This is a genomic window from Streptomyces sp. ISL-94 (assembly GCF_018614075.1).
In the GTDB taxonomy this organism is placed as follows: domain Bacteria; phylum Actinomycetota; class Actinomycetes; order Streptomycetales; family Streptomycetaceae; genus Streptomyces.
The window spans coordinates 1-56,798 of the sequence record NZ_JAGGOZ010000063.1 but is presented as its reverse complement, the minus strand read 5'-3'; the positions used below and the strand labels follow the sequence as shown (position 1 = coordinate 56,798).

Genomic DNA, 56,798 nt, shown 5'->3' with positions numbered 1-56,798 from the left:
GAAGGCGCAGCAGATCAGCCCGCTGCACACACACGTGGTGAACGGGGTGATCCACGTCGAGTCCCCGGGCAAGGCCCTTTTCTCCCTCGGTCAGTTCATGACCGAATGGGACGTCGCCCTCACGCCTGACTCCATCGGCGGGCTCAAGGCCGGCGGCGGCAACGAATTCCACGCCTACGTGAACGGCAAGGAGCGCCCCGGCAACCCGGCCGCGATCGAGTTGCGGAACCACGACGAGATCGCGCTCGTATACGGACCGGCAGACGTGAAGGTCGACGTGCCCAGCAGCTACGACTGGCCGAAGGGCAAGTGAGCAGCGGCTACGGGAACCCGGACCCTTGATGTGACACGCGCACCGCCGGCCTGCCGGACGGATGGTGGTCGGGGCTGCCTGACGCGGGCGCCGGTAGGGGGCCGGGACGGCGGCGGTGATGCGGGGCCGTACCGGGCGAGCGTCGTGATACGGCGGGTCAGGGCGGCCCGGCCAACGCGGTGGTGCTCGCGACAAGCAGCAGGACGGCGACCTACGCGGCTGCACCAGAAGCAGGACGGTGTAGCCGGCGGTGGCCTGGGTCTGGGCGATCACGGCGAGCAGGGCGCCGCAGGTGCACGCTGCGGCCCGCGGCCGTGATGCGGGCCGTCGTTGCTGTGCGCCACCTCCTGCGCGGTCAAAGTGGCTGCACGAGGCCGTGGAGCCGACCGCTCCAGCCGCAGAGGGAACTCCCTCGCCACCTGCCGCACGCAGCGCGCCGCCAGGCGCCGGCAGGCCGGAGCGAAGCCAGGAAGCCGTCCGCGCCGGCAAGGCGGCGTGCCCGCGTCGTGCGCGGGACTCGATGGGGCAGGGAAGGTCTCAGCCTGGCAGAAGGCGGGCTTGGCTCGCCCTGACGGCGAGGCCGTGCACAACCGGGACGACGAGTCGGCAGAACGCCATGCGACGGCGTGTCCCGCACCGCGATCTGCGATCTGGCCACGTTCGTTCTCGCTGGAGACAAGACCGAACGGGTCGGCCGCATGATATCACGCCCCGTCCCTCGTTCGCAGCATGAGGCATGGCTTATATCCAGATTGCGCGAGGATGTCAAGTCACGCTTTTTAGTGGCATGACCCGTATTGCCCGGTCGGGTTTATTTGAAGCCAGGGCCTCACACTCCTACTGATAACGAATGCGAGGCCGAGCTTTCGTCTCATTTCTGCGGGCCAAAAGGGAAATCCCCGCATAACTCGAGGGAGAGTCCGATGAATGGGTATTCCTGGACGCGTCGTCTGTTGTTTATGGCCACGGCCACCGTGGCCCTGGCCGGCACCGTCGTGCTGGTCCCGGCGGCGGCCTTCGCATCGCCGGTAGAACACGCCAAGGCGATTTCGTCCCTCTCCTGCCGCTATGCCGCACATTAGGCCGGGGATTTCTGTGCCCCGGCCGCGCGAGTCCGCGGCCGATATTTCCCACCGGAAAGGAGGGGTTGCCATGCGCTACGACCACTGCCTCTAGTTCGAGCAGGTCGGGCCCGAGTGACGCCGGGCCCGACCTCGCTTCACACATGATCCGCCGTGACCTAAGACAGGAACGAAAGCCAATGACGACGTCCATCAGCTACAACCCATTGGACTGGGCAACGATTGTCGACCCGTATCCGGTCTATGCCGAGTTGCGCGCCCGTGCGCCCGTGTTCTGGCACGAGCAGATGCAGTCCTGGGTACTCACTCGATACCGCGATTGCCGAGAGGTGTTGCGCAACCATGAGTTGTGGGCTCGGGACTTGCGCCGAGTCGGCGCCGACGTTCCCGATGAACGAATGAACATCCAATACCAGGACCCGCCGGAGCAGGCGAGGTTGCGTGCTCTGATCATCAACGCCATGCGGGCGCCGGACACCCGGGACATCTGCCGCCGTGCCCGACCCGATCTCGAGGGGCATTTCGAACGGCTCCGCGATCGCGACGAGTTCGACCTCATGAGTGAGGTCGCGGCCCCACTCGCGCTGCAGATCACCTGTGACCTGGTCGGCGTGGAACCGCCGGCGCTGGAAACCTACGTGAGGATCTTCGAAGGGCTGACCCGGCGGATGGACAGCGGGCTCGAGCCGGGCCACACCGAGCCCGGGGAGGAAGTGGGACTCGAACTTCACGCGATGATGAAGGCGTGGTTCGCGAAGACCCGGCTTCCGGGAATGATCGCGAGCCTGCGGGAGAGTCCGCACACGAAAGCGATGCCGGACACATACGTCCGGAACACGGTGAGTGCGGTTTTCAACGCCAGTTACAGCACGGTCTATGCCTCGACCGGAGCCGTCGTCCTGACTCTGCTGCAGCATCCACGCGTGCTCGATCGGCTGCGCGATCGCAGGCTGATGGCTACGGGGGTGGCGGAGCTGATCCGCTTCTGCAGCCCGGCCCAGGGCACGAGTCGGGTGGCGACCGAGCGAACGAAGATCGGCGACACCACGATCGAGCAGGGTGAGGCCGTCGTGACCCTTTTCGCCGCTGCCAACCGGGATCCGGAGTACTTCGCCCAGCCGGATGAGCTCATTCTCGACCGTTCGCCCAACCAGCATCTGGGATTCGGATGGGGTCCGCACATCTGTGCCGGCGCGCAACTCGCAACGGACTGGCTGTATGAGCTCATCGACTTCCTGAACGAGCGGCCGTCGGCATTGACCTTGGCAGGCGAGCCCAGATACATGCGCTCCGCGACGCTTCGCAATCTGGCAGCGCTGCCCGTGAGTCTTCGCCATTGATCCCAAGCGGGAGCGCAGGCGTGGTGCCGAGAACGCATTGCGTCTGCTCGACGCAACCGACCCCTTTTCACGAGCGAGGAAGGATCTGGACGGCATGGACAGGAAGCTGACGCTCGACGTGACGCCACTGCGGCAGTCGCCGGCATTCCGCCGGCTCTGGATCGGGCAAGCCGTTTCCGGTGTTGGCGGACAGATGACCGTTTTCGCCGTGGCGCTCCAGGTCTATCTGCTCACGAAGAGCACTCTGGCGGTCGGCGTCATCGGTTTGTGCACCGTGATTCCCATGCTGTCCATGGCGCTCGTCGGAGGCACGCTCGGCGACACGTACGACCGCAGGAAGATCGTCCTTTTCGCCGGTGGCGGCCAGGTGGCGGTGTCGTTGGCATTCGCCGTGCAGGCCATCGCCGGGAACGACCGGCTCTGGCTGCTGTATGTCCTCTGCATCGCCCAGTCGACCCTCGGCGCCGTCAGCGTCCCGGCCAAACGGACCTTCATGGCGCACCTGCTGCCCAAGGACCAGATCCCGGCAGGCGCCGCCCTCACCATGCTCACCATGCATTTCGCCGGGATCGCAGGTCCGATCCTCGCCGGTGCGGTCGCCGGGGTCTGGGGACTGCAGGTGTGTTACGCCGTGGACGCTCTCAGTTTCATCGCTGCGATCTACGTCGTCGCGAAGCTTCCGGCCATGCCGCCGCAAGGATTGATCGCCCGCCCCGGTGCCAAGGCGATCGTCGCCGCCCTGCGCTACATCCGTGTGAACGACGTCCTCAGGGGTGCGTTCCTCGCCGATCTAAGCCTGACGCTGCTCGCGACCCCGACCGCGCTGCTTCCGGCGATCAATGATCTGAATCTGGGTGGCAATGCCGAGACGCTCGGCATGCTGATGGCGGCGCCGGCCGTCGGAGGCGTCCTGGGATCGCTGTTCTCCGGGCGGGCCGGTGGGGCCGCCCGCAAGGGCCGGGGCATGCTGCTCGCGGCCGGCGCATGGGGAACCTGCATCGCGATCTTCGGGCTGGTCCAGGTTCCGGTACTCGCGATCGCGCTCCTGGTTGTCGCAGGTGTGGCGGACGTCATCAGCGTCGTCTTCCTCACGACGATCGTCCAGACCACGGTGGACGACAACTACCGGAGCAGGGTGAGCGCGGTCGAATTCGTCGTGGGCGCCGGAGGTCCACAGCTCGGCGGTATGCGCGCCGGCGCGCTCGGCGCGATCACCTCACCCGGCCTGTCGGCCGTCATCGGCGGCGCGACATCCGTTCTCGCGGCAGCGTTGCTGGCCGCTGCCTTGCCGAAGTTCGTTCGGTGGGAATCCGAGTCCTCGGACCGGGCGACCACCGAGGAACTCGCCAGGGAGCCATCTGAAATCAAGGTATATGCCGACTCGGAGAGGGATTGACATGACTTTGGAGATCTTTTCGCCGCAGCAGGCGGACATCGACGCCGACGTGTCGAGGGCGCCCCGGCCAGGCGCGTCTGCCGGCCCGATCGTCAATTCGTGGAACGAATGGGACCCGCTCGAGGAGATCCTCATCGGCCGCGCGGACGGAGCCTGCTTCGAACCGACCGAATCCGGGTACCGCCCCCAACTCCGGGGGACCCCCAGTGGTCAGCGCTTTCCCACCGGGCCGAAGTCGCCCGATGTGACAGCTCGCGCGAACGAGGAGCTCGAAGGGCTTGCCGAGCTCCTGCGCACGCTCGGGGTGACGGTTCGCCGTCCCGACGCCGCTGATTTCACGGCGGCCGTGAAGACGCCGTCCTTCGAGGTCGCGAACCAGTACTGCTCTGTCTGTCCTCGCGACGTCCTCATCACGGTGGGAAACCAGATCATCGAGGCCACGATGTCGCGGCGGGCCAGGTTCTTCGAGTACCTGCCGTACCGGAGCCTCGTCTACCGCTACTGGACCGCCGACGAGCGTGTGGTGTGGACCGCGGCGCCGAAGCCCTCCATGAGCGACACGATGTACCGTCCGGAATTCTGGGAGCTGACCCTGGCCGAGCGGCACGCGAGGATGCACGACTTCGAGTTCTGCGTCACGCAGGACGAAGTGCTCTTCGATGCGGCTGACATCACCAGGGCGGGCCGGGACATCTTCGTCCAGGAATCCATGACGACCAACCGGGCGGGTATCCGCTGGCTGCGAAGAGAACTCGAACCTCGCGGTTTCCGGGTCCATGTGCTGCATTTCCCGCTCGATCTCTTTCCCTCTCATATCGACTGCACATTCGTCCCGCTGCGACCAGGGCTGGTGCTCACGAACCCGGACCGGCCGCTCGAGGCCGATGAGCGGGAGTTCTTCGTCCGCAACGGATGGCGACTCGTCGATGCGCCGACGCCGGCGTATGGCAATGACGAGATGCCCCGCTACAGCCAGTCCTCCAAGTGGCTGTCGATGAACCTGCTGAGCGTCGCTCCGGACGTGGTCGTCTGCGAAGCGAGCGAGAAGAACCTGCACGAGCTGCTGCGCGGGCTGGGGTTCGAGGTCCTCACGGTCCCGTTCCGCAATGTCTACGAGTTCGGCGGCTCGCTGCACTGCGCGACCTGGGACGTCCGCCGGACCGGCGAGTGCCAGGAGTACTTCGCCGTTCCGGATCGCACTCCGCGGCACGCACCCGGCGCCGACCTGGGCGTCCGCATTCACCACGACCCGATCACCCACTCTTGACGGAGGAAAGACCATGCATGTTCTGCACATCGGCGCACATCCCAAGGCGATCCGCGGGCTCTACCGCGGCGGCCACGAGATCACGGTGCTGTACGAGGCGGCGGACGGGGACCGGATGTACCGCACCCCCGGGCTCAGGGAACTCGCGACGCGCGCCTGCGCGGTCGATTCCTACCGCCATGTGGAAGCGCTGTGGTCGGCTCTGCACCACCTCGGACCGATGCCGAAGGTGGACGCCGTACTGACGACCAACGAGTACGGCGTCGTCGGTTCCGCCATCCTCGGCAAGCAGCTCGACGCCATAGCCCTGGACCCCGCCGTCGCACTCGCCTGCCGGGACAAGGCCCTGCAGAAGACCAAGTGGCGCGAGGCAGACGTCCCGACGGCGAAGTTCGTGGTCCTGCCGGAGGCGGCGGCGCAGTCCGTCGACGCCGTGCGAACGCTGCTGGCCGCGGCCGGCCTCGAGTTCCCGGTCGTCGTCAAGCCCCCGGCCGCCGGTGGCGCGGAGTCGGTGTCCGTCGCAGAGACCGCCCACGACATCGTGCGGGTCGCGCGGCACGACCCTCAGCTGCGCAGGGTTCTCGTGGAGGAGTTCATCGACGGCCCGGAATGGCACTTCGACGGCATCATCCAGAACGGATCGATCGGCAGGTTGATGGTCTCCCGGTACGGCGAACCATTGCTGTGCACCAAGCAGGGCGAGCCGACCCGGTCGATGGGCCTGCCTCCCGCCAAGCATCGCGGCGCGTACGCCGCCGCGAACGAGTTCGCGACGCGCGCGCTCAAGGCGCTCGGCCTGGAGACCGGCGTCTTCCATTTCGAGGCGTTCGGCCACCCGGGCGAGTTCGTCGCCAACGAACTCGCCTGCCGACCCGGCGGCAGCGGGTTGTGGACGGTGGCTGAGAAGACGATCGGCCTCGACCTGTTCGCCGCCGCCACGCAGCTGTTCACCGGAGACGAGGTGGAAACGCTCACGGCGTCGCCGGACAAGGTCCACGGATGGGTTCACCTGCCGTCGGTGGCCGGGTTCCCGAACACCGTGCACGAGGCCGACATCAGGGCCATCCCGGGCGTCGACGACGTCGTTCTCGTTCCCCTGGGCGTGCCGATGCGGGACATGTCCGAGACCTCGTCTGCCGGGATCGGGTACGCGACCGTCGCCGCGGCGGACGAAGCCGAGTGCTGGCACGTCATGGCCGAGGCCGTGGCCCGGGTACGAGCGATCCACGACGAGCGCGGCCGCGCCGCACTCCAGGCCAGGAGCACGGTCGCCTCGGTCGGCGCGCCCCTCCGCCTCACGCACCGAGCACCGGCGATGGGCATGCGATGAGACTCTTGATTGCGAACGACATCGACGACACCCTCTTTCTCCGGCCGGACCCCCGAGCCTGGGCGCAACGCGTGTTCTGGTTCGCGGAGGAAGGCGATCTCGTCCTCGTCTCCGACACGCCGGATCCGGCCTTCGTCGAGCACGTCGGCAGGGTCAAAGGCACCGACATGTCCCGGGTGGACGTCCGTCTGTGTCCCGAGGGCCTGCACGGCAGGCGACGGATCGACTTCCTCGCGCTGTTCGACCGGCGGTTCCTCGACTCGATCGCCCGGGACGTCGCCTGCGTCACCGAGGTGTTCAGCCTGTTCCCGTCCGCCCAGTTGAGCGAGTTCGCATCACAGCTCGGCATCCGGGATTGCCTGCCGGGAGCCGACTTCATCGCCCAGGGCGGCGGTGAGCTGGCCAACAGCAAGGCGACGTTCCGAGCCCTGGCCGCAGGTAGCGGGGTGCGCATCGCGGCGGGGTCGGTGTGCCGCAGCCACCTCGAGGCGACTGCGGCGACCCAGTGGCTGCTGGACGCCGGCCACGACGTGATGGTGAAGATGGCGCACCACGGGGCCGGGTCCGGCAACGAGATGGTCCTGCGGCCAGGCAGGCACGCACCCCAGCACATCGGCGGCCGGACCGTGCACGAGCTGGACGGCCGGCAGGACGCCGTGTCGCGGTACTGGCGTGACCGGTGGGACTGGGCATCCGCGGACGGCAGGTACGCCGTCGTGGTCGAGCAGCTGCTCGATGCCACCGCCAGCTACTACGCCGAGTACGCCGTGACCGATGCAGGGGTCGAGCTGGGGGGCGTCGGCCGCCTGTCCTTCATCGACCGGAGGCTTGCCTTCGAGACCTTCCCGGCGCGCTCGCTGACCGAGTCACAACATCTGGAGCTGGTCTCCGGGGCCGAGACCCTTGCCCGTGCCTACCACGGCATCGGATACCGAGGGCAGCTCTGCGCCGACGCGGTGGCCACCGGGGACGGGCGGATCGCCTTCACCGAGGTCAACGCCCGGACGACGACATCCACTCACCTCTACGACATCATGGCGGGCCTGTCGCCCGACGAGATGACGATGCTCAGCCAGCGGCTCACCCCCGAGACCTGGAAGCCGATCTCCACTGCGGGCTTCCTGGAGACCGTGGCCGACGCCGGCCTCCTGTTCGACCGTGATCGACGGCGCGGCGTGCTCATGACGATGCCCGTCTCGCAGGCATCCGGGAAGGGCGGGTTCCTCTATGTGATCGTCTGCGGCGATCCGGAGGAGGAAGCGGCATACCAACGTGAGCTGGGGAGGTTGTTCGATGAGGAGTAGCCGTTCGTTGATGAGAAGTAGCCGTTCGCCGGGCGAGGTCGCCGCCACCCGGCTTCCGCGCATGATCACCGTGGGCGATGTGGAGACCCGGGAGCGGCACGAGGCGTTGGCTGCCGCGCTGCGGGACGTCGCGCGTCCGCGGATGCGCCAGATCCGCTCGACGCTCGGGGCGTGGAAGCCGTGCTCACCGGAGCTCGTCGACCTGGTGGAAGGCGACCTGCTCGCCTTCACGCAGCGAGATCCCGCAGCCCACGGCTCATGGCGTGAGGTCGTGGGTTCCTACCGATGCTTCCGGGCAGTGCTGAGCCATCGACTGGCACATTCGATCCTCGGCACGCCCCCGCGCTCCGATGCCGACGGCAGTCGCCTGCGGATACTCGCGCGCTCCATTGCCGAGCAGGCCACGGTGGAGACGGGGGTCGAAATCCACCCGGCGGCCGTGATCGGCAGGAGATTCGTGGTCGATCACGGCATGGGGACGGTCATCGGCGAGACAACGAGCCTGGGCGACGACTGCTACGTCCTGCAGGGTGTCGTCCTGGGATCGACGGGAATCGCGGACAATCCGCGAGGCCGGCGGCACCCGGCCATCGGCTCGCGAGTCGAGATCGGCGCGTTCGCACGTATTCTCGGCCCGGTCGAGATCGGCGACGATGTCGTGGTCGGATGCCATGCCCTCGTGCAGTGCGACATCCCGGCAGGCGCCCGGGTGAGCGTGTTGAACCAGTATCAGGAGATCCGGGGCGGAACCACCATCGGCGTCACCGCCATCGAAGTGATCGGCGAAGGCCTCCTCCTGGTGCGCGGCAGCGGTCTGGCTCATCCCGGCCTCCGCGTGGAGGGACTGTCCGGCCGCTACCGGAACGCCACACCGGTGGTGGTACTCGACCGCGGTAGCCGGCATCTGCTGCTCGGGCTGGACGCAACGGCCGGCAAGCCCCCTGCGCATGTCCGGCTGACCGTGCCCGACGGCACCAGTGCGTCGATCCTGGTACCCCGCGCCGCCGGTGTCCGGCGAACGCGCGACGGTGGAGCCGGCTCCACCGCGTCACAGGCCGGGTCGAGGTGATGGACATGGTCACGCCTGTGATCGCCTCGTCGGTGCTGGATCTCATCGGCCGGACGCCGCTGCTCGAACTCCGACGGCTGACCGCCGGCCTGGACCGGACCGTGTACCTGAAGCTGGAGATGCTGAACCCGGGCGGAAGCCACAAGGTACGGATCGCGCTCAACATGGTGCTGGCCGCCGAGCACGAGGGGTTCCTCGTTCGCGGCTCCGGGCAGACCATCCTCGAACCCACCGGTGGGAATACCGGCATCGGGCTCGCGATGGTCACCGCATTGCTCGGATACCGCCTGGTCCTCGTCATCCCGGACAACTACAGCCCAGCCAAGCAGCGGCTCCTTCGAGGGTTCGGTGCCGAGATCGTGCTGTCCGATCACCGGCTGGGCGGCAACTCGCACGGCGAGAAGGCGATGGAACTGCAGATCGAGCACCCGGACTGGATCCTGCTCAACCAGCAGGCCAACCCCGCGAACCCGGCCGTGCACGACCGGACCACCGCCATCGAGCTGTTGGAGGCATTCTCCGGCGAGCTGCCGGACGTGATGATCGCTGGGGTCGGGACCGGCGGGCATCTCACCGGAATCGGCCGGACTTTGCGCCGACACCGACCGGATCTGCGGATCGTCGCGGTCACGCCTCCAGGATGCTCCTTCACGGAGAACAGGTTCACCACGCACCGATTGCAAGGTCTGGCCGTCGGACTGGTGCCCGCCAATCTCGACGTCGCGCTCATCGACGAGGAGATCGTCGTCACCGAGGAAGAGGCCGCGACGATGATGCGGACGCTGATGCGGGTCGAAGGCCTTGCGGTCGGTTTGTCCTCCGCGGCGAACGTCGTTGCCGCACTCGCCTGTGCGCGGACCTGCCGCCCCGGCACACGGATTCTGACCTTCGCCTACGACTCTGCCCAGGACTATCTCGCCGAGCTCGCGGAGCGCGGCGAGACCACTCACCCGAGGAGCACATCATGACCGACATGCTCACCTTCAACGCGGAAGCGGCACGTAGGGTCGAGCGGACCTACCGCACACCGGATGTCGTCGCGCAGCGCCGCACGGTCCTCGACACCCTCGAGCTGCGGCCCGGCGAGCGGGTGCTCGACATCGGGTGCGGACCAGGTCTGCTGGCTGCGGAGATGGCCACGGCCGTCGGCGCACACGGTCACGTCATCGGTGTCGACGTGAGCGAAAGCATGCTGGCGCTGGCTCGATCCCGGGCTGTTGTGCCGGGCGGGGCCAAGGTCGACCTGCGACCCGCGGCGGCGGATCACTTGCCGTGCGCCGATGCGAGCGTCGACGTGGCAGTGTCGACGCAGGTCCTGGAATACGTAGTGGACGTGGCAGGCGCGCTCGCCGAGATCCACCGGGTACTCGTGCCGGGCGGGCGGGTCGCGGTGCTGGACACCGACTGGGACTCCCTCGTGTGGCACTGCACCGATCAGCCACGGATGACCCGGATGCTCGCCGCATGGGATCAGCATCTCGCTGATTCGCACCTCCCCCGCACCCTTCTCCCGGCGTTGCGCCGGGCCGGTTTCGAGACGTCCCCACCACTTGTCATACCGCTCCTCAACGTCGGCTACCGGCGCGACACGTACAGCGCCGGTCTGATCGACATCGTCGCCTCGTACGTCGTCGGGCGCAACGGACTGACCGATGACGAGGTCGCCGCCTGGTCGAACGACCTGCGTGGACTCGGCGACGACTATTTCTGCAGCCTGAATCGGTACCTCTTCACCGCCACGAAGCCTTCCTGAACCGGGGGTTCTGTCTCCGGTCGGGGCAACCGGCAACGGCTCGAAACGGGTTGGCTTCCGACAGGAAGGCAGGGATACCCGTACGCGCAGTGACGCGCTGGTGCGCTACCCACACATGGCGAATGCCCAAGCAAAAGGACCTGGCTCTCCAGATCGCCCACAACCGCGATGCGCGGGGACTCCAGGGCGTGATCTTCACCCGTGACGACCGTGCGGGGGAGGGCAAGCTGTCCTCGCGCCTGGGCCTGGTGACGGAGGCGGTGGAGGCGCCGGAGGGCATGGACCTGTACGCGTACCTGGTGGCTCAGCTCTCCAAGGGTGGCAAGGCGGACTACGTGATCGTGGACGAGGCGCAGTTCCTGGCCCCGGAGCAGATCGACCAGCTGGCCCGGATCGTGGACGACCTCGGGCTGGACGTGTTCGCCTTCGGCATCACGACGGACTTCCGCACGAAGCTGTTCCCCGGCTCGCAGCGCCTGATCGAGCTGGCGGACCGCCTGGAGCAGCTCCAGGTCGAGGCCCTGTGCTGGTGCGGGGCCCGCGCCACGCACAACGCCCGCACGGTGGGCGGGGAGATGGTCGTCGAGGGCGCCCAAGTGATCGTCGGTGACGTGAACCGCCCGGCGGAGGAGATCGGCTACGAGGTCCTGTGCCGCCGCCACCACCGCAAGCGGATGACCTCGGCCGCTGCCCACGCCGGCGCCCTCTCCCCGGACGTCCTCCCGGTCAACCACGCCTGACCGTCTTCTTCCATGCCGGCGGCCGAGTTACCGGAGACCGTGACTGTCGAGACGGTGGATGAGGCCGGGCCGGCTCCGGTAGGTGTCGCGCAGGAGCCCCAGACGCTGCTGGAAATCGACACCGTGTCCGGCGTGAGCGCAGGCATCGCGCAGGTCACGAAGGAGGGCGACAGCCGCGTCGTAGGCACTGGTCTTCTTGGAGGCGATGTGTGCTTCGGCCTGGTTCCAGATGACGTCCGCTTCGGCGGCGAGTGCGGTCAGGCGCGTGGCGCGGGCTCGCAACCGGTCGCGTTCGGCGTGCCCGTGGCGCTCGGCGCGGCGGGTGTGCGCCGCATCCAGCAGCCGGGCGGCGGTCCGGCGACCGGGTGCGGTCGCCGGGGCGGAAGTTTCCCGCAGACGGTGCACGAGTTCGCTGTGCAAGTGGGGTTCCGGGCCGAGGGCGAGGCGCACCAGTAGGGCGTCCTTCTCCTCGTCCGGGAGGGCGGAGACGAGTCGCGCGAGCTCCTTCCGTGTCAGACGGGCCGCGGGTTCCGGCGCCGCGGTGCTGCTCTGTGCGGCGACAGTGAGCAGGTCGCTGTCGACGCGCAGGAAGTCCGCGAGCGCGCTTTGCGGAGCCGTGAGTTCGCCCAGGCCGGCGGGGACGGGAGGCTCCAGGGAGGACTGGTACTCCTCTTCGTCGTCGTCCTCGGCTTCCCGGGCAGAGAGGGCGGAGAGCCACGCCAGATAGAGGGGCCGCATAACGCCGGTGGCGAGTTCCTCGCGTACGCCGATGACCGAGGCCAGGGAATCGTCGGCTCCCTCGACCCAGTCGCCGCCCTCGTCCTCGCTGGTCAGGTCGAGGAGAAGGTGGGTTCGGGTGGCCCAGGTTTCGACGTGGTGGCCGAGACCGTACGGTTGGACGCTGCGCAGGGCCAGGCGCTGTAGAGGCAGGCGAAGCTTCAGCCGGCGTGTGCCTCAGCTGGCGACGTACAGATGGGCGTCGAAGTACCGCTCCACCAGGGTTAGCGGATTCCCCCGCAGGTCACCCCAGTGGTATTCGTTGGTGAAGCTGGTGGCGGTGATCCTGGCACAGCTGGAGACGCTCCGCAGTGCTTCCCGCTGGTCGCCGCTCAGCGGCCGGTCGAGGGCCTGAAACTCGTAGTACTGGTACTCGCTCACCGGAAGCACCCTACTGCTGACGGCGGTGCGAGAGGGTAGGTTCGGCGAGGCGGCGAGGCGGCGAGGGCACGGAACGGAGCGGTTGTGGACGAGTCTCATGGAAAGACAGTGGGACAGGTGCGGGAGTTGGTCGGGTGGATCGGCGCCGGACGGAAATTGACGCAGACCGGCCGCATCACTCTCGCGGACGCCCGGACCTTGGTGGAGCTGCTGGGCACCGGCGACCAGATGGACCCGGTGATCGGTGACCGGAGGTTCAAGACGAAGTCCAGCGAGGAGCTGTACCACCTCAACCTGCTGGCGGAATGGGCCAAGGCCGCCCGACTGCTGAGGGTTGCCGGTGGCCGTCTGCTCCCGGTGAAGAAGAACGCCCGGCTGCTCGACCGGCCCGACGGCCTGTGGAACGCCCTCTTCGAAGCGGTACCGCGCATCGGGAGTGCCGTACTGGTCTCGGGGTGGCTTGAGTCGGTCTTCTCCCAGGAGTATGCCGCCGGCCTGCGGACGCTGCTGCATCGGCTGTACGCGGCTCGCGGCCCGGTCGCCGGCGACGCGCTGCGCAGAGCGGTGTGGCAGGCGGTGACCGCTCCCTACATTCTCGACGATGTGCCGCCCGAGCGGCTGCGGACCTGGCGCGGTAGCAACGACCGTGACGTGCGGCTGTTGCTCGAAGTCCTCGCGGCCCTCGGGGCCGTCCGAAGCGACGACGACACCGTGGAGCTGACCGGTCAGGGCAGGCGGGCCGTGGCCGTGATACGCGGCGAACCGCTCCCCGGAGAACCAGTGTTCCAGCTGCGCATCGATCTGGAGGACGTTGTCGAACCGGCGGTCTGGCGACGTGTGCTGGTGCCGGCCGCGGCCCGGCTCGACCAAGTGCATGCTGTGATCCAGGCTGTCATGGGCTGGGAGAACAGCCATATGCACGCCTTCACCGTGGACGGCGTCCAGTACGGCCGGGCCAACACCGAGCTCGATTTCGGGGACGAGCGGGGCGTCACCCTCGGCGCCCTGCTCAAGGAGGGCGGGAGCCTTGTGTACACGTACGACTTCGGTGACTCCTGGGACCACCGCGTCACGGTGGAGCACCGGATTGCAGCCGAGGCGGACCGGAGCTATCCCGTCTGCGTAGCCGGTTCCGGCGCCTGCCCTCCTGAGGACTGCGGAGGCGCCGGGGCCTATGAAGACCTCAAGCGGACTCTCGCCGATCCGACGCGGACGGAGCACGCCGACCTCGTGCGGTGGCTTGGCCTTGACTCCGGGGTGGGGTTCGACCCGGCCCGGTTCACCCCCGGCGAAGCCAATGACAGACTCCAGCAGATGTGACCCACCCGTCCCGGGCGCAACCCTCGGGCGGGCTCGGTGTGGGCGCGCGGCCCTCGTACTCTCGCGCCCGAGAGTCGGACGGTGCCGAAGGGCTGCGGGGAGCGGTCCCGGCTCAGCTGACATGGCGGATGCCCCAGTAAGAAGACGCTGGCGCTCCAGATCGGCCACAACCGGTCTGCGCGCGGACTCCAGGGCGTGATCTTCACGCGGGACGACCGGGCGGGCGAGGGCAAGCTCTCCTCCCGCCTCGGCCTGGTGACGGAGGCCGTCGAGGCGACCGTGGGGATGGACCTGTACGCGTACCTGGTGAACGAGCTGTCCAAGGGCGGCAAGGCCGACTACGTGATCGTGGACGAGGCGCAGTTCCTCGCCCCGGAGCAGATCGACCAGCCGGCCCGCATCGTGGACGACCTCGACATGGACGTGTTCGCCTTCGGCATCACCACGGACTTCCGCACGAAGCTCTTCCCCGGCTCCCAGCGCCTGATCGAACTCGCCGACCGCATAGAGCAGCTCCAGGTCGAGGCCCTGTGCTGGTGCGGTGCCCGTGCCACGCACAACGCCCGTACGGTGGGCGGCGAGATGGTCGTGGAGGGCGAACAGGTCGTCGTCGGCGACGTGAACCGCCCGGCGGAGGAGATCGGCTACGAGGTCCTCTGCCGCCGCCACCACCGCCGCCGCATGACCTCGGCCGCGGCCCACGCAGGCGCCCTCTCCCCGGACGTCCTCCCCGTCACCTCCGGCTGACCGCCTCCCGTCGCACCGGCGTCTCCCCGGGCTCAACTCCAGTGGGTCTGCCCGGGCGTCTGCTGTGCGGGCGCTTCCTGACCGTACGCGTGCGGCGTGGGGCGGGCGGCCCGCGGGAGATCCGAGTAGTAGCCGGCGTCCGGCGCGAGGGCCGCGGCGCGCCGGGCCTCCTCGGTCCAGCTCTGGGCGAGTTCCAGGCCCGGCGGTACGGGGGCCGGATGGTGCGGGGGCTCGGGGGCGTGGGCGGGCGGCGCGGATTCGGCCGCGCCGGCCGGGACCTGGAGGCTGCCGTAGCGCTCCATCCGCTGCCAGCGCAGACGTGAGCCGGCGATGGCGGTGAACACCGACTGGATGACGACGAGATACATGAGCTGGCGGTAGACGAACTGCTGGAAGGGCAGGCTCCAGAGCGGTCCGGGCCGTTCCCCGTCGAGGCGGAAGGCGTACAGACCCATCAGGGCCTGGAGGAGGAGGAACGCGGTCCACAGGCCGAGGATGCGCAGCGGATCCAGGAAGACCAGGCCGTAGACCGCGAAGACGTCCACGACGGGGGCCAGCAGCGGCAGCAGGACCTGGAAGGTGAGGAGGTAGACCAGGCCGCGGCGGCCGAGCTTGCCGGCCTGGCCGCGCTGGGTGAGCGCGCCGCGGTGCTTCCACATCGCCTGCAGGGTGCCGTAGCACCAGCGGTAGCGCTGCTTCCACAGGGCGCCGAGCGAGGCGGGCGCCTCCGTCCAGGCCTTGGCGCGCTCCTCGTAGACGACGCGCCAGCCGTCGCGGCACAGGGCCATGGTGAGGTCGGTGTCCTCGGCGAGGGTGGTGTCGCTGACCCCGCCGATGCGTAGCAGCGCTTCGCGGCGGAAGGCGCCGACGGCGCCGGGGACGGTCGGCATGCACTCGGCGAGGTCGAACAGGCGGCGGTCGAGGTTGAATCCGACGACGTACTCGATGTGCTGCCAGCGCCCCAGCAGGCCGCCCCGGTTGACGACCTTGGCATTGCCGGAGACCGCGCCGACGCGGCGGTTGGCGAAGGGCTGGACGATCATGCGGACGGCATCCGGTTCGAAGACGGTGTCGCCGTCGACCATCACGAGCAGGTTGCAGGAGGCGGCGGCGATGCCGGTGTTGAGCGCGGCCGGCTTCCCCGCGTTCTGCTGCCGGATGACCCGGACACCGGGCAGCTGGAGGGCTTCGACGAGGTCGGCGGTGCCGTCGGTGGAGCCGTCGTCGACCACGATGATCTCGACCGGGTGATCGGACGCCAGGAGGGAGCGGACGGCCGCCTCGATGCCGGCGCTCTCGTTGTAGGCGGGGACGATGACACTGACGGGTTCGGTCACCGGAGCCCCCCACGGCCTGCGGCGCATCCGTACGTGGCGCCGGGCGGCGACGAAAACGGCGACGGCACGCAGCAGGCTGATCGCGCCCGCTGCCCACAGCAGCCAGGAGATGGCTTCGATGATCCAGTCGCTGGTCCGGAGCGCGGTGATCAGGGCGAGGCCCTGCCAGTGCTCGGCGGTCCCCGCGGGCTGTACCGCCGTGGGGAGGGCGACAGCGTCGCCGACCGTGGAGAAGGTGAACCCGGCGGCCTTGAGGCGGGGCAGCAGCTGCTCCAGGGCGGCGACGGTCTGCGAGCGGTCGCCGCCCGCGTCGTGCATCAGCAGGACCTGTCCGCCGGCGCCCTTGGGGGTGGCGTTGGCGACGATCCGCTCGACGCCCGGCCGACGCCAGTCCTCGCTGTCCAGGGACGTGAGGACGGTGAGGTAGCCCTCCTGCCCGGCCTGTACGACGGCGTCCCAGTCGGCGTCGGTGAGCGCGCTGTTGCCGGAGGAGTACGGGGGCCGCAGCAGGGGGGTGGTGACACCGGTGGCGCCGGCGATGACGAGCTGTGATTCGCGGAGTTCCAGGGAGCGCCGCCAGGGGGAAGCGGTGCCCAGGTCGGTATGGGTGAAGCTGTGGAGTCCGATCTGGTGGCCGTCTTCGACGATCCGGCGGGCGAGCCCGGGGTTCTCGGCGACGCGGGTGCCGACGGTGAAGAACGTGGCGCGGACGTCGTTGCGGCGCAGGACGTCGAGGATCTTCGGTGTCCAGACGGGGTCGGGGCCGTCGTCGAAGGTCAGCGCGATCGTGCGGGCGGCCGGTCCGGCGGTGCGGCCCACCGCCCCCTCGACCACCGGGCCGCCGGAGGCTATCTGCGCCGGTACGGAAGCGGCCGAACCCCGGCCACGGGGAGCGCCGTCGGCGGTGGCGTCGAACATGTGCCGGGTGTAGCCCTGGAGCAGCAGCGCGGCCGAGAGGGTGAGCACGAGCGTGGTGAGCAGCAGCCAGTGCGTGCGCAGCGGAACAGTGCGCACGGTGCTGTGCCGGCCGCGGGACGGCGCCTGGCGGCGAAGGTTCTTGGACAACGAGGGTGCTTCCTGCCTGCTGCGTTCGGGGCTTACGGGTGGGAGGTGGGTTTTCCGCCGCCCTGGCCGGGTGCGGCGGTGGGGCGACCGCGCGCGGTGCTCGCCGCCGCCGGGGGAGCGCCGTTCCCCTGGGTGGCCGCGGGCGTCGGGGAGGTGACGGGGGCCCCGGTCGGGCTCGGCACGGCCGGACGGCCGGCCGCGGTGCCAGCCGGGGAAGGGGCGGCGGACCGGGTGGGGTTCACGCCCGCCGCCTTGCCGGAGGACGGCCTCGGGGCGGTCGGCGAGGCTTCGGACCTGGGGGCCTGCGGTGCCGGGGCCGGGGGGAGGAACGGCGAGCGGACCGTGGGGCCGCCCAGCAGGGTGCTGATGAGCAGAACGACGTAGGCGGCGGCCGGTATGACCAGCAGACGCCCTGCCCGGCGGACCCGGCGCTGCCTGCGTCCGGAGGCGTCGACGAAGACGGGGCTCGGCTCGGGAGCGTGCCGCCGAGGGGCCTGCGCCCGGCCCGGGTCGCCGTCCGTGACGCGGGGGATCGGCACGGTGTCCTCGCTCAGGGTGCCAAGTCGTCGCTGCATCGGTGGGGGGCCTCTAGGGGGTAGCGGGAAGCGGGATCAGGGCCGGCGGTGGGGGAAGCGGAGCGGGGCGAGGCGGGAGTTGCGGGGCTACCCCTTCGGGCGCGTGGTCGGGGCGTCCGGCCGACGGTCCGGAGGGACGGTCTGGTGGTCGCCGGGTCCGACCGGCGTGTGGGTCTGGGCCGTCCCCGGCGTGGTGGGCCGGTTGCCGGGCTCCTGGGCCCGCGCCGTCGGGCGGCCGCTCGGCCGGCCTGCCGGGGGACGGCCTGCAGGGTCCGCCGGCTCGGCGCTCGGGACACCCGGGGCGTCCAGCGCCGCCGCGCAGTAGCGGGGGACGTCCTCCGGGGTTCCGGCCGCGGCGACCAGAACGACGAAGCGCTCCTCGGCCGGCGCCTGCTCGGGATGCGCCCCGCTCGCCTGGAGGTAGGCGCGGCACAGTTCCGGAAGGTCCGCGGGCACGGGCGCGAGGGGGCTGCCGGTGGCGGCGGGCCGCACCGCGCCGGACGTGGCCTCGGCGGAAGTGGCCGCCGGCCCCGGCTCGCTGCGGGCCGGATCGCCGCCCAGTACGGCGGGCAGTACGGCGGGCAGGTGGCCGGTGCCGGCCGCGACGGCGATGCCGCCGAGCGCGGTGGCGACGGCGACGGCCGCGACCTTCGCGCTCAGGAGCTTCGCCAGCGTCGGCGTTCGCATCGGCTGCCTCCGGGGGTGGTGCCGAGTGACGGGATCAGGTGCGAGGCGAGCGGCCCGGAACGCGGCCAGCGCCGCCTGCTCGCCGGGCAGCTCACCTTCCGCAGCGGGAGCGGCGGCGGCGCTGAGCAGGCTCGCCAGGGCGTCGTGGCCGCCCGTCGCCGCGGCGGGGCCCCGGCCGAGCAGCTGCTCGGCGGTGTTCTGGTCGATCCGACGGGGACGGTTGGTGCTCATCTCATGCCCTTCAGCGTTGGCGCCGTCGCCGGTGTCACTCCCTGGCCGGAACTTTTTTCCGGCGCCTCCGGGGTCTCCGGCGGGTGCGCCGCCGTCACCGCTCCCGCGGCCGCTGCCGCCGCCCGCCGCGGCCTGCTTCCGAGCCGTGCGGCGAGCTTGCGCAGGCCCCGGTGCGAGGCCATCCGCACCGCGCCGGCCCGCTTGCCGAGCACCCGCGCGGCGCTCTCCGCGTCCAGGTCCATGACCACTCGGAGCAGCACGGCCTCGGCCTGGTCGCGAGGCAGCGTGGCTATGAGAGCCAGCGCGGTCGTCGTGTCGACCGTGGCCAGAGCCGAGGCCTCGGTGTCGTCGGCCGTCGGCCGGTCGCCGAGCAGGTCCTCCACCGGCACCCCGCTGACCGGCCGGCGGCGCTGGGCGCGCAACAGGTCCATCGCCCGGTTCCGGCCGATCGTCGCCGCCCAGCCGCGGAAACCGTCGAAGTCCCCCTGGAACGAACCCAGGTCCCGGGCGATCTGCAGCCACGCCTCCGAGGCCACGTCCTCGGCCTCCGCGCCGACCAGCACCCTCAGGTAGCGCAGCAGGCCGGGCTGCACAGCACGGAACAACGCCCCGAACGCGGCTTCATCACCGTCCTGGGCCGCTTTCACCTGCTCGGACATCTCCGCGGCGCCGCGTGGGATGGGCACCCCGGGGTTCGCCGTCTCGTCCTCGGCCTCGTCGGACCGCTCCGCATTCTGCACCGGGTCATCATGCGGTACGCATGCGGTACGGCCCGCCCGAACCGGATGCGTACGAGCCCTGGCCAAGGCGGGTGGGGGTGCGCAATGATCACGCCGCATCACCTGTCATGCGCACCACATCCCACTCCGGAGGATGTCCATGGACCGCCGCACACCCCGCGGCCTCACCGCCGCGGCCACCGCCACCGTGGCCCTGTTCGCCCTGTTCGCCCTGTTCGCCCTGGCCGGGCCGGCCACGGCCTCAGGCTCGGCCGCGCCCCAGGCGCTGCCCCAGGCCCGTATCTTCATGGTCAACCCCGTCCAGTCCTCGGGCGACGAGACCCTCACCGACGCCAAGGACGCGGCCGACGCCGTGCCGTCCTCCGCCTACGCCACGGCCGCGCTGCGCAACCTGGACGGCAGCGGCGGACTTTCGGGGAAGTGGGCCTACGTCAGATCGGACACGGGCGCCTCGGCGAACGTCGCGGACGTAGCCGGCCTCACCCGCGCCGACGACCAGTTCGAGCAGGTCATGGCCTACTTCTGGGTCAACGAGGCACAGGAGTACCTGCAGGGCCTGGGCTTCGGCACCGAACTGCCCGGGGCCAACAACCGGGCGCAGCCCGTCCGCATCAACCAATGGGGCGCCGACAACTCCTTCTTCACCGACAAGAAGGCGGAGATCCGCTTCGGCAAGGGCGGCGTCGACGACGCCGAGGACGCCGAGGTGATCGTCCACGAATACGGGCACGCGGTGCACAACGCCCAGGTCCCCGGCTTCGGCACCTCCCCGGAGGCCGGCGCGATCGGCGAGGCCTTCGGCGACTACCTGGCCGTCGAGGTCGGCTCCCACGCGGAAGCCGCCTACGGGTGGCCGAGGAAGGCCGACCTCGCGTGCGTCGCCGACTGGGATTCGGTCACGTACAGCTCCGCCCCGCACTGCCTGCGCCGCGTCGACGGGAACAAGGTCTACGCGGACCGGGTCGGTGAGGTCCACGCCGACGGCGAGATCTGGTCCCGTGCCCTCTTCGACATCCGGGGCGCGCTCGGCGCGCGAACCGCGGACCGCATCATCGTCAACGCACAGTTCGGCTTCGCCCCCGACACCAGCTTCCAGGACGCGGCGCTGACGACGATCGCCACCGCCCAGCGCATGTACGGCACGAGTGCCGCGGACGCGGTGCGCCAGGCGTTCAAGGCCCGTCAGATTCCCGGCATCCAGTAACGCCCGCCGGGTAACACGGGAGAGGTCCCCGCGCGATTCGGCTGAGGGGCTCACGTTGGTTGGATAGTTCGACTACCTTGCTGTCGTGGATCAGTTGATCGCCGGGGACCCGACCCGCATAGGCCCGTACCGTTTGATCGCCCGGCTGGGCGCGGGCGGAATGGGCCTGGTCTATCTGGGTCGTTCCGAGGGCGGGCGTACCGTGGCCGTGAAGGTCGTACAGGCCGAGCACGCCGGACACCCGGAGTTCCGTTCGCGCTTCGCCCGGGAAGTGGCCTCCGCACGGCGGGTGGGCGGGACGTGGACGGCGGACGTACTCGACGCCGATCCCGAGGCCGCCGTGCCGTGGGTGGCGACCCAGTACATCCCGGGGCCCGACCTCCAGACGGTGGTCGCCAAGGACTTCGGACTGCTGCCCGAGCACTCGGTCCGCACCCTCGCCAACCGCCTCGCCCTTGCCCTCCAGGCCGTGCACGGGGCGGGCCTGATCCACCGGGACCTCAAGCCGTCCAACGTCCTGGTGACCGTCGACGGCCCGCGCGTCATCGACTTCGGCATCGCGCGGGCGGTGGACAGCCTCGGCGGGGACAGCCTGCACACCCGGACCGGCATGCTGATCGGCTCGGCGGGCTTCATGTCGCCGGAACAGGTCCGCGGCCTCGAACTCACCCCCGCCAGCGATGTCTTCTGCCTGGGCGCCGTCCTCGTCTACGCCGCCACCGGGCGGCTGCTGTTCGGGGCCGCGGACACCGGGCTGAACGCCCACCTCTTCCGGGTCGCCGAGGAGGAGGCGGACCTGACCGGGGTACCGGAGGCGCTGGTCGACCTCGTACGCGCGTGCCTGGACAAGGATCCGGCCAAGCGGCCCACCCCCGAGCAGATCGCCGCGCGTACGGCGACGGACCAGGCCTCGGAATGGCTGCCCGGTGCGGTGTTGGCTCAACTCGTCCGCCATGCCGCCCAGTTGCTGGACTATGGCCCGGAAGTGCCTGCGGCGACCCCGGTGGAAGCTCCCGTCGAGGCGCCTGCCGCAGCGCAGTCGGATCCCCGTATCGCGCCCGCGCAGGCGCCGCTGCTCCCCCCGCCGCCCGCGTACGCCCCGACGGCCCCGGCGCACTTCATCCCCGGCCAGGGCTTCGGACCGCCCCCGGACGCGGAGTCCGCGCACCCCAGGCGGTGGTGGGGGCTGGCGGTCATCGCACTGGCGCAGTTGACGGTGGTGCTCGACGCGGCGTCCTTCGGCATGGCGGCGCCGTCCGTCCAAGCCGACCTGCACGTTGGCGCCGGGGACATGGGCCTCGTGTTCAAGGCCTACGCGCTCGCCTTCGGTTGCACCCTGCTGCTCGGCGGGTACCTTGCCGACCTCGTGGGACGCAGGCTCACCTTGATCATCGGACTGGCCGGATGCGCGGCGGCCTCCGCCCTCGGCGGCTTGGCCGCCGCTTCCGGCATGCTGGTCGTGGCCCGCGCCCTCGAGGGCGTCTTCGCCGCGCTGGTCACGCCGTCCGCGCTGGCCCTGGTGGCCGGCGGTTTCACCGATCCGAAGGAGCGCGGCCGGGCCTTCGGGATCTACGCCGCGATCGCGGGCGGCGGTTCGGCGTTCGGGCTGCTCACGGGCGGGCTGCTCCTGGAGTTCCTTCCCTGGCGCGGGTCGCTGTACGCCGGCGTCCTCCTCGCCGTGATCGCACTGATCGGCGCCTTCACCTTGCTGCACGACCGCCAGGGCCGCACCGGCGCCCGCGTCGACGTGGCCGGATTGCTGCTCGGCACCGGCGGGTTCGGCGTGCTCACCTACGGCCTCACCGAGGCCGACCACAGCGGCTGGACCGACCCCCTGATCCTGATCCTCTTCGTGGCGGGCGCCGGCCTGCTCGCGGCCTTCCTGTGGTCGCAGACCCGGACGTCGGGGCCGTTCCGTTCGCTGTCGACGGTCCGGGGCCGCGACCGCATCGGCTGCTTGCTCGCCATGCTCCTGGCGGGCGTCGGCATCGCCGCCTCGTTCCCGGCGCTGGGCTTCTACCTCCAGAGCGGCCTCGGCTACGCCCCGGCCAGGACCGGAGTGGCCTTCCTGCCCTTCGTCGCCGCGCTCGTCATCGGCTCCACCCAGGTATCCGCCCGGCTGCTGCCCCGTGTCGCGCCCCGCGTGCCGATCGCGGCGGGACTGGTGTGCGCGGCTCTCGGACTGCTGCTCCTGACCGGCTTGGAGGCCGACGGCGCCTACGTGAGCCACGTCCTGCCCGGCATGCTCCTCACCGGCTTCGGCATCGGGCTGGCCTTCATGCCGGTCTTCGCCACCGCGACGGCCGGCGCCGGTCTCCAGCACTCCGGCGCGCGCTCGGCGACCGTCACCGCGGCCCAGCACCTCGGCGGCGTGATGGGCGCGGTGCTGCTCGGCACCGTCCTCACCGACCGCCTGCGCCACTACGCATTGCCTTCCGGGCCGATCGCCGGAGTAATGCTGCGCGGCTACACCTCCACGCTCTGGTGGGCGGTCGGCGCCATGCTCCTCGCGGGCCTGATCGCCGGGCTGATGGTCACCGCCAAGGCTCCCCACGGCGACGTGCCGCCGGTGCACAAGGGGGGCTGGTGACGGACGTCACGCCGCGTCCGGCCCCCGGTCGGGCGACCTGACGAGGGCGAAGACCGCGCCCTCCGGATCGGCGACCGTGGCCACCCGGCCGCTGAGCCCCTCGCGGGGCGGGTCGATGATCCGGCCGCCCAGGTCGGTGACCCGGCCGGCGGCCTCGTCGGTGTTCTCGACCTCGAAGTACGTCATCCAGTGCGGGCCCCGGTCGTGCGGCAGCGAGCGGCCGACACCGTGCACCGCCGCCACCGGGCGGCCCTCCAGGAGGAGCGTCAGGTAGTCGAAGTCGTCGGAGGCCGTCGAGTGGGTCTGCGCCTCGTGGCCGAAGACGTGCTCGTAGAACTTGCCGACCGTCGAGGTGTCCTGGGTGACCAGCTCGTTCCAGACCGGGGTCCCCGGCGCGCCGTGCAGACGGGTCCCCATGTGGCTCTGCGCCTGCCACAGCCCGAAGATCGCGCCCAGCGGGTCGGAGCAGATCGCCACCCGCCCCGCGATGCCGGCGTCGAGCGGACCCACCGCGACCGTCCCCCCGCACGAACGGATCGCCTCGGCCGTGGCGTCGGCGTCGTCCGTGGCGAGGTACGTGGTCCACGCGACCGGAAGATGCCGGTCCGGCGGCATCTCCCCGATGCCCGCCACCTCGCGGCCGTCCAGCAGGGCGCGGACGTACGGACCCAGCTGCTCGGGCCCCGGTACGTACTCCCAGCCGAACAGATCCGCGTAGAAGTCCTCGGTCGTCCCGAGGCTGTGCACCATGAGGCTCACCCAGCACGGGGTACCAGGCGCGCGCCGCATTGTCTCCGCTGCCTCGGTCATGTCAGCCGTCTCCTCCGTCGCCTCGCCTGCCGGTGCTGATGCTTCCACTCCGGAGGCCTCGGCGCGCCCGGACCGCGCCGGATCGACGGGGCCCGGGACAGAGATGACCGGATCGGTACGGCCCGCCGATGACCGGCTTGTTACGCGGGTGGCGGGCGGAGAGGAAGATGGCCCGCATGACTGCGAATCCTGCGATCCTCTCCGCCGCCGAACTGAAGAGCGAGCTGGCCGGTTCCCGGCCGCCGGTGCTGCTGGACATCCGCTGGCAGCTCGGCGGCCCCGACCAGCGGCCGGCGTACGAGGCCGGGCACCTGCCCGGCGCGGTGTACGTCGACCTCGACCGCGAACTGGCAGGTCCGCCCGGGTCGGGCGGGCGGCACCCGCTGCCGGACCCGGAAGCCTTCGGAGCGGTGATGCGGCGGGCGGGGGTCTCGGCGGAGGTGCCGGTGGTCGTGTACGACGGCGGCCAGGGCTGGGCGGCCGCGCGGGCATGGTGGCTGCTGCGTTGGACGGGTCACCCGGACGTGCGAGTGCTGGACGGGGGCCTGGCCGCGTGGACGGCCGAGGCGGGTCAGCTGTCGGCCGGGCGGGAGACTCCTGCGGAGGGCGATTTCAAGCCAACTTCGGGACCGGCCGGACTGCTGGACGCGGACGGGGCGGCGGCGCGGGCGCGCGCGGGGATCCTCCTGGACGCCCGGGCGGGGGAGCGCTACCGCGGGGAGGTCGAGCCGATCGACCCGGTCGGCGGCCACATCCCGGGCGCGGTCTCCGCCCCGACCACGGAGAACGTGGGTCCGGACGGCCGTTTCCTGCCCGCGGACGCCCTGCGGGAGCGCTTCGCCGCGCTCGGCGTGTCCGGCGGCACCCCGGTCGGGGTCTACTGCGGGTCGGGCGTCTCCGGCGCGCACGAGGTGCTGGCCCTGGAGGTGGCGGGCATCGCCGCCGACCTCTACGCCGACAGCTGGTCGGAGTGGTCCTCTGACCCGGACCGCCCGGTGGCCACGGGCCCGTTGCCGCAGTAGCGGCCGGATCCGGTCGAGCGGGGGAGACCCTGGCGAGGGCCTTCCCCTGCCCGCGCGCTACTCCTGCTTCTTGCGCCGGGTGCCGAAGACGATCTCGTCCCAGCTCGGCACCGCCGCGCGGCGGCCGGGGCGGACCCCGTCGGCCTCGGCCTGCCGGTCGGTGGTGCCCGTCAGGCGGTCGCGGTGCCCCGCCACGGTGCGCGGCATCAGGACGTCGGCGTACGCGGAGCCCGCGCCCGCCGAGGCGGCCGGGGCCGGCGGCTCCTCCACCTCGGCTTCGTCCGCCGGGGGTTCGGTACGGTCCGTCCGGTCCGGGACCACCATGTCGCCGCGGAAGCTCGGGACCGCCTCCAGCAGGCTGGTCAGGGTGTCCCGTTCCTCTTCCGGATCCGGCGCGGGCGACGAGGGCCGCTCCAGCTGGCGGTCGAGGGCACGGTCCAGCGGCCGGTCGCGCGGCAGCCGCGCGATCCTCGGCACGAAGGGGAAGCTCGGCTCCGGCGTCGCCGGCAGGTCGTCCGCCTCGCCGATCAGGGAGCGGGCCTCGTCGTCCACGGCAACGACCAGCCGGCGCGGCGGGTCGTACGTCCAGCTCGCCGCGTGCGGCTCACCGGCGACCCGGTAGACGAGCAGGACCTCCCAGGTCCCGTCGTCGCGGCGCCAGGAGTCCCACTGGACGGATTCCTTCTCGGCTCCGCGCAGCGTCAGCCGCTCCTGCACGGCCTCGCCGAGCTGCGGCCCGGCGTTCTCGCCGGGACGGCGTACGGGGGTCTTGCGGGCCCGCTCGGCCATGAATGCGCGCTCGGCGAGCACGGGGCCCTCGAAGCGGCGGACGCGGTCGACGGGGATGCCGGCCATCTGAGCGACCTCCTCCGCGGAGGCACCGGCCCGTATGCGGGCCTGGATGTCGCGGGGGCGGAGGTGGCTCTCCACCTCGATCTCGATCTGGTTCAGGCGCGCGCGGTCGTTGCGCACGGCAGCCCGCAGCCGTTCGTCGATCGGAAGCGTGTACTCCGTGCTGTCCCCAGCCTTGAGCACCAGTCGTGTGCCGTCATTTGAGACGGCCACGACACGCAGTTCGGGCATGGGGACCTCCCGGGTGGTGCCTGCCGACGTCACGTGCGTCGCTGCTTCCGCTAGTCGAGTGTGGCCTGCCCGGGTGCAGCCTGCCACAACCTTGCCGAGTTAAACCGGCGTGTCGGGCATGCGCCCTTGATCGCCGTTATGGCACGGTTACCTGTTGGGCACGCACAGTGACCGAGTGATTACTGTGCGCAGCAGGAGCCCGTGCGATACCGCGGCATCACCGGTCTTTGAGTGCCGTTTTCCATCCGTCGGCCCCCTCTCCCGAGTCCGGACATCCGAAAGGAAGGACGGCCCCAGGGCTCGCCACAGTACTCCATTCGGGCCACCTGGGTGGACCGCCGCGCCGCCGAACTTCTCTCGGACGGCGGGAGTTGGCCTGCCCTCCGACAGGGCCCACCAGCACCCGCGCCCGATTCGCGGTGCCTTGCTTCACAGAAACCCCAGAAACGGAACTATCTGTTTCGCTGAGGTGTCAGTACCTGCGGAAGCGTCAGATGCGCGAGAGGCAGGACACACAGGGGATGGCGATGGGTCAGAACGCGACGCAGGTGTCCGAACCGGAGAAGAAGGGGCTCGACCTGAGTGCGGCTCAAGTCGCCGGCAGCTCCCCGGCGACCGCCGCGGAGGCCCTCCTCGCCTCGAAGATGGGCGTCTACGGGACCATCCTGGGCGCCGGTGTCGTCAGCGTCGTCGCCACCGCCGGCGCCCGCGTCCCCGCCGGCACCCACCCCGGGCGCGGACGGGCCGGCACCGGAGAAGAGCCCCTGACCCGGCCGGGCCCGGCCGCCCCGGCCGCTCACTCTCCCAGGACGCGCCGCAGGTAGTCGTTGCCGAACACGCGGTCCGGGTCCAGCCGGTCCCGGAGCGCGGTGAACTCGGCGAACCGCGGGTAGACCTTCGCGAGGTACTCCGCGTCCCGCGTGTGCACCTTGCCCCAGTGCGGCCGGCCGCCGAGCTCGGTGAAGATGCGCTCGGCCGCGGTGAAGTAGGCCTGGTACGGGGTGCCCTTGTACATGTGCACCGCGATGTACGCCGTCTCGCGCCCCGAGGCGGTCGACAGCGCGATGTCGTCCGCCGGAGCCGTCCGCACCTCCACCGGGAAGCTGATCCGCAGGCGCGAGCGGTCGACCATCGCGCACAGCTCCCGCAGCGCCTCGACCACGCGCTCGCGCGGGAGGGCGTACTCCATCTCCACGAACCGCACCCGGCGCGGGCTGGTGAACACCTTGTACGGGATGTCCGTGTAGGTGCGCGCCGACAGGGCGCGGCTGGCGACGCGGGCGATGGAGGGGATGGTGGCGGGGACCGCGCGGCCCAGCGAGTTGACCGCCTGGAAGAGCCCGTTGGACAGCAGCTCGTCCTCGATCCACGCGCTGACCGGTCCGGGCGGGGCGGCGGGGCCCTGGCTGCGGTTGTTCCGCTTGGTGTTGCAGTTGCCGGTGTGCGGGAACCAGTAGAACTCGAAGTGCTCGTTCTCCGCGAAGTGCTGCTCGAACTCCGCCGTCACCCGGTCGAAGGCCATGGGCTCCTCACGGGCGGTCAGCAGGAAGATCGGCTCGACGGCGAAGGTGAGCGAGGTGACGATGCCGAGCGCGCCGATGCCCAGCCGGGCCGCCGCGAAGACCTCGGGATTCTCCTTCTCCGAGCACGTCAGCAGCCGGCCGTCGGCCGTGACCAGCTCCAGGGCGCGGATCTGGGCGGCGATGGAGGCCGAGTCGCGGCCGGTGCCGTGGGTTCCCGTGCTGGTGGCGCCGGAGACCGTCTGCTCCATGATGTCGCCCATGTTCGTGAGCGACAGGCCCTCCCGGGCCAGGGCCGCGTTCAGGTCCTTGAGGACCGTGCCCGCCGCCACGGTGACGGTGCCCGCGGCGCGGTCGATCGAGGTGATCCCCGCCAGCGCCTGCGGGCGTACGAGCACCCCGTCGGTCGCGGCGGCCGCGGTGAAGGAGTGGCCGGTGCCGACCGCCTTCACCCGCAGGCCCTGCTCGGCGGCCCGCCGGACCGCCTCCTGAAGCTCCCCGACCGAGGCCGGGGTCACCACGCGCGCGGGCTGGGCGGACACGTTGCCCGCCCAGTTACGCCACGCGGTCTGACCGTTCTTCCCTGCTGTCGCCGTCCCCATCGGTAGCTGGCTCCTCCCCTTGCGCCGGCCTCGTCAGCCGGCGGTAACCCGCGAACGCCACCGCCGCCGCGGCCACCCCCGACGCGATGGAGACGACGTACCCGCGCTGCGCGCCGGCCGCGTCGATGACCAGACCGGTCACGGAGGAGCCGATCGCGACGCCGACCGCGAGGCCGGTGCTGATCCAGGTCATGCCCTCGGTCAGCTTCGCGCGGGGTACGTGCGCCTCGATCAGGGCCATCGTGGTGATCATCGTGGGAGCGATGGCGAGGCCCGAGACGAAGAGCGCCACGGCCAGAAACGGAAGGTTCCCGGCCAGTAGGAGGGGGATCATACTCACGGCCATCGCACATATGCCCAGTACCCACCTGCGTTCGGTCCGGCCCTTGAGATGGAGCAGGCCGAAGACGATCCCGGCGATACAGGATCCGAGGGCCCAGATGGCCAGGATGTAGCTGGCGTAGGACTTGTGGCCCTGTTCCTCGGCGAAGGCCAGGGTGGACACGTCGATGGAGCCGAAGATCGCGCCGGTCGACACGAAGGTGGCTGCCAGCACCTGGAGGCCGGGGGAGCGCAGGGCCGAGGTGCGGTCCGTGTGCTCGCCGCGCGGGTGCGGCGCGGGCTCGGTGGCGCGCTGCGCGGTGAGCAGCCAGACGCCAACGGCCAGGCAGAGGGCGGCGATCAGCGGGCCGGCCTCGGGGAACCAGGTGGTGGACAGGACGATGGCGATGATCGGGCCGAAGATGAAGCAGACCTCGTCGATCACGGACTCGAAGGAGTACGCGGTGTGCAGCTCGCGCGGGGAGTCGCGGTAGATCACGGTCCACCGGGCGCGGACCATCGACCCCACGCTCGGTACGCAGCCCGCGATCGCGGCGAAGACGAAGAGGGTCCAGTCGGGCCACCCGTTCGCGGCGGCCACCAGCAGCGCCGCCACCGAGGCCACCGAGACGGCCGTCGCGGGGCGCAGCACCCGCCGCTGGCCGTACTGGTCCACCAGCCGCGAGACCTGCGGCCCGATGACCGCGGCGGCCAGGGCGAGGGTGCCGGTGAGGGCGCTCGCCATCGCGTAGCGGCCGGTGATCTCGGAGATCATCGTGAGGATGCCGACGCCGACCATGGAGATCGGCAGTCGGCCTATGAGGCCGGCAGCGCTGAACCCCTTGGTGCCAGGGGCCGCGAAGATCGCGCGGTAGGGACTGGGCAAGGGCTCTCCGTAAGGGACGTCATCCGCCCGTACAGGTTACGACCGCCGACCGGGCACCCGCACGGGGAAATTCCGACATCGGAACTTAGGGTCACCTTACCTGTGGCGCGGGGCTGCTCCCGGCCGGGCCGGTTCCCGCGGGCGGACGCCGGGTGGCAGGATTCGGTGCATGCCAGACCAGCTCCGCCCGCCCGCCGGCGGGCCCGCCGCCCCCTACGACGCCCTCCTGCTGCTCTCCTTCGGCGGTCCCGAGGGGCCCGACGACGTGGTGCCGTTCCTGGAGAACGTCACGCGCGGGCGCGGTATCCCGCGCGAGCGGCTCAAGGAGGTCGGACAGCACTACTTCGGCTTCGGCGGGATCAGCCCGATCAACGCGCAGAACCGCGAGCTGCTGGACGCGCTGCGCAAGGACTTCGCCGAGCACGGGCTGGACCTGCCCGTCTACTGGGGCAACCGGAACTGGGCGCCCTACCTGACCGACGTCCTGCGGGAGATGGCCGCCGACGGGCGCCGCCGGATCGCGGTGCTCGCGACCAGCGCCTACGCCTCGTACTCGGGCTGCCGCCAGTACCGCGAGAACCTCGCCGACGCAGTGGCCGCCCTCGCCGGGGAGGGGGTCGCCGAGCTGCCGAAGGTGGACAAGCTGCGGCACTACTTCAACCACCCCGGCTTCGTGCAGCCCATGATCGACGGGGTGCTCGCCTCGCTGGACTCGCTGCCGGCCCAGGTGCGCGCGGGAGCGCACCTCGTCTTCACCACGCACTCCATCCCGACCGCTGCCGCCGACACCTCGGGGCCGGTCGAGGAGCACGGCGAGGGCGGGGCGTACGTCAGGCAGCACCTGGACGTGGCCAAGGTGATCGCGGACGCGGTGCGGGCGCAGACGGGCACGGAGCGGCCCTGGGAGCTCGTCTACCAGTCGCGCAGCGGCGCCCCGCACATCCCCTGGCTGGAGCCGGACATCTGCGACCACCTGGAGGCCCTGCACGAGGCCGGCGCCCCGGCGGCGGTGATGGTGCCGATCGGCTTCGTCTCGGACCACATGGAGGTCCTGTACGACCTCGACACCGAGGCGACGGCGAAGGCGGCCGAGCTGGGCCTGCCGATCGCCCGCTCGGCGACGGTCGGGGCCGACCCGCGGTTCGCCGCGGCCGTACGGGAACTCGTGCTGGAGCGGGCCGCGGCCGAACGCGGCGAGCCCGTCGAGCGGTGCGCGCTGGGGCTGCTGGGCGCGAGCCATGACCTGTGCGCCGTGGGCTGCTGCCCGGCGCGGGCGCCCCGGCCGGCGGCCGCGGGCGCGGACAGTCCGTACGCGTAGGAAGTGGGACCGTGACCGTGATCTCCGAGGACCTGAAGGCCGAACTGCTGGACGTGGGCCTGGAGGCCGCCCGGCAGGCGGGGGCCCTGCTGCGGGACGGCCGGCCGGCCGATCTGGCGGTGGCCGCCACCAAGAGCAGCCCGATCGACGTGGTGACCGAGATGGACATCGCGGCGGAGAAGCTGATCACCGGCATCCTCGCCGAGCGGCGGCCCGAGGACGGCCTGCTGGGCGAGGAGGGCGCGGACAGCCCGGGCACCAGCGGGGTGCGGTGGGTGGTCGACCCGCTGGACGGCACGGTGAACTACCTCTACGGGCTGCCGAGCTGGGGCGTGTCCATCGCGGCCGAGTACCGGGGCGAGACGGTGGTGGGCGTCGTGGCGGCGCCGATGCGCGGCGAGACGTACCACGCCGTGCTCGGGGGCGGGGCGTGGATGGGGACGGCGCGGCTCGCCTGCCGGGCGGCAGCGCCACTGGACCAGGCGCTGGTCGGCACCGGCTTCGCGTACGTCCAGGCACGGCGGGTCCGTCAGGCCGAGGTCGCGCAGCGGATCATTCCGCGCGTGCGGGACATCCGGCGGGGCGGGTCGGCGGCGCTGGACCTGTGCGATGTGGCGGCCGGGCGGCTGGACGCGTACTACGAGCGCGGGCTCAATCCGTGGGACCTGGCGGCAGGCGAGCTGATCGCCCGGGAGGCGGGCGCCGTCACCGGCGGCCGGCCGGGGGCGGCGGCTTCGGGGGAGCTGGCCCTCGCCGGGACGCCGGCCGTCTTCGCCTCGCTCCAGCCGCTGCTGGAGGAGGCCGGCGCCTGGCACGACTGACGGCGGGTCCGCGCGCGACATGACGGAACCCCGGCCGCCCGAAGGGGCGGCCGGGGTTCGGTGTGCAGGGTGGGTGGTGCCGGGTCAGCAGACCGGAACGGACACGGGTACCCCGTGCTCGGCGGCGAGCCGCTGGAGGTCTTCCAGCTCCGCCTGTTCCACTTCCGCGAGGAAGTCGTCGCCCGATTCGCGGGCCTGCTCGAGGTCCGTCTGCGTGGCCCTGATGCGCTGCAGGAGACCCGCGGTGAATGCGTCCATGGTGGGTTCGCCCCCTCTTCGTGGGTCGGCGGCGGCACGTGGCAGACCGCCGTCAGGGAGTGGATGGGGTGTTCTCTCGTCCTCCCCGGCCCCCTGGGCCAAGAAACCTCGGAAAGCCAGGGAATCCTCACTTCCGCCCCGCCTGCCCCGTGCGAGGGCCGTCTTACAGCCGGTTTACGGCCGAAACGGGCAGGATGGACGACGCAACAGACGTGTGCCCTGACGGGCTCGGAGGAAGGAAACGACGTGCGCGTACTCGTCGTCGAGGACGAGCAGCTGCTCGCCGATGCGGTGGCCACCGGCCTGCGCCGGGAGGCCATGGCGGTGGACGTCGTGTACGACGGCGCGGCCGCCCTGGAGCGCGTCGGGGTGAACGACTACGACGTGGTCGTCCTCGACCGGGACCTCCCGCTCGTGCACGGTGACGACGTCTGCCGGAAGATCGTAGAGCTCGGCATGCCCACCCGCGTGCTGATGCTGACCGCCTCCGGTGATGTGAGCGACCGTGTGGAGGGCCTGGAGCTGGGGGCGGACGACTACCTGCCCAAGCCGTTCGCCTTCACCGAGCTGATTGCCCGCGTGCGGGCGCTGGGGCGGCGCACCACCGTCGCGCTGCCGCCCGTACTGGAGCGGGCCGGCATCAAGCTGGACCCGAACCGGCGCGAGGTGTTCCGCGAGGGCAAGGAGGTGCAGCTGGCGCCCAAGGAGTTCGCGGTGCTGGAGGTCCTCATGCGCAGCGAGGGGACCGTCGTCTCCGCCGAGCAGCTGCTGGAGAAGGCATGGGACGAGAACACCGACCCCTTCACGAACGTGGTGCGGGTGACGGTCATGACCCTGCGGCGCAAGCTGGGGGAGCCGCCGGTCATCGTGACCGTGCCCGGTTCGGGATACCGGATCTGACGCGCGTGGCAACGACTCCGGCGCCCCCGCCGGCGCCACCGAAACCGACCTGGGACCCCGGCCAGCCCGAGGGTCCCTTCCCTTGGCTGCGGCCGACCATCCGCATACGCCTCACCCTGCTGTACGGCGGGATGTTCCTCATCGCCGGCATCCTGCTGCTGTCGATCATCTACCTGCTGGCGGCGCAGGCGCTGCGCGAGGGCAACGCGCTCCAGTACGAGATCGTCGCCGGGGACAACATCAAGGTCACCAGCCCTTCGTGCCCCGCCGTCAGTGCCATCGACCAGCCGGCGATCCCGCAGTTCAACGCGGCGATGAACGAGTGTGCCCTCACACAGCGCAGGCACGCCCTGGACGACCTGCTGAGCCGTTCGCTGATGGCCCTGCTGGGGCTGAGCATCATCGCCTTCGCCTTCGGCTACGCGATGGCCGGCCGGGTGCTCTCGCCGCTGGGCAAGATCACCCGGACCGCCCGCCGGGTGGTCGGTTCCGACCTGACCCGGCGGATCGAGCTGGACGGGCCGGACGACGAGCTCATGGAGCTCGCCGACACCTTCGACGAGATGCTCGACCGGCTGGAGCGGGCCTTCACGGCGCAGCAGCGCTTCGTCGCGAACGCCTCGCACGAGCTGCGGACCCCGCTCGCGATCAACCGGACCCTGCTGGAGGTGCACCTCTCCGACCCGGGGGCCCCGGTCGAGCTCCAGCAGCTCGGGAAGACCCTGCTCGCCACGAACGAGCGCAGCGAGCAGCTGGTCGAGGGCCTGCTGCTGCTGGCCCGCAGCGAGAACCAGATCGTCGAGCGCAAGCCCGTGGACCTGGCGGAGGTCGCCTCGCGCGCCCTCGACCAGGTGCGCGGGGAGGCCGAGGCCAAGGGCGTGGAGATCCGCGGCGAGCGCGTGCCGGCCGTCGTCCAGGGCAACGGCGTGCTGCTGGAGCGGATCGCCCTCAATTTGGTGCAGAACGCCGTCCGGTACAACGTCCCGGAGGACGGATGGGTGGAGGTCACCACCGAGGTCCAGCCCGGCCAGGCGGTCCTCCTGGTGTCGAACACGGGTCCCGTTGTTCCCGCGTACGAGGTGGACAACCTCTTCGAGCCCTTCAGGCGGCTGCGTACGGAGCGAACGGGCAGCGACAAGGGTGTCGGGCTGGGGCTGTCCATCGCGCGCTCCGTGGCCCGCGCGCACGGGGGCAGGATGCAGGCGATCCCCCGGGAAGGCGGTGGCCTGGTGATGCGTGTCACTCTTCCTTTGTGAGCCCCACCACCTGGTGTTCACTCTCGGCTGAATACTTGGCCTGTGAAGGCAGTCGGGCCTGTGTGATCGATCACAGGGTCGGGTGTCGGCGCATGTGCGTTCAGTGACCCCATCACGGCCGGAACGCCCGGGAAGTCCGGGTTTCCGGCCCCCTCGATGGCGGGAAATACACGGGGTGGCGTTTGTGCAAGACGGCCCCCGGACCGTGTACGGTCCCGGTCGTCATCCCAGCCAATCGCTCCTTCAAGTGGGCGGCTGGGTGTCGATTGAGTAACAGACCTTGATGTGAGGCAAAATCTCCGCCTCAGGTCGGGCACAAGTCCGGCCTCTCGCGCGTTACGTGCGCTGAGACACCGCTAACACCCAGAGGGGGAGAGCGAACAATGGCAACGGACTACGACACCCCGCGCAAGACGGACGACGACGTCGACAACGACAGCATTGAAGAGCTGAAGGCCCGGCGTAACGAGAAGTCCACCTCGTCCGCGGACATGGACGAATTCGACTCGGTCGAGAGCATGGAGCTTCCCGGCGCGGACCTCTCCAACGAAGAGCTCGCCGTCCGGGTCCTGCCCAAGCAGGCCGATGAGTTCACCTGCATGAGCTGCTTCCTGGTGCACCACCGCAGCCAGCTGGCACGCGAGAAGAACGGCCAGCCGATCTGTCGCGACTGCGACTGAGAGGCGTCGGCCGTGGCTGGCTGGACACCCTTCCGGAAGCGCCGCTTCCGGACATCGGGTGACCCGGCGGAGACGCAGGCGGGAACCACGGACCCGGCAACGGGTCCGGGAGCCCCCGGCGGCCCCGCCATCGAGGAGAGTGCCGTGCCCTCCACAGAAGTCGACGAGGTGTCCCGGCAGCGGTCCGGGACTCGTCGGCTGCACGCCCTCAGGAACGGTGTACGCAAGGGCGGCGGAAGTGTCAGGGACGCCGCCCTGTACATCACCGACAGGGTCATCGAGAACGCACCGCGCGTTCCGGTTCGGGACCTCGCGACGCTGCGCGCGCAGTTCCCGGGCCTCAACCCCGATCAGCTCGCCGACAAGCTGATCACAGGCGCCGCCCACGCCACGTCCGCCGTCGGTGCGGGCGTCGGAGCGGCGGCCATGCTGCCCGTCCCGCCCGCGATGCCGGCGGAACTGGCCGCGGAGATCACCGGGGTCGCGGCGATCGAGCTGAAGCTCATCGCCGAGCTCCACGAGGTCTACGGACTGCGCCCGCCCGGCACCCTCCGGGAGCGCAGCCTCTCCTACCTCACCTCGTGGACCGAGGAGCGCGGGGTGGACCTGACCAAGCCCACGACGCTGAACGCGGCGCTCGGCGGTCAGATGAAGCGCGAACTGCGCCAGCGGATCACGAAGCGGATGGTCCGCAGCCTGCCCAACGTGATGCCGTTCATGGTGGGCGCGGTCGTCGGGGCGGTCATGAACCGCCGGGATACGCGGAAACTCGCCGAGAAGGTGCGTGGTGACCTGCGGCGGCGGGCTGTGGCGTGGGATGCGCTTTCGGCGCTGCCGGCCCTTGAGCAGCCCTCCCAGCCCCTTCCTGAGGCCACCAGAGCCGCACTTGAGGGCCCGGACCCTCGTCACGACGACGGCTGAGGCCCGTCTGCCGGAACCCCGCCCGGACCCTCCCCAGACTCCGTCCGCCCAGACTCCGTCCGGGAACCCCCCGCCTCGAACGCCGGCGGGGCTGGATGGTCTCCGACGCCGCTGGAAGGCCGTCAGGCCGTTTGCGCGCGGGCAGCGCGGAGGGCTGCGGCCAGCGCTTGGGGCTCGCGGGTGGAGACGTAGACGTACGGGGTCGGGTCCGAAGGGTCGGTGACCTCGATGCGGACCGCCGTCGGCACGTAGCTGCGCATCAGCATGAACGCGCGGGTGTCGGCCTTGTACGTGCGCCAGGCGCGCGACTCCTCGGCGTCCAGGATCTCGGGCTCGCCCAGCGCCGTCACCGGGATGCGGGCGTCGCCGGCCGCCAGCGCGCCGTTCACCACGCGCACGCGCGCGGAGCCGTACGAACTCACCAGCAGCCCGGACAGCGCGGTGCCGCCGACCAGGCCGGCCAGCAGCGGCAGCGTGCCCAGCGGCAGCAGCATCAGCGCGCACGCGAGACCGATCAGTACGGCGATGCCCCACCAGGAGCGGGGGGCGGTCAGACGTTCGTCGTGGTGCGCGGGGGAGAGCTGCATGCCGTCAAGCCTGCCACGAGGCGACCGGCGGGTAGCCGCGCGGGTAAGGTCTGCGGCTGTGAGTGGACGAAACACAGCGTTGACGCCCCCGGCCGATGCCGCCGCGCCGGTCCGGCACCCCGATGCCCCGGCACCCGGCGAGCTCCTCGGTGCGCACTACGAGCACTGTGTCGGCTGCGGGGAGGGACAGGCGCACGGGCTCCACCTGGAGGCCCGGGCGGGCGACGGCGTACGCGTCACCGCCGAGTTCACCGTCAAGCCCGCGCACCAGGGCGCCCCCGGCCTCGCGCACGGCGGCGTGCTGGCCACCGCGCTCGACGAGACGCTGGGCTCGCTGAACTGGCTGCTGCGCGTCATCGCCGTGACGGGCCGGCTGGAGACCGACTTCCTGCGGCCCGTACCGGTGGACACCGTGCTGTACCTGGAGGCCGAGGTCACCGCCGTCGCCGGGCGCAAGATCTACTCCACCGCCGTCGGCCGCATAGGCGGGCCCGAGGGCCCCATCGCCGTGCGCGCGGACGCGCTCTTCATCGAGGTGAAGGTCGACCACTTCATCGACAACGGTCGGCCCGAGGAGATCCGGGCGGCGATGGCCGACCCGGACCAGGTCAGGCGCGCACGCGCCTTCGAGGTGAACCCGTGATGGCTCTGAACAACCCTGCGCCCGTCGATGTGCTGATCAAGCGGATCGACCCCGAGGTGCCCGTCCCCGCCTACGGCCACCCCGGCGACGCCGGCTGCGACCTGGTCACCACGCAGGCCGCGGAGCTGGCGCCCGGCGAGCGTGCCGTGCTGCCCACCGGCGTGTCCATCGCGCTGCCCGACGGCTACGCCGCCTTCGTGCACCCGCGTTCGGGCCTGGCCGCACGCTGCGGGCTCGCGCTCGTGAATGCCCCGGGGACGGTGGATGCCGGGTACCGTGGAGAGATCAAGGTGATCGTGGTCAATCTCGACCCTCGCGAGAGCGTCCGGTTCGAGCGTTTCGACCGCATTGCCCAGCTGGTTGTCCAGAGGGTCGAGAAGGTGCGCTTCCACGAGGTGGCGGAACTTCCCGGCTCGGCCCGGGCCGAGGGGGGTTTCGGCTCCACCGGCGGTCATGCGGCCGTGGCCGGATCAGGCGCTGGTCAGCAGGGTGGGAATGGCTACGCTTCGGTCGTAACCGACCGGGAAGGACAGTGACGTGTTCGGACGTCGCAAGAAGAACGACTCCGCCAAGGACGGCGGCGCGGCCGAGCAGGTCGTTGACGGCGTCGGCGCTGACGAGCTCGACGGTGCCGGGGAGCAGCAGCCGCGCCGCGTGAACCTGCCGCCGGCCCCGCGGCCCGACGGTCCCTGGGACATCTCCGAGGTGCCCGGCAACCCGGCCGACGGCCGGGTCGACCTGGGCGGCATCCTCGTACCGGGTGTCGAGGGCATGGAGCTGCGGGTCGAGGTCGCCGGCGACGCGATCGTCGCCGCGACCGTCGTCCTGGGCGACAGCGCCGTGCAGCTGCAGGCCTTCGCCGCGCCCCGCAAGGAAGGCATCTGGGGCGAGGTCCGCGAGGAGATCGCCTCGGGCATCACCCAGCAGGGCGGCATCATCGACGAGGCCGAGGGCCCGCTGGGCTGGGAGCTGCGCGCACAGGTGCCCGTACCCCTCCCGGACGGGCAGACCGGCGCGCAGCTGGTCCGCTTCGTCGGCGTCGACGGTCCGCGCTGGTTCCTGCGCGGGGTCATCTCCGGCCAGGGGGCGGTGCGCCCCGAGTCGGCGGGTGTCCTCGAGCAGATCTTCCGCGACACCGTCGTGGTCCGCGGCGACGGCCCGATGGCTCCCCGCGACCCGATCGTCCTGCAGTTGCCGAACGACGCCCAGATGGTGCCGGACGGCGTGCAGACGGAAGAGCAGGAGGGCTCCCGCTTCGGCGGCGGCATGGGCCAGCTGGAGCGCGGCCCGGAGATCACCGAGGTCCGCTGACCCCGGTCCGGCCGCTTCACGCCGGGCTGGAGCACCTCCCGGCGGTGGCTGGGGCGTACGTTTTCGGCCGGTGGGCCCCACTCCTCGGGGGGTGGGGCCCACCGGCTTTCGCACGACCGGGCCGGGGATGGGCCGGGGACGCGTCAGGGATGTGTCAGGGATGTCCGCGCGGGCCCGTATCGGTGCCTGGTCAGGACGGACGTCCCGGAGAATGGGCGCATGGGACGCGGCAGGCTAAGGATCTATCTCGGCGCGGCACCGGGCGTGGGCAAGACCTACGCGATGCTCTCCGAGGGCCACCGCAGGGTGGAGCGGGGCGCCGACTGTGTCGTCGGCTTCGTCGAGCACCACGGGCGGCCGCGCACCGAGGCCGTGCTGCAGGGCCTGGAACAGGTGGACCGCAGGGAGCAGGCGTACCGCGGCGCGGCCTTCACCGAGATGGACGTGGACGCGGTCCTCGCCCGCAGACCTGCGATCGCGCTCGTGGACGAGCTCGCGCACACCAACGTGCCCGGCTCCCGGAACACCAAACGCTGGCAGGACGTCGAGGAGCTGCTCCGAGCCGGCATCGACGTCGTGTCCACCGTGAACATCCAGCACCTGGAGTCGCTCGGGGACGTGGTCGAGTCGATCACCGGGGTGCGGCAGCGGGAGACCGTGCCCGACGAGGTGGTGCGGCGGGCCGACCAGATCGAGCTGGTCGACATGTCCCCGCAGGCGCTTCGCCGGCGGATGGCGCACGGGAACATCTACCAGCCGGACAAGGTCGACGCGGCCCTGTCCAACCACTTCCGCCCCGGAAACCTCACCGCCCTGCGCGAGCTCGCGCTGCTGTGGGTGGCCGACCGCGTGGACGAGTACCTCCAGCAGTACCGCGGAGAGCACGGCATCCGCTCCACCTGGCAGGCGCGGGAGCGGATCGTCGTCGGGCTCACCGGCGGGCCCGAGGGACGCACACTCATCCGGCGGGCCTCCCGGATGGCGGCCAAGGGCTCGGGCAGCGAGATCCTGGCCGTCTACATCGCGCACAGCGACGGCCTGACCGCCGCCTCGCCGAAGGAGCTCGCGATCCAGCGGACCCTGGTCGAGGACCTGGGCGGAACGTTTCACCATGTGATCGGCGACAACGTCCCCGACGCGCTGCTGGAATTCGCGCGCGGGGTCAACGCCACCCAGATCGTGCTCGGCTCCAGCCGCCGCAAAGCCTGGCAGTACGTCTTCGGCCCCGGGGTCGGCGCGACCGTGGCCCGCGACTCAGGGCCCGACCTCGACGTCCACATCGTCACGCACGAGGAGGTCGCCCGCGGGCGCGGCCTGCCCGCGGTCCGCTCGGCGGCCCGGCTCGGACGGCCCCGGATCGTGGCGGGCTGGCTGGTGGGCGTGGTCCTCCCGGTGCTGCTGTGCCTGCTGCTCACGCACATCGACGCGGACCCCGGCCTCGCCAACGACATGCTGCTCTTCCTGGCGCTGACGGTGGCGGCCGCGCTGCTCGGCGGGCTCTGGCCGGCCCTGGCCTCCGCGGCCTTCGGCTCTCTGCTGCTGAACTACTTCTTCGCCCCGCCCCTGCACCGGTTCACCATCTCCGACCCCAAGAACATCGTCGCCATCGCCGTCTTCTTCTGGGTCGCGGCCTCCGTGGCCTCGGTGGTGGACCTCGCCGCCCGGCGCACCCACCAGGCGGCGCGGCTGCGCGCCGAGTCGGAGATCCTCTCGTTCCTCGCGGGCAGCGTGCTGCGCGGGGAGACCGCGCTGGACGCGCTGCTGGAGCGGGTGCGCGAGACCTTCGCCATGGAGTCCGTGGCCCTGCTGGAGCGCGCGGGCGACGTCGCGCCCTGGAAGCCGGCGGGCAGCGTAGGCCCGCGGCCCGTCGGCCGGCCCGAGGACGCCGACGTGGACATGCCGATCGGGGACCACATGGCGCTGGCCCTGTCCGGGCGGGTGCTGCCCGCGGAGGACCGCCGGGTGCTCGGCGCCTTCGCCGCCCAGGCCGCCGTGGTCCTGGACCGGCAGCGGCTGGTCGGGGAGGCCGAGGAGGCCCGCCGGCTGGCCGAGGGCAACCGGATCCGGACCGCGCTGCTGGCCGCCGTCAGCCATGACCTCCGTACGCCGCTGGCCTCCATCAAGGCCTCCGTCAGCTCCCTGCGCTCCGACGACGTGGACTGGTCCGAGGAGGACCGGGCCGAGCTGCTCGCAGGCATCGAGGACGGCGCCGACCGCCTCGACCACCTCGTGGGCAACCTGCTGGACATGTCCCGGCTGCAGACCGGCACCGTCACCCCGCTGATCCGCGAGATCGACCTCGACGAGGTGGTCCCGATGGCGCTTGGCGGCGTACCGGAGGACAGCGTGGTCATGGACGTGCCCGAATCGCTGCCGATGGTGTCGGTGGACCCGGGGCTGCTGGAGCGGGCCGTGGCCAACGTGGTGGAGAACGCCGTCAAGTACAGCCCGCCGGGGGAGCGGGTGCTGGCCGCGGCCAGCTTCCTCGGCGACCGCGTCGAAGTGCGGGTCGTCGACCGCGGGCCCGGCGTGCCCGACGAGGCCAAGGAGCGGATCTTCGCCCCCTTCCAGCGGCACGGGGACGCGCCGCGCGGAGCCGGCGTGGGCCTCGGGCTGGCCGTGGCCCGCGGCTTCGCCGAGGCCATGGGCGGTGCTCTGGCCGCCGAGGACACCCCCGGCGGCGGCCTGACCATGGTCCTCACCCTGCGCGCGGCCGGCCGGGGCGGGGCGCCGCCCCGGGTCACCGTGGACGGCGAAGGGCGCCGTACCGACGGTGGCGAACCCGTGGATTCCGATCTTGAGCGGATACGACAGAAGGCAGGACCCCGATGACCCGGGTGCTCGTGGTGGAAGACGAGCCGCAGATCGTCCGAGCCCTCGTGATCAATCTGAAGGCGCGCAAGTACGAGGTCGACGCGGCCGCCGACGGAGCGAGCGCCCTGGAGCTGGCCGCCGCCCGCCACCCCGACGTGGTCGTCCTGGACCTCGGCCTCCCCGACATGGACGGGATCGAGGTGATCAGGGGCCTGCGCGGCTGGACCCGCGTACCGATCCTCGTCCTGTCCGCCCGCCACACCTCCGACGAGAAGGTCGAGGCCCTGGACGCGGGCGCCGACGACTACGTCACCAAGCCCTTCGGCATGGACGAGCTGCTGGCCCGGCTGCGCGCCGCCGTCCGCCGGGCCGAGCCGGTCGCCGGCCCGGGCGGGGACGAGGTGATCGTGGAGACCGAGGACTTCTCGGTGGACCTGGCCGCCAAGAAGGCCGTGCGCGAGGGCCGCGACATACGGCTCACGCCCACCGAGTGGCACCTCCTGGAGGTCCTGGTCCGCAACAGCGGCAAGCTGGTCAGCCAGAAGCAGCTGCTCCAGGAGGTGTGGGGACCCTCGTACGGCACCGAGACGAACTACCTGCGGGTCTACATGGCGCAGCTGCGGCGCAAACTGGAGGCGGACCCCTCGCATCCGCGGCACTTCATCACCGAACCGGGCATGGGATACCGCTTCGAGAGGTAGCGGGCGCGCCGGTACGCTTCCTGTTATGAGTGCTGAACCGCGTCCCGAGAAGCCCGCGAAGCCGGCCCGGCCGGCGGGCCGGTTCCGCCGGATGATCGAGCGGCTGTCCACCTCGCAGGAGGAGCTGCATTCGGCGGAGCTGCAGGAGGACGCAGAAGCCGCGGGGTGCACGCGGATCTGCGACTGCCACGACCGCCAGATAGTCAAGGTGACCGGGACCTTGCGTACCGTGACCCTGCGGCCGCGGGCGGGCGTGCCCGCCCTGGAGGCGGAGCTGTTCGACGGCTCCGCCGGGCTGGACGTCGTCTGGCTCGGGCGTCGCTCGATCGTGGGAATCGAGCCCGGTCGCCGCATGATCGCCTCAGGGCGCATCTCCATGACCCACGGCCGTCGGGTGCTCTTCAACCCGAAGTACGAACTCCGCCCGCTCGGACAGGAGCATTGACCGGTGACGTCATTCGACAAACCGACCACCCCGCCGGACCCCGCCGCGGCTCCCTCCGAGGACCACAAGGCGGTGACGCAGGCGGCGCTGTTCGACGCCTTCGGGGGCATCCGGGGCACCGTGGAGACGATGCTCCCCGGGCTGCTCTTCGTCATGATCTACACGATCAACAAGGACGTGAAGATGTCCGCCATCGCGGCGGGCGCGGTCGCGGTCCTGCTGGTGATCGTGCGGCTGCTGCGCAAGGACACGGTGAAGCACGCCTTCAGCGGGGTCGTCGGCGTGGGCGTGGGCGTGGCCTTCGCCCTGTTCACGGGCGACCCGAAGGGCTTCTACCTGCCGGGCATGCTCTACGGGGTCTGCCTGGGCGCCGCCTTCACGATCTCGGCGCTGGTGGGGTTCCCGCTGCTGGGGGTGATCCTCGGGCCGGTGTTCAAGGAGAACCTGTCCTGGCGGACGCGCAACCCCGGGCGCAAGAAGGCCTACACCAAGGCCAGCCTGGCCTGGGGGCTCATCTTCCTCGCCAAGTACGCGATCCTGTTTCCGCTGTACTGGTGGGGTGACGCGACGCAGCTGGGCTGGGTGCTGATCGCGCTGAAGCTGCCGCCGATGGTGCTGGCGGTGTACTTCACGTGGGTGTTCCTGGCGAAGGCGCCGCCGCCGATCGATGTGATCGCGGAGTGGGAGGCCAGGGAGGCCGCCGAGGCCGCTGCCGCTGGGAAGCGCAAGGCCTGACGGAGCGACCGAGGGGCGGGGGTGACCGGCTGGTCACCCCCGCCCCTCGTGTGTCGCAGGTGCGGCGCCGCCGCTGGGGCTCCGCCCCAGGCCCTCCCCCCAGACTCCGTCCGGGGGGACCCCCACGCCTCAAGCGCCGGCGAGGCTGGGATTGCCCCGCGTGCCCAGCCGGGAGGCTATCGGCGGGCCTGGAGGAGGACTTCCAGTTGTTCCTCGCGGGCCTGTGCGGCGACGAAGAGGAGCTCGTCGCCAGGCTCCAGGGTCTCCTCGGCGTGCGGAGTCAGGACCCGGTTGCCGCGGATGATGGTGACCAGGGAGGTGTCCTCGGGCCAGGTGATCTCGCTGAGCTGGGTGCCCGCGACCGAGGAGTCGGGCGGGAGGGTCAGCTCGACGAGGTTGGCGTCTCCGTGGCTGAAGCGCAGCAGCCGTACCAGGTCGCCGACGCTGACGGCCTCCTCGACCAGGGCCGACATCAGGCGCGGCGTGGAGACCGCGACGTCAACGCCCCAGGACTCGTTGAAGAGCCATTCGTTCTTGGGGTTGTTGACGCGGGCCACGACGCGCGGGACGCCGTACTCGGTCTTGGCCAGCAGGGAGACGACCAGGTTGACCTTGTCGTCGCCGGTGGCCGCGATGACGACGTTGCAGCGCTGGAGCGCCGCCTCGTCCAGCGAGGTGATCTCGCAGGCGTCGGCCAGCAGCCACTCGGCCTGCGGCACCCGCTCCACCGAGATGGCGGTCGGGGCCTTGTCGACCAGGAGCACCTCGTGGCCGTTCTCGAGCAGTTCGCCCGCGATGGAACGTCCCACCGCGCCTGCCCCGGCGATCGCGACCCTCATGCGTGTGCCTCCTCAGGCCCCTCGGCGAAGGACGCCTCCACCTTGTCGATCTCGTCCGTGCGCATCATCACGTGGACGAGGTCGCCCTCCTGGAGGACCGTCGCAGACGTGGGCAGCATGGCCTCGCCCAGGCGGGTGAGGAAGGCGACCCGGACGCCGGTCTCCTCCTGGAGCCGGCTGACCTTGTGCCCGATCCAGGCGGCGGAGGTGTGCACCTCGGCGAGCTGGACGCCGCCGCTCGGGTCGCGCCACAGCGGCTCGGAGCCCGACGGCAGCAGCCGGCGCAGCATCTGGTCGGCGGTCCACCGCACGGTGGCGACCGTCGGGATGCCGAGGCGCTGGTAGACCTCGGCGCGCTTGGGGTCGTAGATACGGGCGGCGACGTTCTCGACGCCGAACATCTCGCGGGCCACGCGGGCGGCGATGATGTTGGAATTGTCACCGCTGCTGACGGCGGCGAAGGCGCCCGCGTCCTCGATTCCGGCTTCCCGGAGGGTGTCCTGGTCGAAGCCGACCCCGGTGACGCGGCGACCGCCGAATCCGGCTCCCAGCCGGCGGAACGCGGTGGGGTCCTGGTCGACGACGGCGACTGTATGCCCCTGCTGTTCCAGGGTCTGGGCGAGGGCGGAGCCCACTCTTCCGCAGCCCATGATGACGATGTGCACGGCCGTCCTTCCGGCTGTCAGCGACTCGCTGGTTCCCAGCCTCATTGCATGCTCTGGCTTAACAGGGTCTCAGACCATGGCCCAAGCTACACACGGGCGGTCACCAGTGTGACCTCTTGTGGTGCAGCCGGGGTCCAGTCGGGGTCCAGTCGGGGAGGAATTGCGACGGGATTGCAGTGTGAGGGGGTGGGGGGTTCGTCAGCCTGATTTCGAACGCTTACGATCCTCTCCGTGTCCAAACTGACCGACGTGCCCAAACGGATCCTGATCGGCAGGGCGCTGCGCAGCGACCGCCTCGGAGAAACACTCCTCCCCAAGCGGATCGCCCTTCCCGTCTTCGCCTCCGACCCGCTCTCCTCGGTGGCATATGCCCCGGGCGAGGTGCTGCTGGTCCTGTCGATCGCGGGTGTGTCGGCGTACCACTTCAGCCCCTGGATCGCCGTCGCGGTCGTCGTGCTGATGTTCACCGTGGTCGCCTCCTACCGGCAGAACGTCCACGCCTACCCGAGCGGCGGCGGTGACTACGAGGTCGCCAACACCAACCTCGGGCCCAAAGCCGGTCTCACCGTGGCGAGCGCCCTGCTCGTCGACTATGTCCTGACGGTCGCGGTCTCGATCGCCTCCGGAGTCGAGAACCTCGGCTCGGCCGTGGACTTCGTCGTGGAGCACAAAGTGCTCTCGGCCATTGCCATGATCCTTCTCCTTACGCTGATGAATCTGCGCGGCGTCAAGGAGTCCGGAAAGCTCTTCGCCATTCCGACGTACGTGTTCGTCGCGGGCGTTTTCATCATGATCGCCTGGGGTGCCTGGCGGGGAATCGTCCTCGACGAGACCATGAAGGCACCCACGGCCGATTTCGAGATCAAGGCCGAGCACCAGGGCCTGGCCGGCTTCGCGCTGGTCTTCCTGCTGCTCAGGGCCTTCTCCTCGGGCTGTGCCGCACTCACCGGCGTCGAGGCGATCAGCAACGGCGTCCCCGCGTTCCGCAAGCCCAAGAGCAGGAACGCGGCGACCACCCTCGCGCTCATGGGCGGCCTGGCCGTCACCATGTTCTGCGGCATCATCGGCCTGGCCATGACCACCAACGTGCGGATGGCCGAGAAGCCGGCCGTCGACCTGCTGCAGAACGGCACCCCGGTCGGTTCCGGGTACGTCCAGAACCCGGTGATCTCGCAGGTCGCCGAGGCCGTCTTCGGCAGCGGCAGCTTCCTCTTCATCGTCCTGGCGACCGCCACCGCGCTGGTGCTGTTCCTGGCCGCCAACACCGCCTACAACGGCTTCCCGCTGCTCGGCTCGATCCTCGCCCAGGACCGCTACCTGCCGCGCCAGCTGCACACCCGCGGCGACCGGCTCGCCTTCTCCAACGGCATCGTGCTGCTGGCGGGCGCGGCCATCCTGCTCGTGTGGATCTACGACGCGGACTCGACCAAGCTGATCCAGCTCTACATCGTCGGCGTCTTCGTCTCCTTCACCCTCAGCCAGATCGGCATGGTCCGGCACTGGAACCGGCACCTGAAGGCCGAGCGGGACCAGGCGGTGCGCCGCAAGATGATCCGCTCCCGGGCCATCAACACCTTCGGCGCCTTCTTCACCGGCCTGGTCCTGGTCGTCGTCCTCGCCACCAAGTTCACGCACGGCGCGTGGGTCGCCCTGCTCGGCATGGTGATCTTCTACGGAACGATGACCGCGATCCGCAAGCACTACGACCGGGTCGCCTCCGAGATCGCCGCCGCTGAGGGCCCCTCCGAGGACAGCATCCGGCCCTCGCGGGTCCACTCCATCGTCCTGGTCTCCAAGGTCCACAAGCCCACCCTGCGGGCCCTGGCCTTCGCCAAGCTGACCCGCTCGGACACCCTGGAGGCGCTGAGCATCAGCGTCGACCCGGCCGAGACCAAGGCCCTGAGGGACGAGTGGGAGCGGCGCGGGATCAACGTTCCGCTCAAGATCCTCGACTCGCCCTACCGCGAGATCACCCGCCCGGTGGTGGAGTACGTCAAGGGCCTGCGCAGCGAGAACCCGCGCGACGCGGTCAGCGTCTACATCCCCGAGTACGTCGTCGGACGCTGGTACGAGCACGTCCTGCACAACCAGAGCGCGCTGCGGCTCAAGGGCCGGCTGCTCTTCACGCCCGGTGTGATGGTCACCTCGGTGCCCTACCAGCTGGAGTCCTCGGAGATCGCGAAGAAGCGGGCCAAGAAGCGCCAGGAGTGGAACGCTCCGGGCGCGGTGCGCCGCGGTCCGGTGAACACCGCGCGGGCCCCCAAGGACCCCGCCGCGAAGGGCTGACCCGGTTGGCGAACGGCCGGACGGGATCCACGTAAACTGGTGGGTCGGTCGTCCGGCCGTTCCTTTCTTCTTTTTCCATGACTTTGGAGTCTCCCCACCATGACCGAGCAGAACGAGAAGCAGTCACTGGTCGGGGAGGAGTACGAGGTCGAGGTCGGCCCCGTCGCGCACGGCGGGCACTGCATCGCCCGCACCGCCGACGGCCGGGTCCTGTTCGTCCGCCACACCCTGCCCGGCGAGAAGGTCGTCGCGAAGGTCACCGAGGGCGACGTGGACTCCCGCTACCTGCGCGCCGACGCGATCACGGTGCTGGACGCCTCCAAGGACCGCGTCGAGGCCCCGTGCCCGTACGCCGGTCCCGGCAAGTGCGGCGGCTGCGACTGGCAGCACGCCAAGCCCGGTGCCCAGCGCCGGCTCAAGGGCGAGGTCGTCGCCGAGCAGCTGAAGCGGCTCGCCGGGCTCACGCCGGAGGAGGCCGGCTGGGACGGCACCGTCATGCCGGCCGAGGGGGACAAGCTCCCGGCGGGCCAGGTCCCGCAGTGGCGCACCCGGGTCCAGTTCGCCATCGACGAGGACGGCAACGCAGGCCTGCGCAAGCACCGCTCGCACGACATCGAGCTGATCGACCACTGCATGATCGCGGCGCCGGGCGTCAGCGAGCTGGGCATCGAGAAGCAGGACTGGCCCCAGATGGCGTCCGTCGAGGCCATCGCCGCCTCCGGCTCGGGCGACCGCCAGGTCGTCCTCACCCCGCGCCCCGGCGGCCGCCTTCCCCTCGTGGAGCTGGACAAGCCGGTCTCGGTCCTCCGCGTCGAGGAGAAGGACGGCGGTGTCCACCGCGTCCACGGCCGCCCCTTCGTACGCGAGCGCGCGGACGGCCGCACCTACCGGGTCGGCATGGGCGGCTTCTGGCAGGTCCACCCGCAGGCCGCCGACACCCTGATCAAGGCCGTCATGCAGGGCCTGATGCCGCGCAAGGGCGAGATGGCCCTCGACCTCTACTGCGGCGTCGGCATTTTCGCGGGCGCGCTGGCGGAGCGCCTCGGCGACACGGGCGCGGTGCTCGGAATCGAGTCCACGAAGCGCGCCGTCGAAGACGCCCGGCACAACCTGGCCGACTTCCCCCGGGTCCGCATCGAACAGGGCAAGGTCGAGCAGATCCTCCCGAAGACCGGCATCACCGAGTGCGACCTGGTCGTCCTGGACCCGCCCCGCGCGGGCGCCGGCAAGCAGACGGTCCGCCACATCGCGGGCCTCTCCGCCCGCCGCATCGCCTACGTGGCCTGCGACCCGGCGGCCCTCGCCCGCGACCTCGGCTACTTCAAAGAAAACGGCTACAAGGTCCGCACGCTGCGCGTCTTCGACCTGTTCCCGATGACCCACCATGTCGAGTGCGTCGCGATCCTTGAACCGACCGCAAAGGGCCTCTGACCTGCGGGTTAGGGCAGTGTGCGTTATGTGCGCTGTGGGCGTTACGGGCGATATCTTGACGCTGGTTTGATGCTCGTGACGCACGTTTGACGCACGCCGACGGCGATGTCTGACGAGCCGTCAGCCGCAGAAGGGTGCCTCTCGCATCAGGTTGTGACCCTGCTGCGGGAGGCACCCATTTTCGTTTTGGGCGACCGCGCTGGCCCGTGTGTGACCCGCGCTCTGACCTTTCCTCTCCGAACACGCTCTGTGACAAGAGGGGGCTCGCCTAGCCGGGGCCGTACGCGCTCCAGCCATGCAGGAACGGTTGCAGGTCGGCGGCGCGAGGGTCGGGGACAGTCGGCAGGCGGAGCATTCCGTTGAGCGGGTTCAAGCGTTTCAGGTAGTTGTCGGCCCAAGTGATCCATGCCTCGGCTCCGTCCCTATCCGGTCCAGTCGGCAGGGTCTGTGCGTGGAGGCGGAGGGCGCCGACGTACTCGGCCAGGCCCGCTGCGTGGCGCCATGCTCTTTCTTGCGCTTCGAGGTGCTGGACGCGGACGGCCTCTGCGTAGTCGATCTTTGCCTGCTGCATCGCAGCTTCCCAGCGCAGCCGCTTCTCCCGTGCTGCCTCCAGGTCGGCCAGTCGTTTGCGTTCGGCGGCTTCGCCTCGGAGCCCCACTTCCTGCACGATCTCGGCGAGCTGGTCCTCAAGGGGGCGTGCGGCCGTGTCGGCCCACTGGCCGGCACGGTGTCGCAACCCGCCGCTGACGCAGATGCTGAGGCGTTCACTGGGGGAGTGGTCGTACCGGGGAATCCTGACCCAGGAGTGCTTCTCTGCGTCCGCGAGTTCCTTCTTCGTGGGGATGTGTTCGGCGCGGTCCTGTTCCTGCAGGATGAGGAAATCGCATCTCTGGCCCTGGGCTGTGATGGTGAAGTGGGGAGGGCCGTCTCGTCGGCGATGTGGTGCCGGTGCACTCTCGGCTGTGCCGAATGCGATGGCGTACCCCAGCCTCTGCGTTGCGGTGAGCAACGCGTGGATGAGGCGGAAGGCTCGGCCCTGCACAGATTTGGTCAGCCTCATGGGCTGGGGATGACCTTGCAGAGCTTTGACCACCGGGTGTGGAGTGGTGAGCCGTGCCGGTACGGGAATGGGTTGCAGCGTGGCCAACCGCCAGGCGGGGGTGTCGACCAGCCGGATTTCGTATCCGTCGTGGCACCAGCCTGCGTGCAGTTCCTTGGTCTCGGGGATCTTTCCCGACCTCCGCGCCGCGGATCGGCCACTTCTCGGTTTCTCGGCCGCTGGCTTCGCGTTTGACGATTCGGCCGCCGGCTTCGGCGAGCGCTTCCAGGAGCTGCTCCGTGACGGTCTTGGCTCTCTTCCGCGGAAGAGAGCGGGTTCGCTGCGCCGGCACGGGCGCGGCTCGCTGTGCGCTGGACTTCTGGCCACTGGGCACGGCAGGTGACTGGGCTCCAGCCCTTTGCGCGGGTGCGGTGTCGCTGCTGCGAGGTTGATCGGGCGGGTGGGTTCCATGGTCCAGGTAATGCTGGCCGGCATTGGTGAGAACGGCGGACCACTGACCCTGCCGCTTGGAGACCTTGACCAGTCCCCGGCTTTGCAGGGCTTGGCAGCTGAGCTTGTGCGCGGTTCCTTCCCATACGTCGTCAGGGCATCCTCGGCCGACCCATTGCAGCACCTGTTGCTGCCGTTCGTTTAGCTGTCGCGGCACCTGAACTCCCTACCGTGCGAAGGTCCAACGGCATGCTCTCAGCCGTGCCTCGCTTTGCGGGGCTGGAAGGGGTTCAAGCTGTTGGTGCGGAGAGTCACGGTTGGATAGTCACCGTCCCTGACCGGGTACGGCTGCGGGGAGGCCGGCTCGGCGGATTGGGCGCGTACAAGGTCCCGTTCCTCGCGGGTGCGGTGGATCTCTTCCTCGACGCTCTGCGTGGTGCGCTCGGGCGGGGTGGGGCAGCAGTTGTCGTTTCGGCGCATCGGGCGGATGCAGTACCACCGGCCCTCGCAGCGGCCCGGGCTCGGCATCGCCCACCGCTACGAGCCGGCGGGCGCCACCAGCGAGATCGGCGGCGACTGGTTCGACGTCATCCCCCTCCCGGCCGACAAGACCGCCCTGGTCCTCGGCGACGTCATGAGCAGTGGCATCGACGCCGCCGCGACCATGGGCCAGCTGCGCACCGCCACCCGTACCCTGGCCCAGCTCGACTTCGACCCCGCCCAGGTCCTGCACCACCTCGACCAGGCCACCGCCGGCATGGACCACACCTTCACCACCTGCGTTTACGCCGTCTACGACCTGCACGACCAGCGGTGCCGCATCTCGGTGGCCGGACACCTGCCGCCGGTTCTCATGGGCCCCCGCCGCCCGCCGGAACTGCTCGACCTGCCCACCGGGGCCCCGCTCGGGGGTGGGCGGTGTCCCCTTCCACACCACCCGCCTCGACCTGGGCATGTACGCCGTCGTCATGGGCCTGATCCCACTCCTCACCGAACGCGGCGCCAGCCCATCAACAGCCGCTTGGGCCCTCGGACTCGGGGGCGCCGGCCAGACCCTCGGCCGCACCCTGTACACCATCCTGTCCGCCCGCACGTCCGTCACGACCCGCACGGTCACCCTCATTACCCTCGGCGGCGCGACCACGGCGACTCTCGCCCTCATCCCCGGCCCCATGCCCCTGCTGATCGTCCTCGCGGTCCTCGCCGGAGTCGTCCGCGGCAACCTCACCCTCCTCCAGGCCACCGCCGTCACTGACCGATGGGGCACCACCCACTACGGCCGCCTCTCCGGACTCCTCGGCGCACCAGCACGCATCGCAGCAGCCCTGGCCCCCTGGGTAACCGCGGCCCTCGCCGCCCCACTCGGCGGCTACCCCCACCTGTTCGCGGCCCTCGCCGCACTCTCGGTCGTGGCCGCATGTCTCGCCCTACTGGCATCGAGAGAAGGCCACACCCGGCCGCTGTCCAGGTCGGTTCCGAGCAGCGAACCAGCATCACGTCCGCGCACCCAGCGCCCATAACGCACATCACTTACATCACGAAGTCAGGTCTGCAAGGCTCTGACCTGCTGTTATCTTCCACCTGTTTTCGCTGGATCTGTGTCTGACGACGCACCAGGTGGAGTGCGTGGCGATTCTGGAGTCGGCCTCAAAGGGCTCCTGACCTACGATTTCATCGATGCGCACCACGTTTCGGCAGCAGTGCCTCCACCGCTGTCCGGGACACGGCAGGCAGGCCCTTGTATGCCTCTGGTGTGACGATGCGGTCCGGCAGGGAAGCAGTGAGTCTGGGGTGGCCGGTGCCGCCCAGAACCGTCCAGAGTTGGGTGCCGAGGGTGGGCATCAGGGGCCAGGCCAGGAGGGACAGGACGGCCAGCCACTGGGGAGGTTCGCCCGGGCCCAGGCCGGCTTCGGCGCGGGTGATCCAGTCTTCCAGTACGGCGAGGGCGGCAGCCGGGCTGGTCGTGGGCGGGCGCAGGGCATCGGCCGCGGCGACGAGGGTGGCGACGGCCTCCGCGGTGAAGGACTCGGGCGCCGCGCTTCTGCCCTCCGCTCCGTCGCGCAGCGCGCGGCGGATGGCCGGGTCCCAGCGGCCGGCGAGGACGCGGGAAGTCCAGTCGGCGAAGCCGGCGGTACGGAAGTCGCTCTCGCCCGCCGCGTCGGAGAGTGAGGCGAGGTAGCCGCGCAGCGGGTCCACCGGCAGGCCTGCGTCCAGGTAGTCGTGTGCCCAGATGACGTGTCCCCTGCTCGTGGAGAACTTGCTGCCGTTCAGAAGCAGGAAGCGGTTCATGATGTGGTGCCGGTGCGGCTGCCAGTCGGTGTCGTCGTCCATGAAGGCGAGGACGAACATCCAGGGCAGGGTCGCGTCGTAGCCGCCCGTGGCGATCGTGACGACGTCGGTGTCGCGGGCGAAGGCGTCCCGGCCGGCGGGGTCGGCAGCGCGGTACAGGTCACGCAGCACACTGAAGGCCGCGTACGTACCGGTGCCGTAGCTGAGGTGGACGTCGCCCGGCGCGCCCCCGCGCCACGGCACGCCCCAGCCCAGGGGGTGGTTGAGGCGGATGCGGCGCCCGTTGTGGGCCACGTAGCTCTCCAGCAGCTCCGCGTACCCCGGCGGGAAACGGCGGGCCGCCTCCTCGCCCGTGAACCAGCGCGGGTCGCCGGACAGGAAGACACTCCGCACGGCCCGCAGCTCCGCCGCGCCGTCCTCGGGCAGGACGGGCAGGGGATCGACGAGGTCGGCGGGCCCGAACCACAGCCCGCAGGTCTCGCAGGAGCTGCCGGCGGCACCGTTGCCGCAGGCCGGGCAGCGGCCGTGGACGAAGGCGCCCACGAGGCCCTGCCCCGTGGAGCCCGAGAAGAGCAGCTTCTCGGCCTCCACGACGAGACGGCCGCGCCGCTCCAGGTCCTCGACGGTGGCGTGGCTGCGCTCGTGATAGAGCTCGCGGCACGGGGCGCGGTGCATGTCGGGCCAGGCGTCCTGGTCCATGCCGAGACCGGTGAGCGTGGCGAGGGCCGCGTCGTGGTAGCGCGTGGCGACGGAGGTCGGGGCGAGCCCGTCGCGGCGGGCGGTCATGAGAATGTACGACTCGTGCGAGTCCGTGGCGGAGATCCGGGCCACCGAGTGGCCCAGCGTCTCCAGGTGGCGGGCGACCACGTCGGCGGAGAGGAAGGGGCCGCCGATGTGGCCGAGATGGAGCGGGCCGTTGGGCGTGTGGTAGGCGGCGGTGATGAGGTGCGGGCGGGCGGGGCCCCGCCGTACCGCTTCCAGGAGGTTCACAGGGCCGGGTTCCTTCACGGTTCGACGACGGGGCGTACGAGGGACTGGAGGGTGTCCAGGGCAGCGGTGACCTCGGCCGGCGTACCGGACCGGACCAGCGCGGCACCGAGGGCGTACTCCATGTAGTGCTCGGGCGGGACACGGACGACTGCGCCGGGCCGGGCGTCCACGACGAGGTGCTCCAGGCCGGGTACGGCTGTGGCCTCGCACAGTCCGTCGAACCGTCGGAACGTCCCGGCGTGCGGGGCGAGGAACTTCTGCACCCCGGCGGCCAAAGCCGGGGCGGTGGCCGAGACCGGGGGGCGACCTGTCGCGACGCGGAGGGCGTTCTCGTAGAAGGACTCGCCGGTGGCCAGGGGCACGAGGTGGGAGGTGATGTGGTCGCCGCCCACCCGGGCGGCGACCTCGACGAGCCGGGACCGCTCGCCGTCCCACTTGCACTCCAGGTGGAACACCCCGTCGGTGAGCCCGAGTTCACGGATCACGGCCCCGGCCATGCGGGCGATCGTGGCGCGCGCTGTGTCCGGCAGCGCCGAGGGGAAGACATGACGGGTCTCGGTGTGGAAGGGGGCGAGGGTCGTCTTGTCGGTGATCCCGGCAAGGGTGATCCGGCCCTCGTGGACGTATCCCTCGACGCTGTGCTCGGAACCTGTCAGGAACTCCTCCAGGATCAACTCGCCGGTGCTCGTCGCGAAGATGGGGTGGACCTCGGGGCGGGTATAGGCGACGAGCTCGTCGAAGGCGGGGCGCAGGTCGCCGGGTCCGTGGATCTCGAAGATGCCGATGCTGCCGGCCGCGCCGGTGGGCTTGAGCACGGCGGGGGTGCCGACGTGCTCGGCGGCGCGCTCCAGCTCGGCGAGGCTGGTGACCCGGGCGAAGCGCGGCAGGTACTCGGGGATGGCCGAGAGCGCGGTACGCGTGAGGTGTTTGTTGCGGAAGGCGGGCGCGGCCTCGGGGGAGAGCCCGGGCAGCCCGAGAGCGCGGGCCAGTTCGGCGGTGCCCAGCACGTCCCGGTCGCTCCAGGTGACCACCCCGGCGACCTTGTACCTGCGGGCGAGATCCCGCCCTGCCGCGACGAGTTGCGCGATGTCGTACGTGGGGACGCGGATCTGCTCGGCCAGCAGTGAGGGCGCCACGTCCGCCTTCTGGTCGGTGAGCAGCAGCACCTTCAGCCCCAGGCGGTGGGCGGCGCGCAATGCCGCGTGGTGTTCGAGCTGGTTGGGGCGCAGGTTGCACATGATGACGGCGTCGGTCAAGGGGTGCTCCTCTGGTGTGTGGTGACGGCAGAGTCGGGGGCGGAACGTTCGTGGTCCGTGGGGGTGGTAACGGACGGGGCCACCGCGATGCGGACGTGTGCGGCGGCCTTCTCGGCCGTGGCGAGCGCCTCCGTGGGGGTCGCGCCCACGGCGATGACGTGACCGAGCCGGTCCCAGCTGCTGTGCAGACCCTTGACGGTGTGCCCGGGTGCCGTGGTGACGGCGATCTCTTGGACGCCCGGCAGGACGCGCGCCTCCTCGACGCCCTCGATGGCGGTCACCGTGCCGGGTGGGGCGTGCAGGAAGCGGATGGCGGCGCACTGACGGGCCGTGACCGGGAGGTCGGGAACCTCGCCGCGCAGCACATCGGAGAGATGGTGGTGGAAGTCGCCGCCCCAGGCGAGGGCGATCAGCTCCATGAGACTGTCGCCGGGACAGCGTCCCGCGCACTCCACCAGTACAGGGCCGTCGTCGGTAAGGATCCACTCGGCGGACAGGATGCCGGAGCCGATGCCCACGGCGTCGACGAGCGCTGTCATTCCCTCGCGCAGCGCCGCGTCCGTAGCGGGCGGCAGCGCGGCGGGCAGGACATGGCCTAGCTCAACGGGGTGCGGGCCGTCGGCGGTGGTCTTGTCGGTGATGTTGAGGAACAGCAGCCGACCGTCGGAGACGAGCGCCTCCACGCTGATCTCCGACCCCATCAGGCGCTCCTCGGCGAGGTAGCGCCAGGTCATCGGCCGGTCCGCGATCTGGGTGCCCTCGTCGGCGCCGGTCGTGGCCCGCCACGCCGCCTCCACCTCGTCCGGCGAGGTGCCGGGGGAGAGGAACCGGACACCGAGACTCGCCTGGCGATTGGCCGGTTTCACCACGGTCTCCCGGCGCGGCTCGCGGGCGAGGAAGGCGGTCAGGTCGGCGGCCGAGCGCAGCTCCTGAAAGGCGGGTGCCGCCATCCCGGCGGCGCTGGTCGTCTCGCGCAGCAGGATCTTGTCGCGCAGCGTACGGGCGGCGTCGGTGCCGAGGCCGGGCAGTCCGAGCGCGGCGGCGGCCTGGGCTGCGGCCGTCACGGCGTACTCCAGGCCGGGCAGCACGCCCGTCACGCCGTGCTCGCGGTGCACGCGCAGGACCTCCTCGACGGCCTCGTCGGACTGCTGGTAGGCGGCGAGCCGGACTTCGTTGAGACAGCGGAAGGAACCCTCCATCGCCGCGATGGGCTTCTTCCCGTAGATGCCGGGGTCCTCCACGACGGTGAGGGAGCGCGGCGGCAGGAGTCGTTCCAGAGAGCGGATGAAGGCCGGGAAGAATCCGATCATCACCAGCTGGGGTACGACAGGCTGGGTCATGAGGCCACCTTCGGGACTGGAGCGGAGGATTCGGGGAGCGCGGTGCCCCAGACGGCGAGCACGCCGAGGACGGCCAGGGCCGTCGCGCCGACGATGAGGAACCAGGCGCCGTGGCCGAATTGAGCGCCGAGGACGAGGTACCCCGCAGAGCCGGCGAAGGAGCCGAGGGACTCCCCGGCCGCCGTGACGACCTGGCGCGCGTTGAAGGACTCGTACGCGGAGTCGGCGGCCAGGTCGGCGAACGCGGTGTCCACGAGCGGTACGTAGAGGGCCTCGCCGAGCGAGAAGACCACGATGCCCGCGAAGATCAGCCACGGCAGTCCGGCGGCGACCGCCATCAGCGGGAACGCGAGGGCCAGCAGCAGGCAGCCGTGGCGCAGCAGCGTCAGCGGCGAGGTCCCGGCCGCCATGCGCCGCGTGACCAAGGCGGAGACGGGCGCTTGGAGCAGGATCACTGCGATGGCGTTCGCCGTGAAGTACGCGGCGACCGCCCGGCTGTCCACGGTGTCGGCGAGGAACAGTGGCAGCGCGGAGAAGAGCTGTGCGTAGACGAACCAGCCCAGCACGTTGACGGCCGCGAGCCGTCGGGCGTATGGCGAGCGGAGGATGCCCCGGACGACGGAGAGCCGTCGGCGCAGCGTGCCCGCCTCGCCGCGCGCGGCGGGCACCGCCGGCATCATCAGGCGGGTCGTCGCCGCCGCGAGCAGGTAACAGCCACCCACCAGCAGCCACAGCCGCTCGTCCCGGCCGGCCCACACGAGCAACGTGCCGACCACCGGGCCGAGCGCGGCGGCGACGTTCACGGCGAGGCTCACCGCGGTGAAGAGCTTGTGCCGGGCCCCGCTGTCGGGGACCGCCTGGCTGACATAGGCGCGGACCGTCAGCCCGTTGACGCTGATGCCGCACCCCGCTGCCAGCAGCAGTACGAGCAGGACGGGGAACGGCGGGCGGAAGGCGAGGGCCATGAACGCCCCCGCCGCCAGTAGCAGACCGCCCACCATGCCGCGTCGTGCGGGGAAACGCTCCAGCCAGCCGCTGATCAGCACCGAGGCCGCGCGGGCCGAGACGGTGAAGCACAGCAACGCGGCTCCCGCTCCCGCCGCCCCGGCGCCCCGCTCCAGCAGCAGCGGCAGCACGGGAAGCAGGGAGAAGTACCCGAGGTGCGTGAGGAGATAGGCCGTGGTGAGGGCCAGGGTGCGGCGCATGGGACTCCGGCGGTTGCGGGGACCGGGCCGGTCGCGGGGGACCGGGGTGGGCGGAGACGGGGCGGTCGGCGGTTCAGTCGGTCCTACGTTGTTGGTGGGTTGGAGGGGCCGTCGTAAGGTCCAGAG

At 70.9% G+C, this 56,798-nt stretch carries 51 protein-coding genes and 2 pseudogenes (1 of these 53 running past the window's edge); 34 read left to right on the top strand and 19 right to left on the bottom strand.

Annotated elements, in window-relative coordinates:
• From J7E94_RS20095 to J7E94_RS20045, 11 genes are all read left to right on the top strand, one after another.
• Window positions 1-313: the end of a hypothetical protein gene (locus J7E94_RS20095; RefSeq protein ID WP_215017313.1), read on the top strand. The gene continues 404 nt to the left of window position 1, outside the view; only the last 313 of its 717 coding nucleotides appear in the window; its start codon lies beyond the left edge, outside the window; the stop codon is at window positions 311-313.
• A 923-nt stretch (window positions 314-1,236) separates the two neighbouring features.
• The gene (locus J7E94_RS20090) at window positions 1,237-1,395 is read left to right on the top strand and encodes a hypothetical protein (protein ID WP_215017311.1); all 159 of its coding nucleotides are present in this window, start codon (window positions 1,237-1,239) and stop codon (window positions 1,393-1,395) included.
• A 179-nt stretch (window positions 1,396-1,574) separates the two neighbouring features.
• Entirely contained in the window at window positions 1,575-2,735 is a 1,161-nt protein-coding gene (locus J7E94_RS20085) for a cytochrome P450 (protein WP_215017310.1), read from the top strand.
• A 94-nt stretch (window positions 2,736-2,829) separates the two neighbouring features.
• On the top strand, window positions 2,830-4,131 hold the full coding sequence (locus tag J7E94_RS20080; protein ID WP_215017309.1) for an MFS transporter: 1,302 nt from the start codon (window positions 2,830-2,832) through the stop codon (window positions 4,129-4,131).
• 1 nt (window position 4,132) lies between these two features.
• Window positions 4,133-5,398, top strand: a complete 1,266-nt coding sequence (locus J7E94_RS20075) for a glycine amidinotransferase (protein ID WP_215017307.1) — start codon at window positions 4,133-4,135, stop codon at window positions 5,396-5,398.
• Window positions 5,399-5,411: 13 nt separating this feature from the next.
• Complete coding sequence (locus tag J7E94_RS20070; protein WP_215017306.1) at window positions 5,412-6,728, top strand: acetyl-CoA carboxylase biotin carboxylase subunit family protein; 1,317 nt, start codon at window positions 5,412-5,414, stop codon at window positions 6,726-6,728.
• Window positions 6,725-8,032: a peptide ligase PGM1-related protein gene (locus J7E94_RS20065; protein WP_215017304.1), complete on the top strand. Its 1,308-nt coding sequence runs from the start codon at window positions 6,725-6,727 to the stop codon at window positions 8,030-8,032. The genes J7E94_RS20070 and J7E94_RS20065 overlap by 4 nt, the downstream gene beginning before the upstream one ends.
• 10 nt (window positions 8,033-8,042) lie before the next feature.
• Complete coding sequence (locus tag J7E94_RS20060) at window positions 8,043-9,101, top strand: serine O-acetyltransferase (protein WP_215017302.1); 1,059 nt, start codon at window positions 8,043-8,045, stop codon at window positions 9,099-9,101.
• A 5-nt stretch (window positions 9,102-9,106) separates the two neighbouring features.
• Window positions 9,107-10,069 (top strand): PLP-dependent cysteine synthase family protein, encoded by a 963-nt coding sequence (locus tag J7E94_RS20055; RefSeq protein WP_215017300.1) that lies wholly within the window; start codon window positions 9,107-9,109, stop codon window positions 10,067-10,069.
• Window positions 10,066-10,854 carry a methyltransferase domain-containing protein gene (locus J7E94_RS20050; protein WP_215017298.1) on the top strand — a complete coding sequence of 263 codons (789 nt, stop codon included), beginning with the start codon at window positions 10,066-10,068 and terminating at the stop codon, window positions 10,852-10,854. Before J7E94_RS20055 ends, J7E94_RS20050 begins: the two co-directional genes overlap by 4 nt.
• 122 nt (window positions 10,855-10,976) lie before the next feature.
• Window positions 10,977-11,594, top strand: a complete 618-nt coding sequence (locus J7E94_RS20045) for a thymidine kinase (protein ID WP_215017297.1) — start codon at window positions 10,977-10,979, stop codon at window positions 11,592-11,594.
• A 27-nt stretch (window positions 11,595-11,621) separates the two neighbouring features.
• Here the strand turns inward: J7E94_RS20045 and J7E94_RS20040 are convergent, their stop codons facing one another.
• Together J7E94_RS20040 and J7E94_RS20035 are read right to left on the bottom strand one after the other, a co-directional pair.
• Entirely contained in the window at window positions 11,622-12,332 is a 711-nt protein-coding gene (locus J7E94_RS20040) for a hypothetical protein (RefSeq protein WP_215017295.1), read from the bottom strand.
• A 216-nt stretch (window positions 12,333-12,548) separates the two neighbouring features.
• A complete protein-coding gene (locus J7E94_RS20035; protein WP_215017293.1) occupies window positions 12,549-12,752 on the bottom strand; it encodes a hypothetical protein in 204 nt (67 codons plus the stop codon).
• A gap of 117 nt (window positions 12,753-12,869) precedes the next feature.
• Between J7E94_RS20035 and J7E94_RS20030 the strand changes: the two genes are divergently transcribed.
• Together J7E94_RS20030 and J7E94_RS20025 are read left to right on the top strand one after the other, a co-directional pair.
• A complete protein-coding gene (locus J7E94_RS20030) occupies window positions 12,870-14,072 on the top strand; it encodes a plasmid pRiA4b ORF-3 family protein (RefSeq protein ID WP_308345364.1) in 1,203 nt (400 codons plus the stop codon).
• A gap of 147 nt (window positions 14,073-14,219) precedes the next feature.
• A complete protein-coding gene (locus J7E94_RS20025; protein ID WP_215017333.1) occupies window positions 14,220-14,819 on the top strand; it encodes a thymidine kinase in 600 nt (199 codons plus the stop codon).
• 32 nt (window positions 14,820-14,851) lie between these two features.
• Here J7E94_RS20025 and J7E94_RS20020 read toward each other — a convergent pair whose 3' ends face one another.
• The 4 genes from J7E94_RS20020 to J7E94_RS20005 all read right to left on the bottom strand — a co-directional run bounded on the left by J7E94_RS20020 (window position 14,852) and on the right by J7E94_RS20005 (window position 19,454).
• A complete protein-coding gene (locus J7E94_RS20020; protein WP_251056935.1) occupies window positions 14,852-17,221 on the bottom strand; it encodes a bifunctional polysaccharide deacetylase/glycosyltransferase family 2 protein in 2,370 nt (789 codons plus the stop codon).
• Between the two features lie 32 nt (window positions 17,222-17,253).
• Complete coding sequence (locus J7E94_RS20015; RefSeq protein WP_215017289.1) at window positions 17,254-17,796, bottom strand: hypothetical protein; 543 nt, start codon at window positions 17,794-17,796, stop codon at window positions 17,254-17,256.
• 87 nt (window positions 17,797-17,883) lie between these two features.
• A complete protein-coding gene (locus tag J7E94_RS20010; RefSeq protein ID WP_215017287.1) occupies window positions 17,884-18,714 on the bottom strand; it encodes a hypothetical protein in 831 nt (276 codons plus the stop codon).
• Complete coding sequence (locus tag J7E94_RS20005; protein ID WP_374224469.1) at window positions 18,711-19,454, bottom strand: RNA polymerase sigma factor; 744 nt, start codon at window positions 19,452-19,454, stop codon at window positions 18,711-18,713. The genes J7E94_RS20010 and J7E94_RS20005 overlap by 4 nt, the downstream gene beginning before the upstream one ends.
• 139 nt (window positions 19,455-19,593) lie before the next feature.
• On the opposite strand from J7E94_RS20005, the gene J7E94_RS20000 reads away from it, so the two are divergent.
• Both J7E94_RS20000 and J7E94_RS35765 read left to right on the top strand, forming a co-directional pair.
• Entirely contained in the window at window positions 19,594-20,658 is a 1,065-nt protein-coding gene (locus J7E94_RS20000; RefSeq protein ID WP_251056934.1) for a M4 family metallopeptidase, read from the top strand.
• Window positions 20,659-20,743: 85 nt separating this feature from the next.
• Window positions 20,744-23,248 carry an MDR family MFS transporter gene (locus J7E94_RS35765; RefSeq protein WP_215017283.1) on the top strand — a complete coding sequence of 835 codons (2,505 nt, stop codon included), beginning with the start codon at window positions 20,744-20,746 and terminating at the stop codon, window positions 23,246-23,248.
• A 6-nt stretch (window positions 23,249-23,254) separates the two neighbouring features.
• Here the strand turns inward: J7E94_RS35765 and J7E94_RS19990 are convergent, their stop codons facing one another.
• Window positions 23,255-24,058: a VOC family protein gene (locus tag J7E94_RS19990; RefSeq protein WP_215017281.1), complete on the bottom strand. Its 804-nt coding sequence runs from the start codon at window positions 24,056-24,058 to the stop codon at window positions 23,255-23,257.
• A 176-nt stretch (window positions 24,059-24,234) separates the two neighbouring features.
• Between J7E94_RS19990 and J7E94_RS19985 the strand changes: the two genes are divergently transcribed.
• Complete coding sequence (locus J7E94_RS19985; protein WP_215017278.1) at window positions 24,235-25,080, top strand: sulfurtransferase; 846 nt, start codon at window positions 24,235-24,237, stop codon at window positions 25,078-25,080.
• 57 nt (window positions 25,081-25,137) lie between these two features.
• On the opposite strand, the gene sepH is transcribed toward J7E94_RS19985, so the two are convergent.
• Window positions 25,138-26,196 (bottom strand): septation protein SepH, encoded by a 1,059-nt coding sequence (sepH, locus tag J7E94_RS19980; protein ID WP_215017276.1) that lies wholly within the window; start codon window positions 26,194-26,196, stop codon window positions 25,138-25,140.
• Window positions 26,197-26,690: 494 nt separating this feature from the next.
• On the opposite strand from sepH, the gene J7E94_RS34735 reads away from it, so the two are divergent.
• Window positions 26,691-26,987, top strand: a complete 297-nt coding sequence (locus tag J7E94_RS34735; RefSeq protein ID WP_251056946.1) for a hypothetical protein — start codon at window positions 26,691-26,693, stop codon at window positions 26,985-26,987.
• On the opposite strand, the gene J7E94_RS19970 is transcribed toward J7E94_RS34735, so the two are convergent.
• Together J7E94_RS19970 and J7E94_RS19965 are read right to left on the bottom strand one after the other, a co-directional pair.
• Window positions 26,960-28,285, bottom strand: coding sequence for a D-arabinono-1,4-lactone oxidase (locus tag J7E94_RS19970; protein ID WP_215017274.1), 1,326 nt, complete (start codon window positions 28,283-28,285; stop codon window positions 26,960-26,962). The two genes, J7E94_RS34735 and J7E94_RS19970, sit on opposite strands and share 28 nt — an antisense overlap.
• Window positions 28,239-29,492 (bottom strand): MFS transporter, encoded by a 1,254-nt coding sequence (locus tag J7E94_RS19965; protein WP_215017272.1) that lies wholly within the window; start codon window positions 29,490-29,492, stop codon window positions 28,239-28,241. The genes J7E94_RS19970 and J7E94_RS19965 overlap by 47 nt, the downstream gene beginning before the upstream one ends.
• A 169-nt stretch (window positions 29,493-29,661) precedes the next feature.
• Here J7E94_RS19965 and J7E94_RS19960 point away from each other — a divergent pair, with 169 nt between their 5' ends.
• Together J7E94_RS19960 and J7E94_RS19955 are read left to right on the top strand one after the other, a co-directional pair.
• Window positions 29,662-30,810 carry a ferrochelatase gene (locus J7E94_RS19960; protein ID WP_215017270.1) on the top strand — a complete coding sequence of 383 codons (1,149 nt, stop codon included), beginning with the start codon at window positions 29,662-29,664 and terminating at the stop codon, window positions 30,808-30,810.
• A 17-nt stretch (window positions 30,811-30,827) separates the two neighbouring features.
• Window positions 30,828-31,631 carry an inositol monophosphatase family protein gene (locus J7E94_RS19955; protein ID WP_374224471.1) on the top strand — a complete coding sequence of 268 codons (804 nt, stop codon included), beginning with the start codon at window positions 30,828-30,830 and terminating at the stop codon, window positions 31,629-31,631.
• An 84-nt stretch (window positions 31,632-31,715) separates the two neighbouring features.
• Here the strand turns inward: J7E94_RS19955 and J7E94_RS19950 are convergent, their stop codons facing one another.
• Window positions 31,716-31,889: a hypothetical protein gene (locus tag J7E94_RS19950; protein ID WP_215017268.1), complete on the bottom strand. Its 174-nt coding sequence runs from the start codon at window positions 31,887-31,889 to the stop codon at window positions 31,716-31,718.
• Between the two features lie 246 nt (window positions 31,890-32,135).
• Between J7E94_RS19950 and J7E94_RS19945 the strand changes: the two genes are divergently transcribed.
• The 4 genes from J7E94_RS19945 to J7E94_RS19930 all read left to right on the top strand — a co-directional run bounded on the left by J7E94_RS19945 (window position 32,136) and on the right by J7E94_RS19930 (window position 35,646).
• Window positions 32,136-32,789 (top strand): response regulator transcription factor, encoded by a 654-nt coding sequence (locus tag J7E94_RS19945; protein ID WP_215017266.1) that lies wholly within the window; start codon window positions 32,136-32,138, stop codon window positions 32,787-32,789.
• Between the two features lie 5 nt (window positions 32,790-32,794).
• Window positions 32,795-34,045, top strand: a complete 1,251-nt coding sequence (locus tag J7E94_RS19940) for a HAMP domain-containing sensor histidine kinase (protein ID WP_215017264.1) — start codon at window positions 32,795-32,797, stop codon at window positions 34,043-34,045.
• 383 nt (window positions 34,046-34,428) lie between these two features.
• Window positions 34,429-34,725 (top strand): DUF4193 domain-containing protein, encoded by a 297-nt coding sequence (locus tag J7E94_RS19935; RefSeq protein ID WP_030008769.1) that lies wholly within the window; start codon window positions 34,429-34,431, stop codon window positions 34,723-34,725.
• 12 nt (window positions 34,726-34,737) lie between these two features.
• Window positions 34,738-35,646 carry a hypothetical protein gene (locus J7E94_RS19930; RefSeq protein WP_215017262.1) on the top strand — a complete coding sequence of 303 codons (909 nt, stop codon included), beginning with the start codon at window positions 34,738-34,740 and terminating at the stop codon, window positions 35,644-35,646.
• 122 nt (window positions 35,647-35,768) lie between these two features.
• Here the strand turns inward: J7E94_RS19930 and J7E94_RS19925 are convergent, their stop codons facing one another.
• Entirely contained in the window at window positions 35,769-36,233 is a 465-nt protein-coding gene (locus J7E94_RS19925) for a DUF3093 domain-containing protein (protein ID WP_215017260.1), read from the bottom strand.
• A 58-nt stretch (window positions 36,234-36,291) separates the two neighbouring features.
• Here J7E94_RS19925 and J7E94_RS19920 point away from each other — a divergent pair, with 58 nt between their 5' ends.
• From J7E94_RS19920 to J7E94_RS19890, 7 genes are all read left to right on the top strand, one after another.
• Window positions 36,292-36,876, top strand: coding sequence for a PaaI family thioesterase (locus J7E94_RS19920; RefSeq protein ID WP_215017258.1), 585 nt, complete (start codon window positions 36,292-36,294; stop codon window positions 36,874-36,876).
• Window positions 36,876-37,412 (top strand): dUTP diphosphatase, encoded by a 537-nt coding sequence (gene dut, locus J7E94_RS19915; protein ID WP_215017256.1) that lies wholly within the window; start codon window positions 36,876-36,878, stop codon window positions 37,410-37,412. Before J7E94_RS19920 ends, dut begins: the two co-directional genes overlap by 1 nt.
• Window position 37,413: 1 nt before the next feature.
• Complete coding sequence (locus J7E94_RS19910; protein WP_215017254.1) at window positions 37,414-38,187, top strand: DUF3710 domain-containing protein; 774 nt, start codon at window positions 37,414-37,416, stop codon at window positions 38,185-38,187.
• 219 nt (window positions 38,188-38,406) lie between these two features.
• On the top strand, window positions 38,407-41,019 hold the full coding sequence (locus tag J7E94_RS19905; protein ID WP_215017252.1) for a sensor histidine kinase KdpD: 2,613 nt from the start codon (window positions 38,407-38,409) through the stop codon (window positions 41,017-41,019).
• A complete protein-coding gene (locus J7E94_RS19900) occupies window positions 41,016-41,702 on the top strand; it encodes a response regulator (protein WP_215017250.1) in 687 nt (228 codons plus the stop codon). Before J7E94_RS19905 ends, J7E94_RS19900 begins: the two co-directional genes overlap by 4 nt.
• Before the next feature lie 25 nt (window positions 41,703-41,727).
• Window positions 41,728-42,147 (top strand): OB-fold nucleic acid binding domain-containing protein, encoded by a 420-nt coding sequence (locus J7E94_RS19895; RefSeq protein WP_215017248.1) that lies wholly within the window; start codon window positions 41,728-41,730, stop codon window positions 42,145-42,147.
• 3 nt (window positions 42,148-42,150) lie between these two features.
• A complete protein-coding gene (locus tag J7E94_RS19890; protein WP_215017246.1) occupies window positions 42,151-42,882 on the top strand; it encodes a DUF3159 domain-containing protein in 732 nt (243 codons plus the stop codon).
• A 176-nt stretch (window positions 42,883-43,058) separates the two neighbouring features.
• Here J7E94_RS19890 and J7E94_RS19885 read toward each other — a convergent pair whose 3' ends face one another.
• Both J7E94_RS19885 and J7E94_RS19880 read right to left on the bottom strand, forming a co-directional pair.
• Window positions 43,059-43,721: a TrkA family potassium uptake protein gene (locus J7E94_RS19885; RefSeq protein ID WP_215017244.1), complete on the bottom strand. Its 663-nt coding sequence runs from the start codon at window positions 43,719-43,721 to the stop codon at window positions 43,059-43,061.
• On the bottom strand, window positions 43,718-44,386 hold the full coding sequence (locus tag J7E94_RS19880; RefSeq protein WP_215017242.1) for a TrkA family potassium uptake protein: 669 nt from the start codon (window positions 44,384-44,386) through the stop codon (window positions 43,718-43,720). Before J7E94_RS19880 ends, J7E94_RS19885 begins: the two co-directional genes overlap by 4 nt.
• Before the next feature lie 231 nt (window positions 44,387-44,617).
• Between J7E94_RS19880 and J7E94_RS19875 the strand changes: the two genes are divergently transcribed.
• The gene (locus tag J7E94_RS19875; protein WP_215017240.1) at window positions 44,618-46,672 is read left to right on the top strand and encodes an APC family permease; all 2,055 of its coding nucleotides are present in this window, start codon (window positions 44,618-44,620) and stop codon (window positions 46,670-46,672) included.
• Between the two features lie 99 nt (window positions 46,673-46,771).
• Complete coding sequence (locus tag J7E94_RS19870) at window positions 46,772-48,103, top strand: class I SAM-dependent RNA methyltransferase (RefSeq protein WP_215017239.1); 1,332 nt, start codon at window positions 46,772-46,774, stop codon at window positions 48,101-48,103.
• A 268-nt stretch (window positions 48,104-48,371) separates the two neighbouring features.
• Here J7E94_RS19870 and J7E94_RS19865 read toward each other — a convergent pair whose 3' ends face one another.
• A complete protein-coding gene (locus J7E94_RS19865; RefSeq protein ID WP_251056932.1) occupies window positions 48,372-49,163 on the bottom strand; it encodes a hypothetical protein in 792 nt (263 codons plus the stop codon).
• 925 nt (window positions 49,164-50,088) lie between these two features.
• Between J7E94_RS19865 and J7E94_RS19860 the strand changes: the two are divergent.
• Window positions 50,089-50,542, top strand: a pseudogene (locus J7E94_RS19860) (PP2C family protein-serine/threonine phosphatase); the annotation flags it as partial.
• A gap of 3 nt (window positions 50,543-50,545) precedes the next feature.
• Window positions 50,546-51,112, top strand: a pseudogene (locus J7E94_RS19855) (MFS transporter); the annotation flags it as partial.
• Window positions 51,113-51,263: 151 nt separating this feature from the next.
• Here the strand turns inward: J7E94_RS19855 and J7E94_RS19850 are convergent.
• The 4 genes from J7E94_RS19850 to J7E94_RS19835 are packed head-to-tail and all read right to left on the bottom strand — an operon-like array spanning window position 51,264 to window position 56,672.
• Window positions 51,264-52,871 carry a class I tRNA ligase family protein gene (locus J7E94_RS19850; protein WP_215017237.1) on the bottom strand — a complete coding sequence of 536 codons (1,608 nt, stop codon included), beginning with the start codon at window positions 52,869-52,871 and terminating at the stop codon, window positions 51,264-51,266.
• Window positions 52,872-52,885: 14 nt separating this feature from the next.
• Entirely contained in the window at window positions 52,886-54,127 is a 1,242-nt protein-coding gene (locus J7E94_RS19845; protein WP_215017235.1) for an ATP-grasp domain-containing protein, read from the bottom strand.
• Window positions 54,124-55,467 carry an ATP-grasp domain-containing protein gene (locus J7E94_RS19840; protein ID WP_215017233.1) on the bottom strand — a complete coding sequence of 448 codons (1,344 nt, stop codon included), beginning with the start codon at window positions 55,465-55,467 and terminating at the stop codon, window positions 54,124-54,126. Before J7E94_RS19840 ends, J7E94_RS19845 begins: the two co-directional genes overlap by 4 nt.
• On the bottom strand, window positions 55,464-56,672 hold the full coding sequence (locus J7E94_RS19835) for an MFS transporter (protein WP_215017231.1): 1,209 nt from the start codon (window positions 56,670-56,672) through the stop codon (window positions 55,464-55,466). Before J7E94_RS19835 ends, J7E94_RS19840 begins: the two co-directional genes overlap by 4 nt.
• Between the last annotated feature and the right edge of the window lie 126 nt (window positions 56,673-56,798).

Bases quoted from the DNA above. Each gene is read 5' to 3' on its own strand.
- J7E94_RS19885 (WP_215017244.1), bottom strand. From the start codon at position 43,721: ATGAGGGTCGCGATCGCCGGGGCAGGCGCGGTGGGACGTTCCATCGCG.
- J7E94_RS19985 (WP_215017278.1), top strand. From the start codon at position 24,235: ATGACTGCGAATCCTGCGATCCTCTCCGCCGCCGAACTGAAGAGCGAG.
- J7E94_RS19895 (WP_215017248.1), top strand. From the start codon at position 41,728: ATGAGTGCTGAACCGCGTCCCGAGAAGCCCGCGAAGCCGGCCCGGCCG.
- J7E94_RS20070 (WP_215017306.1), top strand. From the start codon at position 5,412: ATGCATGTTCTGCACATCGGCGCACATCCCAAGGCGATCCGCGGGCTC.
- J7E94_RS19905 (WP_215017252.1), top strand. From the start codon at position 38,407: ATGGGACGCGGCAGGCTAAGGATCTATCTCGGCGCGGCACCGGGCGTG.
- J7E94_RS19865 (WP_251056932.1), bottom strand. From the start codon at position 49,163: ATGAGGCTGACCAAATCTGTGCAGGGCCGAGCCTTCCGCCTCATCCAC.
- J7E94_RS20040 (WP_215017295.1), bottom strand. From the start codon at position 12,332: ATGCGGCCCCTCTATCTGGCGTGGCTCTCCGCCCTCTCTGCCCGGGAA.
- J7E94_RS20085 (WP_215017310.1), top strand. From the start codon at position 1,575: ATGACGACGTCCATCAGCTACAACCCATTGGACTGGGCAACGATTGTC.
- J7E94_RS19870 (WP_215017239.1), top strand. From the start codon at position 46,772: ATGACCGAGCAGAACGAGAAGCAGTCACTGGTCGGGGAGGAGTACGAG.
- J7E94_RS20060 (WP_215017302.1), top strand. From the start codon at position 8,043: ATGAGAAGTAGCCGTTCGCCGGGCGAGGTCGCCGCCACCCGGCTTCCG.
- J7E94_RS20055 (WP_215017300.1), top strand. From the start codon at position 9,107: ATGGTCACGCCTGTGATCGCCTCGTCGGTGCTGGATCTCATCGGCCGG.
- J7E94_RS20045 (WP_215017297.1), top strand. From the start codon at position 10,977: ATGCCCAAGCAAAAGGACCTGGCTCTCCAGATCGCCCACAACCGCGAT.
- J7E94_RS34735 (WP_251056946.1), top strand. From the start codon at position 26,691: ATGGGTCAGAACGCGACGCAGGTGTCCGAACCGGAGAAGAAGGGGCTC.
- dut (WP_215017256.1), top strand. From the start codon at position 36,876: ATGGCTCTGAACAACCCTGCGCCCGTCGATGTGCTGATCAAGCGGATC.
- J7E94_RS20000 (WP_251056934.1), top strand. From the start codon at position 19,594: ATGGACCGCCGCACACCCCGCGGCCTCACCGCCGCGGCCACCGCCACC.
- J7E94_RS20065 (WP_215017304.1), top strand. From the start codon at position 6,725: ATGAGACTCTTGATTGCGAACGACATCGACGACACCCTCTTTCTCCGG.
- J7E94_RS20090 (WP_215017311.1), top strand. From the start codon at position 1,237: ATGAATGGGTATTCCTGGACGCGTCGTCTGTTGTTTATGGCCACGGCC.
- J7E94_RS19990 (WP_215017281.1), bottom strand. From the start codon at position 24,058: ATGACCGAGGCAGCGGAGACAATGCGGCGCGCGCCTGGTACCCCGTGC.
- J7E94_RS19925 (WP_215017260.1), bottom strand. From the start codon at position 36,233: ATGCAGCTCTCCCCCGCGCACCACGACGAACGTCTGACCGCCCCCCGC.
- J7E94_RS19970 (WP_215017274.1), bottom strand. From the start codon at position 28,285: ATGGGGACGGCGACAGCAGGGAAGAACGGTCAGACCGCGTGGCGTAAC.
- J7E94_RS19835 (WP_215017231.1), bottom strand. From the start codon at position 56,672: ATGCGCCGCACCCTGGCCCTCACCACGGCCTATCTCCTCACGCACCTC.
- J7E94_RS19935 (WP_030008769.1), top strand. From the start codon at position 34,429: ATGGCAACGGACTACGACACCCCGCGCAAGACGGACGACGACGTCGAC.
- J7E94_RS20080 (WP_215017309.1), top strand. From the start codon at position 2,830: ATGGACAGGAAGCTGACGCTCGACGTGACGCCACTGCGGCAGTCGCCG.
- J7E94_RS19950 (WP_215017268.1), bottom strand. From the start codon at position 31,889: ATGGACGCATTCACCGCGGGTCTCCTGCAGCGCATCAGGGCCACGCAG.
- J7E94_RS20050 (WP_215017298.1), top strand. From the start codon at position 10,066: ATGACCGACATGCTCACCTTCAACGCGGAAGCGGCACGTAGGGTCGAG.
- J7E94_RS20010 (WP_215017287.1), bottom strand. From the start codon at position 18,714: ATGAGCACCAACCGTCCCCGTCGGATCGACCAGAACACCGCCGAGCAG.
- J7E94_RS19900 (WP_215017250.1), top strand. From the start codon at position 41,016: ATGACCCGGGTGCTCGTGGTGGAAGACGAGCCGCAGATCGTCCGAGCC.
- J7E94_RS19840 (WP_215017233.1), bottom strand. From the start codon at position 55,467: ATGACCCAGCCTGTCGTACCCCAGCTGGTGATGATCGGATTCTTCCCG.
- J7E94_RS20075 (WP_215017307.1), top strand. From the start codon at position 4,133: ATGACTTTGGAGATCTTTTCGCCGCAGCAGGCGGACATCGACGCCGAC.
- J7E94_RS19960 (WP_215017270.1), top strand. From the start codon at position 29,662: ATGCCAGACCAGCTCCGCCCGCCCGCCGGCGGGCCCGCCGCCCCCTAC.
- J7E94_RS20015 (WP_215017289.1), bottom strand. From the start codon at position 17,796: ATGCAGCGACGACTTGGCACCCTGAGCGAGGACACCGTGCCGATCCCC.